This window comes from Pseudomonas sp. NFACC02 (assembly GCF_900110765.1).
GTDB lineage: Bacteria > Pseudomonadota > Gammaproteobacteria > Pseudomonadales > Pseudomonadaceae > Aquipseudomonas.
The window spans coordinates 1-57,671 of record NZ_FOEO01000016.1 but is presented as its reverse complement, the minus strand read 5'-3'; the positions used below and the strand labels follow the sequence as shown (position 1 = coordinate 57,671).

General features: G+C 60.8%; 41 protein-coding genes and 1 riboswitch (1 of these 42 running past the window's edge). Of the genes, 11 read left to right on the top strand and 30 right to left on the bottom strand.

All coding sequences use genetic code 11. The features are described 5' to 3' along the window. A protein-coding gene (locus tag BMY73_RS15040) for a HAMP domain-containing protein (protein ID WP_092408064.1) crosses the window boundary here: on the top strand, window positions 1–915 show its 3' portion. It extends 615 nt beyond the left edge of the window; only the last 915 of its 1,530 coding nucleotides appear in the window; its start codon lies off the left edge, out of view; its stop codon occupies window positions 913–915. 124 nt (window positions 916–1,039) lie between these two features. Here the strand turns inward: BMY73_RS15040 and BMY73_RS15035 are convergent, their stop codons facing one another. The 9 genes from BMY73_RS15035 to BMY73_RS14995 all read right to left on the bottom strand — a co-directional run bounded on the left by BMY73_RS15035 (window position 1,040) and on the right by BMY73_RS14995 (window position 10,526). Further along, entirely contained in the window at window positions 1,040–1,747 is a 708-nt protein-coding gene (locus BMY73_RS15035; RefSeq protein ID WP_092408062.1) for a PqiC family protein, read from the bottom strand. A 181-nt stretch (window positions 1,748–1,928) separates the two neighbouring features. Then, the gene (gene parC / locus BMY73_RS15030; protein WP_092408060.1) at window positions 1,929–4,187 is read right to left on the bottom strand and encodes a DNA topoisomerase IV subunit A; all 2,259 of its coding nucleotides are present in this window, start codon (window positions 4,185–4,187) and stop codon (window positions 1,929–1,931) included. Between the two features lie 10 nt (window positions 4,188–4,197). Beyond that, window positions 4,198–4,680, bottom strand: coding sequence for a retropepsin-like aspartic protease family protein (locus BMY73_RS15025; protein WP_175500188.1), 483 nt, complete (start codon window positions 4,678–4,680; stop codon window positions 4,198–4,200). 35 nt (window positions 4,681–4,715) lie between these two features. Beyond that, window positions 4,716–5,693 (bottom strand): esterase-like activity of phytase family protein, encoded by a 978-nt coding sequence (locus tag BMY73_RS15020; protein ID WP_175500185.1) that lies wholly within the window; start codon window positions 5,691–5,693, stop codon window positions 4,716–4,718. Then, window positions 5,693–7,597, bottom strand: a complete 1,905-nt coding sequence (gene parE / locus BMY73_RS15015; protein ID WP_062379080.1) for a DNA topoisomerase IV subunit B — start codon at window positions 7,595–7,597, stop codon at window positions 5,693–5,695. The genes BMY73_RS15020 and parE overlap by 1 nt, the downstream gene beginning before the upstream one ends. Before the next feature lie 88 nt (window positions 7,598–7,685). Beyond that, window positions 7,686–8,252, bottom strand: a complete 567-nt coding sequence (locus BMY73_RS15010; protein ID WP_062379666.1) for a YqiA/YcfP family alpha/beta fold hydrolase — start codon at window positions 8,250–8,252, stop codon at window positions 7,686–7,688. 162 nt (window positions 8,253–8,414) lie between these two features. Beyond that, the gene (gene cpdA / locus BMY73_RS15005) at window positions 8,415–9,224 is read right to left on the bottom strand and encodes a 3',5'-cyclic-AMP phosphodiesterase (RefSeq protein ID WP_092408052.1); all 810 of its coding nucleotides are present in this window, start codon (window positions 9,222–9,224) and stop codon (window positions 8,415–8,417) included. Between the two features lie 241 nt (window positions 9,225–9,465). Beyond that, entirely contained in the window at window positions 9,466–9,918 is a 453-nt protein-coding gene (locus BMY73_RS15000; protein WP_062379081.1) for a DUF1249 domain-containing protein, read from the bottom strand. After that, on the bottom strand, window positions 9,909–10,526 hold the full coding sequence (locus tag BMY73_RS14995) for an NUDIX domain-containing protein (RefSeq protein WP_092408050.1): 618 nt from the start codon (window positions 10,524–10,526) through the stop codon (window positions 9,909–9,911). Before BMY73_RS14995 ends, BMY73_RS15000 begins: the two co-directional genes overlap by 10 nt. Window positions 10,527–10,747: 221 nt before the next feature. Between BMY73_RS14995 and BMY73_RS14990 the strand changes: the two genes are divergently transcribed. Further along, window positions 10,748–11,494, top strand: coding sequence for an RsiV family protein (locus BMY73_RS14990; protein WP_092408048.1), 747 nt, complete (start codon window positions 10,748–10,750; stop codon window positions 11,492–11,494). Here BMY73_RS14990 and cytX read toward each other — a convergent pair. Beyond that, entirely contained in the window at window positions 11,463–12,752 is a 1,290-nt protein-coding gene (gene cytX / locus BMY73_RS14985) for a putative hydroxymethylpyrimidine transporter CytX (protein WP_092408046.1), read from the bottom strand. The genes BMY73_RS14990 and cytX overlap by 32 nt on opposite strands. 161 nt (window positions 12,753–12,913) lie before the next feature. Beyond that, entirely contained in the window at window positions 12,914–14,815 is a 1,902-nt protein-coding gene (gene thiC / locus BMY73_RS14980; protein WP_092408044.1) for a phosphomethylpyrimidine synthase ThiC, read from the bottom strand. A 170-nt stretch (window positions 14,816–14,985) separates the two neighbouring features. After that, window positions 14,986–15,090: riboswitch (TPP riboswitch) on the bottom strand. Between the two features lie 166 nt (window positions 15,091–15,256). Between thiC and BMY73_RS14975 the strand changes: the two genes are divergently transcribed. Further along, window positions 15,257–16,696 (top strand): TolC family outer membrane protein, encoded by a 1,440-nt coding sequence (locus tag BMY73_RS14975; protein ID WP_092408042.1) that lies wholly within the window; start codon window positions 15,257–15,259, stop codon window positions 16,694–16,696. 157 nt (window positions 16,697–16,853) lie between these two features. Here BMY73_RS14975 and waaA read toward each other — a convergent pair whose 3' ends face one another. Next, entirely contained in the window at window positions 16,854–18,125 is a 1,272-nt protein-coding gene (waaA, locus tag BMY73_RS14970) for a lipid IV(A) 3-deoxy-D-manno-octulosonic acid transferase (RefSeq protein WP_092408040.1), read from the bottom strand. A gap of 14 nt (window positions 18,126–18,139) precedes the next feature. Beyond that, entirely contained in the window at window positions 18,140–19,030 is an 891-nt protein-coding gene (locus BMY73_RS14965) for a LysR family transcriptional regulator (protein WP_092408038.1), read from the bottom strand. An 88-nt stretch (window positions 19,031–19,118) separates the two neighbouring features. Here BMY73_RS14965 and BMY73_RS14960 point away from each other — a divergent pair, with 88 nt between their 5' ends. The 4 genes from BMY73_RS14960 to BMY73_RS14945 all read left to right on the top strand — a co-directional run bounded on the left by BMY73_RS14960 (window position 19,119) and on the right by BMY73_RS14945 (window position 22,506). After that, window positions 19,119–19,451, top strand: a complete 333-nt coding sequence (locus BMY73_RS14960) for a DMT family transporter (RefSeq protein ID WP_092408035.1) — start codon at window positions 19,119–19,121, stop codon at window positions 19,449–19,451. Window positions 19,452–19,516: 65 nt separating this feature from the next. After that, window positions 19,517–20,692 (top strand): NAD(P)/FAD-dependent oxidoreductase, encoded by a 1,176-nt coding sequence (locus BMY73_RS14955; RefSeq protein ID WP_092408120.1) that lies wholly within the window; start codon window positions 19,517–19,519, stop codon window positions 20,690–20,692. Next, the gene (locus tag BMY73_RS14950; protein ID WP_092408033.1) at window positions 20,689–21,498 is read left to right on the top strand and encodes an aldo/keto reductase; all 810 of its coding nucleotides are present in this window, start codon (window positions 20,689–20,691) and stop codon (window positions 21,496–21,498) included. The genes BMY73_RS14955 and BMY73_RS14950 overlap by 4 nt, the downstream gene beginning before the upstream one ends. A gap of 36 nt (window positions 21,499–21,534) precedes the next feature. Continuing rightward, a complete protein-coding gene (locus tag BMY73_RS14945; protein WP_092408031.1) occupies window positions 21,535–22,506 on the top strand; it encodes a metal ABC transporter ATPase in 972 nt (323 codons plus the stop codon). Between the two features lie 604 nt (window positions 22,507–23,110). Here the strand turns inward: BMY73_RS14945 and hldE are convergent. Together hldE and msbA are read right to left on the bottom strand one after the other, a co-directional pair. After that, window positions 23,111–24,532, bottom strand: a complete 1,422-nt coding sequence (gene hldE / locus BMY73_RS14940) for a bifunctional D-glycero-beta-D-manno-heptose-7-phosphate kinase/D-glycero-beta-D-manno-heptose 1-phosphate adenylyltransferase HldE (protein WP_092408029.1) — start codon at window positions 24,530–24,532, stop codon at window positions 23,111–23,113. Between the two features lie 168 nt (window positions 24,533–24,700). Then, the gene (msbA, locus tag BMY73_RS14935; RefSeq protein WP_062379102.1) at window positions 24,701–26,503 is read right to left on the bottom strand and encodes a lipid A export permease/ATP-binding protein MsbA; all 1,803 of its coding nucleotides are present in this window, start codon (window positions 26,501–26,503) and stop codon (window positions 24,701–24,703) included. Window positions 26,504–26,609: 106 nt separating this feature from the next. On the opposite strand from msbA, the gene BMY73_RS14930 reads away from it, so the two are divergent. Continuing rightward, window positions 26,610–27,272, top strand: a complete 663-nt coding sequence (locus BMY73_RS14930) for a BUD32 family EKC/KEOPS complex subunit (protein ID WP_139214234.1) — start codon at window positions 26,610–26,612, stop codon at window positions 27,270–27,272. Between the two features lie 3 nt (window positions 27,273–27,275). On the opposite strand, the gene BMY73_RS14925 is transcribed toward BMY73_RS14930, so the two are convergent. The 7 genes from BMY73_RS14925 to BMY73_RS14895 form a co-directional block, all read right to left on the bottom strand. Further along, window positions 27,276–28,427 (bottom strand): O-antigen ligase family protein, encoded by a 1,152-nt coding sequence (locus BMY73_RS14925; protein WP_092408027.1) that lies wholly within the window; start codon window positions 28,425–28,427, stop codon window positions 27,276–27,278. A gap of 59 nt (window positions 28,428–28,486) precedes the next feature. Beyond that, window positions 28,487–29,371, bottom strand: coding sequence for a glycosyltransferase family 2 protein (locus BMY73_RS14920; RefSeq protein ID WP_092408025.1), 885 nt, complete (start codon window positions 29,369–29,371; stop codon window positions 28,487–28,489). A gap of 156 nt (window positions 29,372–29,527) precedes the next feature. Next, entirely contained in the window at window positions 29,528–30,484 is a 957-nt protein-coding gene (locus tag BMY73_RS14915; RefSeq protein WP_062379107.1) for a glycosyltransferase family protein, read from the bottom strand. A 66-nt stretch (window positions 30,485–30,550) separates the two neighbouring features. Beyond that, window positions 30,551–31,960: a PIG-L deacetylase family protein gene (locus tag BMY73_RS14910; protein ID WP_175500187.1), complete on the bottom strand. Its 1,410-nt coding sequence runs from the start codon at window positions 31,958–31,960 to the stop codon at window positions 30,551–30,553. After that, on the bottom strand, window positions 31,957–32,853 hold the full coding sequence (locus BMY73_RS14905; protein WP_062379111.1) for an antimicrobial resistance protein Mig-14: 897 nt from the start codon (window positions 32,851–32,853) through the stop codon (window positions 31,957–31,959). Before BMY73_RS14905 ends, BMY73_RS14910 begins: the two co-directional genes overlap by 4 nt. Further along, window positions 32,853–33,983 carry a glycosyltransferase gene (locus BMY73_RS14900; RefSeq protein WP_062379113.1) on the bottom strand — a complete coding sequence of 377 codons (1,131 nt, stop codon included), beginning with the start codon at window positions 33,981–33,983 and terminating at the stop codon, window positions 32,853–32,855. The genes BMY73_RS14905 and BMY73_RS14900 overlap by 1 nt, the downstream gene beginning before the upstream one ends. After that, the gene (locus tag BMY73_RS14895) at window positions 33,967–35,724 is read right to left on the bottom strand and encodes a carbamoyltransferase family protein (protein WP_062379115.1); all 1,758 of its coding nucleotides are present in this window, start codon (window positions 35,722–35,724) and stop codon (window positions 33,967–33,969) included. Before BMY73_RS14895 ends, BMY73_RS14900 begins: the two co-directional genes overlap by 17 nt. Before the next feature lie 240 nt (window positions 35,725–35,964). On the opposite strand from BMY73_RS14895, the gene BMY73_RS14890 reads away from it, so the two are divergent. Then, window positions 35,965–41,874, top strand: a complete 5,910-nt coding sequence (locus tag BMY73_RS14890) for a membrane-targeted effector domain-containing toxin (protein ID WP_092408021.1) — start codon at window positions 35,965–35,967, stop codon at window positions 41,872–41,874. A gap of 55 nt (window positions 41,875–41,929) precedes the next feature. Here the strand turns inward: BMY73_RS14890 and BMY73_RS14885 are convergent, their stop codons facing one another. From BMY73_RS14885 to glnE, 8 genes are all read right to left on the bottom strand, one after another. Then, window positions 41,930–43,369, bottom strand: a complete 1,440-nt coding sequence (locus tag BMY73_RS14885; RefSeq protein ID WP_092408019.1) for a lipopolysaccharide kinase InaA family protein — start codon at window positions 43,367–43,369, stop codon at window positions 41,930–41,932. 185 nt (window positions 43,370–43,554) lie between these two features. Further along, entirely contained in the window at window positions 43,555–44,310 is a 756-nt protein-coding gene (locus tag BMY73_RS14880) for a lipopolysaccharide kinase InaA family protein (RefSeq protein WP_092408017.1), read from the bottom strand. Beyond that, window positions 44,307–45,041, bottom strand: coding sequence for a lipopolysaccharide kinase InaA family protein (locus BMY73_RS14875; RefSeq protein WP_062379123.1), 735 nt, complete (start codon window positions 45,039–45,041; stop codon window positions 44,307–44,309). The genes BMY73_RS14880 and BMY73_RS14875 overlap by 4 nt, the downstream gene beginning before the upstream one ends. Further along, complete coding sequence (rfaP, locus tag BMY73_RS14870; RefSeq protein WP_092408015.1) at window positions 45,041–45,847, bottom strand: lipopolysaccharide core heptose(I) kinase RfaP; 807 nt, start codon at window positions 45,845–45,847, stop codon at window positions 45,041–45,043. The genes BMY73_RS14875 and rfaP overlap by 1 nt, the downstream gene beginning before the upstream one ends. Further along, window positions 45,844–46,968: a glycosyltransferase family 4 protein gene (locus tag BMY73_RS14865; RefSeq protein WP_092408013.1), complete on the bottom strand. Its 1,125-nt coding sequence runs from the start codon at window positions 46,966–46,968 to the stop codon at window positions 45,844–45,846. The genes rfaP and BMY73_RS14865 overlap by 4 nt, the downstream gene beginning before the upstream one ends. Next, a complete protein-coding gene (gene waaC / locus BMY73_RS14860; RefSeq protein ID WP_092408011.1) occupies window positions 46,968–48,032 on the bottom strand; it encodes a lipopolysaccharide heptosyltransferase I in 1,065 nt (354 codons plus the stop codon). Before waaC ends, BMY73_RS14865 begins: the two co-directional genes overlap by 1 nt. 1 nt (window position 48,033) lies before the next feature. After that, window positions 48,034–49,068 carry a lipopolysaccharide heptosyltransferase II gene (gene waaF, locus BMY73_RS14855; protein WP_092408009.1) on the bottom strand — a complete coding sequence of 345 codons (1,035 nt, stop codon included), beginning with the start codon at window positions 49,066–49,068 and terminating at the stop codon, window positions 48,034–48,036. A 247-nt stretch (window positions 49,069–49,315) separates the two neighbouring features. Beyond that, the gene (glnE, locus tag BMY73_RS14850; RefSeq protein WP_092408007.1) at window positions 49,316–52,267 is read right to left on the bottom strand and encodes a bifunctional [glutamate--ammonia ligase]-adenylyl-L-tyrosine phosphorylase/[glutamate--ammonia-ligase] adenylyltransferase; all 2,952 of its coding nucleotides are present in this window, start codon (window positions 52,265–52,267) and stop codon (window positions 49,316–49,318) included. A 386-nt stretch (window positions 52,268–52,653) separates the two neighbouring features. Between glnE and aceE the strand changes: the two genes are divergently transcribed. Continuing rightward, complete coding sequence (gene aceE, locus BMY73_RS14845; protein WP_092408005.1) at window positions 52,654–55,302, top strand: pyruvate dehydrogenase (acetyl-transferring), homodimeric type; 2,649 nt, start codon at window positions 52,654–52,656, stop codon at window positions 55,300–55,302. Between the two features lie 150 nt (window positions 55,303–55,452). Then, a complete protein-coding gene (aceF, locus tag BMY73_RS14840) occupies window positions 55,453–57,099 on the top strand; it encodes a dihydrolipoyllysine-residue acetyltransferase (RefSeq protein WP_092408003.1) in 1,647 nt (548 codons plus the stop codon). Window positions 57,100–57,671 lie beyond the last annotated feature (572 nt).

The following is a 57,671-nucleotide window of genomic DNA, read 5'->3' as shown; positions in this document are numbered from 1 at the left end:
CCGTACACCCCGGCGACCGACCGTCAGGACGAGATCGGCGACCTCGCGCGTCAGCTCAAGGCATCCTATGCGCCGCCTGAGCCAGAGCCAGCACCGGTTCCAGAGCCTGAGCAAGTCGACGAAGACGAGGACGCTTCGCCCGAGTTCGATACCAGCGACCTGAGCGACCCGGAATTCGACGAATCACCCAAGCCGCGCGCCACGGCGATCCCTGCTCGCCGTATCGTGGCCGAGGAAGACGAGGACCATGACGAAGATCCGTTTGCCGACCTTCGTGACCACTCGCCGGCCGTCCAGAAGCCTTCTCCACGCCCTGTCCTGCCTGTCGTGCCGTCTCAACCGCAATACAGCGCTGTGCTGGCCGTCCAGTTGGGCTCGCAAGAACAACTTCGTCGCTTGCCCCGCACTCGGCTGACCGAGCTGCTGGAGCGTTACCGTGACTGCATCGATCAGGCGGCATCGCTGTACGACAGCGAACTGCATACCCTGAACGACGGCAGTTCGCTGATGGTCTTCAGTACTCAGGACAGCGGGGACGATTACCTGACCAACGCGATCTGCTGCGGTGAGCTATTGCGCGCCCTGAGCCACGCATTGCAGATCGAAGTCGCGGACAGCGGCATCACGTTGCAACTGCAACTGGGCCTGACGCTCGGTGAGGGTCTGCACGGCATGAACCAGATCGACCTGCTGCTGACCGAAACCGCACAGGACGCCCTGGCCTTGTCTCAACACAGCCGCAACCTGCTGCTGGTCGAGCGCAAGATCAGTGAAGACACCACCATCCGTCAACGCGCCCGCATCCGCCCGATCGCCAGCCCCGAAGGCGCCAGCTGCGTAGAGCGCCTGATGGAGCCTTACCCATCGATGCTGGAACGCCAGCTCGCGCGCATGCATGAGGCGCGGAAGGTGTGATTGACCGGGAGGTTGGGGGTTGGCTTGGAATACTTAGCGACTCCAAGCCAAACCTTTAAAGCACCCAAACCCTCGAACCCACAAAAAAGCCCGCATCGCTGCGGGCTTTTTGTTTGCGTCTGATTTAGAAGCGGAACACTTCCAGATCAGTGCGGATCGGGGAGGCCATCGGAATCTTGGGCTTGTCCTGATCGGTGCGGGTCTTGGCAGGCTGAGCGGCTTTCTTCGGCTCTTCAGCGACCCATGGCTGACTCGCCACCGGTTTGACGGCCACACTCAGTTGCTCGGCCAGACGTTGCAATAACACGCCTTGAGCCTTCACTTGCGCGGCTGGAGTCCCTGCATGCGGCTCCTCCAGGTGGACCAACTTGCTGTCACGCACGTTGCCGCGACGATCCAACAGACGCCATTGTGCGTCCAGGACCGCAGGCTCGTTCTCACCAGAGTCCAGGCGCGTGATCGACAGCACGACTTGAACGTCCGGCGTGAAGTTGGCAGCCGCTGGCGCCATGACCACACGCTGGCTGTCCAGCTTCCACGCCAGTTGGCGCAGAAGCAGTTGATCGATATCAGCCGACAGACTGCCCGCCCACCGACCGTCTTTAGACGCGGTCAGGCTGCCATCCGCTTGACGCTGCAGTAATGTTTCACGTTGCAGATAGTCAGCAACGGAGACCGGGCCCAGCAAAACCGCAACCCCGCCACTTTGTTTAGGTTGCCCAGGATCGCCACTGTCCAGCTGATAGAGCGATGTGGGTTGATGAACGCTGCACCCGGCCAGACCCAGAACGCCGGTCAACAGCAAAACAAATGGAACGCGTAGAAAATTCATCATTCCGTCCAGGTGGGCGCCGCACGGCGCGCCACAAATTCAAATACTCACGAACACATGAAGGCACACAGCCACGCCCGCACCTCAAGACGACATATCATCCGTGAATATGCGCGATGACTCCAGCGATTCTGCGTCGATCTTCGTGACGAAACGAAGATCGAGCACTGAAATCGCCTGCTTAAGTAGCGCTTTCCACCAACAAGGCGTCAACGCGCTGGAAGCCCCGCGGTAGCTTATTGCCACGCCGCCCGCGCTCGCCCTTATAGTGTTCGAGGTCATCCGGCTTCAAGGACAGCGTACGCTTGCCCGCTTGCAACACCAGCGTGGCGCCCTCGGGAATGACGGCCAGATCAGTCACATACTCCTCGCGGCTCGCCACGCGCTCGCCCGGAATACCGATGATCTTGTTGCCCTTGCCTTTGCCCAGTTGCGGCAGGTCGCTGATCTTGAACACCAGCAGACGACCTTCCGTGGTGACCGCGGCCAGCCAGTTCTGCTCGCGATCAGGAACAGGACGCGGCAGGATGACCTTGGCGCCGCTCGGAAGGCTCAGCAACGCCTTGCCTGCCTTGTTCTTGGCCTGCAAGTCTTCGCCTTTGACCACGAAACCGTAACCCGCATCGGAGGCAATGACGTAGAGCGCCTCGTCATCAGGCAACAACACGCACTCGAACGTCGCCGCAGGAGGGGGTGTCAGACGGCCGGTCAACGGGTCGCCCTGCCCGCGTGCCGAGGGCAGCGTATGCGCCGCCAGCGAATAGCTGCGGCCAGTGGAGTCGATGAACACGGCAAACTGGTTGGAACGTCCCGCCGCCGCCGCTTTGAAACCATCCCCCGCCTTGTAGGAAAGCCCTGTCGCGTCGATGTCGTGCCCCTTGGCGCAACGCACCCAGCCTTTTTCCGACAACACGACGGTCACAGGCTCGGTCGGCATGAGCTCATTTTCGGACAGTGCCTTGGCTTCAGCGCGTTCGACGATCGGCGAGCGACGGTCATCGCCGTAGGTCTGGGCATCGGCGATCAGTTCGGTACGGACCAACTTGCGCAGTTTGGTCTCGCTGCCCAGCAGGGCCAGCAGCTTGGCTTGTTCCTTGAGCAACTCATCCTGCTCGCTGCGCAGCTTCATCTCTTCCAGACGCGCCAATTGACGCAGACGGGTGTCGAGGATGTAGTCCGCCTGGATTTCCGACAGTTGGAAACGCGCGATCAGCTCGGCTTTCGGGTGCTCGGCGGTCCGGATGATGTGAATCACTTCGTCCAGGTTCAGGTACGCGGTGAGCAAACCTTCCAACAGGTGCAGGCGGCGCTCGACCTTGTCCAGCCGGAATTGAAGGCGACGACGTACCGTGGTGATCCGGAACTGCAACCATTCGGACAGCAGCGCCTTGAGGTTTTTCAGCTGCGGCTTGCCGTCCAGACCGATGATGTTGATGTTGACGCGGTAGCTGGATTCCAGCTCCGTGGTCGCGAACAGATGCTGCATCAGTTCTTCAGGGTCCACGCGGTTGGAACGCGGAATGATCACGATCCGGCACGGATGCTCGTGGTCGGATTCGTCACGCAGGTCGGCGACCATCGGCAGTTTCTTGGCCTGCATCTGCCCCGCGATCTGCTCCAGCACCTTGGCGCCAGACACCTGATGCGGCAGGGCCGTGACCACGATGTCGCCATCTTCGACGCGATACACGGCACGCATGCGCACCGAGCCACGGCCGGTTTCGTAAATTTTCAGCAGGTCGGCGCGCGGCGTGATGATTTCCGCTTCGGTCGGATAATCCGGACCTTGAACGTGTTCACACAGTTGCTCGACCGTGGCTTTGGGTTCGTCCAGCAGGCGCACGCAGGCCGAAGCGACCTCACGCAGGTTGTGCGGCGGGACATCGGTCGCCATGCCCACGGCGATGCCGGTGGTGCCGTTGAGCAGAATGTTCGGCAAACGCGCGGGCAAGACAGCAGGTTCATCGAGGGTGCCGTCAAAGTTCGGCACCCAGTCCGCCGTGCCCTGGCCCAGCTCAGTGAGCAGCACCTCGGAGTAGCGCGACAGACGCGCCTCGGTGTAACGCATGGCCGCGAAGGACTTGGGATCGTCCGGCGCCCCCCAGTTGCCCTGGCCGTCCACCAGCGTGTAGCGATAGCTGAAGGACTGGGCCATCAGCACCATGGCTTCGTAACAGGCCGAGTCGCCGTGCGGATGAAACTTACCGAGCACGTCACCGACGGTACGCGCCGATTTCTTGTGCTTGGCGTCGGCGTCCAGACCCAACTCGCTCATGGCGTAGATAATGCGCCGCTGTACGGGCTTCAGGCCGTCGCCGATGTGCGGCAAGGCCCGGTCCATGATCACGTACATGGAGTAGTTGAGATAGGCCTGTTCGGTGAAGTCAGCCAGTGACCGGCGTTCTACGCCGTCCAGACTGAGGTCAAGGGAGTCGCTCATGCGGGCCTCATCATTTTGTCGTCTGACGCAGCAGCAATTTGCCGCCGCGCTGTGTGAATTCGAGTTGTTTGACGGCGCTCATACCCAGCAGCACCTCGTCGCCGTCCAGACCGGGCACCACCAGGGCGCGCACGTTGTTCAGGACGATATCGCCGATCTGCAGTCGCTCCAGCGTGGTCCTGAAGGCTTCGGCACGACCGTTGGCCGTATTGACCTCGACCCTGGCACCCCGCTCCAGCCGCAGAGCGTCTGCAACGGCCTCAGGGATCGCGACATTGGTCGCGCCCGTATCGAGCATGAACTGCACGGGACGCGTGTTGATCTGTCCCGTCATGACGAAATGCCCTTGGCGATTGCTCGCCAGCTGCACCTCGACGTAACCGTCGCCATGTTCAGAGGTGACGTGGGTGTTCGGGTTTTCCTGACGTTGCTCCCATTCACCAAAAAACCGCGTCGCCAGAAACAGCGCCGCGGCCCAGGCCATGATCAGCATCAGACGCCCGGCGCGCTTGCCGGGGGGCGACTGGGTCAAGGTTTCGCACTCCAGCCACCTTCAGGCGCGGCAAAGCGCCAGACAATGGGGCGCTTTTCGCCGTCGGCACGGACCCCGAAGTTGTTGTCGGTTCCGACCCAGGCGCCCTTGTCGTCCACGATCAGTGCTTCGGTCAGGCCGTATTTCTGGTCATAAAGGCGGTTGGGTTGCAGCGCCTCCTTTGCAAATGACCAACAGGTTTCCAACTGACCGGTTTCCAGCGTACGCCGGCAGATGCGATACGCCGCGCGCTCCAAGGTAAACAGCTTGCCTTTGTACAACGAGATGTCGGAAAAGTCCTTGGCCACTGACTTGCCGCCCAACTGCGCAGGCAAAACGTCGGTGCCTGACTCCACGCGCAGGATGCAACTGGCGTTACAGGCCCAACCGTCCTTACCCAGATGCGCCGTCAGCAGCCCGCGCTTCTCGCGCTCTGCGGCCAGCCACAACCTGTCGCCAGCCGGATTCACGGCAATGCCTTCGAAGATCGCATTGAAGTGCTGCAGCATTCCCGCAGACTGCGCTTCCTGAACCACCTTTTTCGGCAGCTCCAGCCAGCTCGGCGCGCCATTGACCGGCACCTTCAGTACCGTCGCGTAGGCCTCACTCACCAGATAGCGATTACCCGCTGCATCGCAGCTAACCCCTTCGAAGTCCAGATCGCCACCCCGAATCAAGGCCGACGCCTTGGCCATGGCGCGCAGCGTCGAGGACAAGCCGCTGTCGGGAATCGGCGGAATCTCGAGGACCTGCGGCAGGGCTTTCCAGACCGTCGCCGAGGTATCGAGGCTGTACAGCAACGTGTCGTCGCGGTCCGATACCGTCCACAGCACACCGTTACACGACGCCAGACCGGACAAGTTGCCGCCAACCATGTCGTCGACCGGGTGCTCGGAAAGCAGCTTCAGCTCCGGAAGCGGCGCAGCGAAGACGGGGGTGACGACCCACAACAGCGCGGCCAATCCGACTCGCATCAAACCAGCACCTCGGCCAGGTTGCCCTTGGATTCGAGCCAGGTCTTGCGGTCACCCGCACGCTTCTTGGCCAGCAGCATGTCCATGATCTCCGAAGTCGCCTCGAAATCATCCAGTGTCAGCTGGACCAGACGGCGGGTGTTCGGGTCCATGGTGGTTTCCCGCAACTGCGGCGGGTTCATTTCACCCAGGCCTTTGAATCGGGTGACCTGTGGCTTGCCGCGCTTTTTCTCGGCGACCAGGCGATCGAGAATGCCATCACGCTCGGCCTCATCCAGGGCGTAATAGATGTCTTTACCCAGGTCGATGCGATACAGCGGCGGCATCGCGACGTAGACGTGACCCGCATCGACCAGCGGGCGGAAATGCTGGACGAACAATGCGCACAACAGCGTCGCGATGTGCAGGCCGTCGGAGTCGGCGTCGGCGAGGATGCAGATCTTGCCGTAACGCAGTTGGCTCATGTCCGCCGCACCCGGATCGACACCGATCGCGACCGCAATGTTGTGTACTTCCTGACTGGCAAGCACTTCTCCGCCGTCCACTTCCCAGGTGTTCAGAATTTTCCCGCGCAGCGGCAGGATGGCCTGGAACTCCTTGTCCCGTGCCTGTTTGGCGGAACCGCCCGCGGAATCACCTTCGACCAGAAACAGCTCGGAACGCATCGGGTCCTGCCCCGCGCAATCCGCCAGTTTGCCCGGCAGTGCGGGCCCCTGGGTGATGCGCTTGCGTTCGACTTTCTTGCTCGCCTTGAGACGACGGCCGGCGTTGTTGATCGCGAGTTCGGCCAGCTGCATGCCCATTTCCGGGTGCGCGTTGAGCCAAAGGCTGAAGGCATCCTTGACCACACCGGACACGAACGCCGCCGCTTCGCGGGACGACAGTCGCTCCTTGGTCTGACCGGAGAATTGCGGCTCCTGCATCTTCATCGACAGCACGAACGCGATGCGCTCCCAGACGTCTTCCGGCGCCAGCTTCACGCCACGCGGCAGCAGGTTGCGAAATTCGCAGAACTCACGCATCGCATCGAGCAGGCCCTGCCGCAAGCCGTTGACGTGCGTACCGCCCTGCGCGGTCGGGATCAGGTTGACGTAACTTTCCTGAACGCTGTCGCCGCCTTCCGGCAGCCACAACAACGCCCAGTCCACCGCTTCCTTGTTACCCGCGAAAGCACCGCAAAATGGCTCGTCCGGCAGGCGAAGGAAATCAGTGACCGAGTCCTGCAGGTACGAGCGCAGCCCGTCTTCGTAATGCCACTCGACTTTTTCGCCGGTGCTTTTGTCTTCAAAGCTGACCAGCAAGCCCGGGCACAGGACAGCCTTGGCTTTCAGGACGTGCTTGAGACGGCTGACGGAAAACTTCGGGCTGTCGAAGTACTTAGGGTCCGGCGCGAAATACACGCTGGTACCGGTGTTGCGTTTGCCTACGGTGCCGACGACCGCCAGTTCACTGGCCTTGAAGCCGTCGGCAAAGGTCATTTCGTATTCGTTGCCATCACGCTTGACCCGCACCCGCACCTGGGTCGAGAGCGCGTTGACCACCGAGATCCCCACACCGTGCAGACCGCCGGAGAACTGGTAGTTCTTGTTGGAGAACTTACCGCCCGCGTGAAGCTTGGTGAGGATCAGCTCGACGCCCGACACACCCTCTTCCGGGTGAATGTCCACCGGCATGCCGCGACCGTCGTCGGCCACTTCCAGGGAGTTGTCGGCGTGGAGGATTACCTGAACCGATCTGGCGTGGCCGGCCAGGGCTTCGTCGACGCTGTTGTCGATGACTTCCTGGGCGAGGTGGTTCGGCCGCGTGGTGTCGGTGTACATGCCCGGCCGCTTGCGGACCGGGTCGAGGCCCGAGAGGACTTCGATGGCGTCTGCGTTATAAGAGCTAGCGCTGGGATTGGCCATGGGGTCTCGTCATCAAGTCGTTCATGAAATTTCGGAGTGACACTGTTCTACATGTTTGTTTCAGCAAAAGCTCGACCCGGCGCGTTATTCACAGCGCCGAAAGGTCGATCGCCTGCAAAAGCGACGGAGCGAAGCCGGCAAAACTCAGCAAAGCGGGCAATTTCAAGGCAAAACCCTGGAAGCCGTGATCGCCGCCCCCTTCGATGCGCAGAGCGCAGGCCCGATAAAATGCCTGGGCACGCCGATAATCCAGCGTCTCGTCACCGGTCTGCAACCACACCTGAATGCGTTGCGGATCCTGCGGGGCGGGCACCTCAAGCTCTGCCAGCGCGTCGACATGATCATGCGTCAGCTCCCAGCGCTCGCCGGTGTACAGGTTTTGTTGGGTGCCCAGAAAACCGTCGAACAACTGATGCGGGTTGACTGCAGGGTTGATCAGCACAGCCTTCAGGCCATGGCGCTCAGCCAGGTGAGTCGCATAGTAGCCGCCGAGCGAGCTGCCGACCAGTAATGGCCGACCGCCTAGTTCCTGGATCGCCGTCTCCAGTTGAGCGATGGCCTGACGCGGATGATGATGCAATTCAGGCACACGCAATTGCTCGCTCAACCCCAGCGTTTGCATGAGGGATGAGAGTTGCGTGGCCTTTTTCGACATCGCCGAGCTATTCAGGCCGTGGATGTAAAGCAGAGTGGAGTGATCCAGGTTCACGAAAATGTCTCCTGCCAATACCGCCGAACACCGTAGAAGCCAACCCCTACAGGCCGTTTCAAAGCTGCGCAGTTTACAGGGGTTTGCGGCGAAATCAGGAAACTTCCTTCAATACCCGGCGCCACTGAGGTCGACGTCGAACAGGTCCGGATCGACGCGCGACACACCGGTTTCAATCCGCCCGTCCTCGAACAACCGCAACCAGCGATAGCCGGGCGCTTTCGAATCCAGGGCAAAGTCTTCGCTATTGGGCGCGAACTGGATGCAGGTCGAAGGTGAGGCCATTAGGCGCAGGCCGTGGTGCATCTGGTCGAATTCCTGATGCACGTGGCCCCAAAGCAAGGCCCGGGCTTGTGGAAAACGCTCCAGCACCGAGAACAGCGCTTCCGGGTTGCGCAGCCCGATCGGCTCCATCCACGCCGCGCCAATCGGTACTGGATGATGGTGCAGGCAGACCAGATGATGACGTTGCGGCGCTTCACTCAGGGCCTGCGCCAGCAATTGCAGCTGTTTGTCTTCCAGGTAACCGGGCACCGAGCCGGGAACGGCAGAGTCCAGCAGGGTGATGCGCCAGTTTCCTATGTCCACGACAGGCTCAAGAAAGTCACTCTGCTGAGCGGCAATCGCCATTTCCCGAAGTTCGTCGTGATTGCCGGGCAGCCAGCGCTTGGGAGCGGACAGTCGCTCACTCGCTTCGCGAAACGCCTGGTACGACTCGACGGAACCGTCCTGAGACAGATCCCCCGTGGCGAGCACCAGATCGATCTGCGACTGCTCTTCGAGCACCTTATCGACAACGGCCTTGAGGCTGTCGCGCGTGGCCATGCCCAGCAGCGCGCCATCCGCTTCGGCGAACAAGTGGCTGTCGGACAGTTGCACCAACATGACAGGGGACGAATCAGAGGCTGCGCTCGGCAAAGGCCATCTCCTTGAGCGGGTATGGCCGGATTATGGTGTTTGATTGGGGTAACGGCAAACCCGGAATAAGGGCGCACTTCTCATTTATGCGAGAGCGTCGTTATTGGGCGAGAACACTGTGGGAGCGAGCCTGCTCGCGAAGACTGACTCTCAGGCGCTAAATCGGGTGCGAATGGATCGGGCTCATCCCGTGACAACGGCCCTGACAACGCAGTTTCACAGGTGACTCGACAGGCCAGGATCAGCGAACCGCCTCAAACTCGTGCCCGCACGCCAGGCAGTGACTCAACCATTCCCCCAGAAACACATTGAGCTGGGCCTTTTCGTCCGGCTGATGCATGTCGGCATTGGGGTACGGGTAGATACCGCGGAAACGTCGTGCGTGTTCGGCGCCGATGACTTCGGCCATGCGCGCGTCGTGGTAGACCTGCACTTCCAGCACGGGGACTGGAAGCCACGGAAGGCTGTGTTCCTGGCGCACCAGCAGGGTCGAGGTGTACGGACAGTTCTGCACCACCTCAACCGCCAACACGCCCAGCATCTGATCGCCCTGGGTGACGGCCACCCGGCGGGAGCGTTGTTCGTTGCGCATGTCAGGCAACAAACGCATCAAGCGCGCGTAGTTCGCCTCACAGGCTGCCTGCAGCCCGGCAAGGTCGACACGGTAGCGCTCGCGCAGAAGATTCACGACCACAGCCCCCTGATTTCGGCGCGATTGAGCGCCAGCCACTGTACTGCGATGATAGTTGCCGCATTGACGATGCGTCCGTCTTTCACGGCTTGCATCGCGTCATCGAACGACCAGACCGACACCCGGATATCTTCGGCCTCTTCTTCCAGCCCGTGTAACCCACCGGCCCCCTCGCTTTCGCATTTACCCAGGTACAGATGCACGAACTCGTTACTGCCACCGGGCGACGGAAAGTACTTGGTGATTGGCCACAACGCGCTGAAGACAAGCCCAGCTTCCTCCTCTCCTTCGCGGTGAGCAACCTCTTCGGGCTGTTCTTTTTTGTCGATCAGGCCGGCCACCATTTCGATCAGCCACGGGTTTGGATGCTTGCCGACCGAACCGACCCGAAACTGCTCGATCAACACCACTTCGTCGCGCTTTGCATCGTAGGGCAGCACGCAGACAGCGTCATGCCGCACAAACAGTTCACGCTTGATTTCCGGGCTCATGCCGCCGTCGAACAGCTCATGGCGCAGGTGCAGACGGTCCAGTTGATAGAACCCTTTGAAGCAGGTCTCGCGCTGGGTGATCTCGTGCTTCGTTGGTGTCGATTTAGTCGTATCAGTCATACATTTTCTCACTGCTGAGCACTTGAGCCTTCGCGCCATCCTAACGTGCCAACACGCCGGATGCAGCCCCTCGTTCGGGCAAAACAGGCCGTCAGGGTAGACGACGGCACGCGAAAGGCACTCTAATCCGTCCAGTGGCGAACTGATTGCGCCACTCGCAGTCGAAGCTGGTTGCCGTTGCTGCCAAGTGATGGCCCTTTATGCCAACGCCAAGGATCAACATGTCGTTTCTGAAGATCATTTCCATGGCCTGCCTGGCCCTGATACTGGGCGCCTGCCAGAGCCTTTTTCAGCCCAACTATCGCAGTCCGCTGACCGTTCAGCGCGACGCATCCGAGCTTGTCAAACCCGGCTGCAGCACGGACGACTGCCCGCTGGTAAACATTGACACGGTGCACTTCCCGGACGAGCCGAAACTGGACGCCATTACCCAGCGCACGCTGCTGCAACTGACCCGCAGCGACACCGATGGTCCGGTGCCTGCAACGCTCAAGGATTACCAGGAGCAATTCCTGAGCCGCGCCCAGCCACGCAACAGCAGCTATCTGCAGGCCAAGGTACGCGAGCAGCATGACGGTATCGTGGTGGTAGAGCTGTCGAGCTATCTGGACACCGGCGGCGCTCACGGCAATCCGGGCCGCGCCTTCATCAATTACTCCCGCCAGCAGCAACGCGTCCTGACACTGAGCGACATGCTGGTGCCCGGCCAGGAAGCCGCGTTCTGGGACAAGGCCGAACTCGCGCACAAGGCCTGGCAGATCAGCACCAAGCTGGACAAGGACACTGAGTTCCAGAAGATGTGGCCATTCAAGCGAACTTCAAACGTCGCCCTGACGTACGGTGCGGTGATCCTGAAATACCCGGTCACCACGATTGCCCCGTACGCCATGGGCCACATCGAGCTGAAGATTCCGTACCCTCAGATCAATGGCATCATCAAGCCGGAACTGTTCCCCGGCCGGAGCTGATCGCCTTGCTCAGCAGCAGTTGCAACACGCCAGCCACGATCAGGGCTGGCAGTGTTGCACCGACGTCAGGGTACAGATTCGCCAACAGGTGATAGGTGGCAATGCCGCCCACCCAGGCCAGCAAGGTCATCCAGCGTAATCCCGTTGTCGCGGCGCCATGACTGCGACGGCGCAGGATGAAGTGATCGACCAGCACCACGCCGAACAGTGGCGCGAACACCGAGCCAATCAGTAGCAGGAAGTTCTGGTATTGCGCCAACGGCGCGAAGCAGGCAATCAACGTGCAGAGAATGCCGATGCCCAACGCCAGATGCTCAACCTTCGCTTTCAACAGAATCCCGCTGGAGACCGCCGCCGAGTGAATGTCGGCAAACGCGTTTTCCGATTCGTCGAGCAGGATCAACAGCAATGGAATGCCCATGCCCGCTCCGGCCAGCGCCAGCAGTAGCGCATTCGCTTCCCCGCTCGGCGCGAACGCCAGGGTGTAGGCGACGCCCAGTGTCATCAGCCAGAAGTTACCCAGGAAAAAGCCCAGCACGGTGCCGCCGAAGATGCCGGTCGCGCGCTTGCCGAAGCGGGAGTAGTCGGCAATCAGCGGTAACCAGGAGAGCGGCATGGCGATGGCGATGTCGAACCCGACGGCGAACGGCAACGAACCGTCTCCGGCGCGTGCCCACAACGCCGACAGGTCAGCTTTGGCGAACAGATTCCAGGTCAGCCAGACGCATGCGGCGAGCAGCAACCAGATGCCCCACTTACGCAGGATCTGCCGCACGAAGGTAAGCGGTCCGCTGACCGCGAGCAGGGTGGCGAGCGCGCCGAAGATCAGCGTCCACAGCAGCGGGTTGGCCCACAGGCTGGTTTCTGAAAAAGCACCGGCGCCAAGCAGACTGGCCGCATCGCGCATGACGATGATTTCGAATGAGCCCCAGCCCACCAGTTGCAGCAGGTTGAGCACCGCAGGCAGCGCCGCGCCTTTGCTGCCCAGACTGAGCTTGAGCGCAGCCATGGACGACAAGCCGGTGTCACTGCCGATCACGCCGACCGCCGCGAGCAGCAGAACGCCGACCAGGGTGCCTAGGAAGATCGCCAGCATCGAGCCGGACATGCCCAGCCCCGGCGCCAGCAACGCGCCGGTCTGCAAGACCATCAGGCCGATGCCCAGAGAGAACCAGAGGGAAAACAAGTCGCGCCCGCCAAACACGCGCTTGGCGGCCGGGACGGGGATATCAGGTGAGTAAGTGCCGGGTGTGTTCACAGGGTGTGATCTCAGAGGAGCATTGCTATTGGGTTAACGCCATCGACCTGCTGATGATCGTTCCCACGCTCCGCGTGGAAATGCATGCCCGGACGCTCCGCGTCCCCTGTGACGCGGAGCGTCACCAAAGGCATTACCACGCAGAGCGTGGGAACGATCAATCAGACTTTCTTGTAAAGCTGACTGCCTTCCTGCCTGAACCGCTCGGCCTGTTCGCGCATCCCTTCAGCCACCGACAGATCCACCGCTTCGATCTTCTGGTTGGCCGCGTATTCGCGGACTTCCTGGGTGATCTTCATCGAGCAGAATTTCGGCCCGCACATCGAGCAGAAATGCGCGACCTTGGCCGAATCCTTCGGCAGGGTTTCGTCGTGATAGGAACGCGCCGTGTCCGGGTCCAGACCGAGGTTGAACTGGTCCTCCCAACGGAATTCGAAGCGCGCCTTGCTCAAGGCGTTATCCCGAATCTGGGCGCCCGGATGCCCTTTCGCCAGATCCGCGGCATGGGCCGCGATCTTGTAGGTGATGATCCCGGTCTTCACGTCGTCCTTGTTCGGCAGGCCCAGGTGTTCCTTCGGCGTGACGTAGCACAGCATCGCGCAACCGAACCAGCCGATCATGGCCGCGCCAATGCCCGAAGTGATGTGGTCGTATCCCGGCGCGATGTCGGTGGTCAGCGGGCCGAGCGTGTAGAACGGCGCTTCGTCGCAGCATTCCAGCTGCTTGTCCATGTTCTCTTTGATCAACTGCATCGGCACGTGGCCCGGGCCTTCGATCATGCATTGCACATCATGCTTCCAGGCGATCTTGGTCAGCTCGCCAAGGGTTTCCAGCTCGCCGAATTGCGCTTCGTCGTTGGCGTCGGCAATCGACCCCGGGCGCAAACCGTCGCCCAGCGAGAAGCTGACGTCGTAGGCCTTCATGATTTCGCAGATGTCGTCGAAGTGGGTGTAGAGGAAGTTTTCCTTGTGATGCGCCAGGCACCACTTGGCCATGATCGAACCGCCGCGACTGACGATCCCGGTGACGCGCTTGGCGGTCAGCGGCACGTAGCGCAGCAGCACGCCCGCATGGATGGTGAAATAGTCGACGCCCTGCTCCGCTTGCTCGATCAGCGTGTCGCGGAACAGCTCCCACGTCAGGTCCTCGGCCACACCGCCGACCTTCTCCAGTGCCTGGTAAATAGGCACGGTGCCGATCGGCACTGGTGAGTTGCGGATGATCCACTCGCGGGTTTCGTGAATGTGTTTGCCGGTGGACAAGTCCATCACGGTGTCAGAACCCCAGCGAATGCCCCAAGTCAGTTTGGCGACTTCTTCTTCGATGGACGACCCCAGCGCGCTGTTGCCGATGTTGCCGTTGATCTTCACCAGGAAGTTACGGCCGATAATCATCGGCTCCAGCTCAACGTGGTTGATGTTCGCCGGAATGATCGCGCGGCCACGGGCGACTTCCTCACGCACGAACTCAGGGGTGATCTCTTTCGGAATGCTCGCCCCGAAACTGTGACCGGCGTGCTGCTGCTTCAGCAGTCCGGCGGCGCGCGCCTCTTGCAGCTTCATGTTTTCGCGGATCGCGACGTATTCCATCTCGGCGGTGATGATGCCCTGACGCGCATAGTGCATCTGGCTGACGTTCGCACCGGCCTTGGCCCGGCGCGGATTGCGCACATGGGCGAAGCGCAGCTTGGTCAGTTCGGCATCGGCCAGGCGCTGCTGACCAAAGTTGGAGCTCAGACCGTCAAGACGTTCGGTGTCGCCACGGTCGTTAATCCACGCCGAGCGCACATCGCCCAGGCCTTTGCGCACATCGATGATGACATTGGGATCGGTATAAGGCCCCGAGGTGTCGTACACGCAAACCGGTGCGTTGATCTCGCCCCCGCTCTCTGTTCCTGAGAAACCAGTCGGCGTGACGTCCAGGCTGATCTCACGCATGGGCACGCGGATATCGGGACGGGAACCCTGAACGTAGATTTTCTGTGAGCGGGTGAACGGTTGAACCGACCCCGAATCGACTTGGGCGGACTCACTCAGATTCGCGTTTTGTAGTTTTGTACTCATCACGGGCTCTCCGGACATCATATTGCGGCGCAATGGATTGTCGGAGCTTGAGCCTGATTCGAACGGACGGAGGCACCCTGAGACAACACGGATGCTGAGAATCGAATAACGAGGGCTGTTCAGAAAATGAACGAAGACGACCCCGGACGACACTCAAGAGGACTCGCCGGGAGACGAGAAATCTTGTTCCCTACGCAGGCGCTAACCTGATCAGGTTCAACGGGATCCGGATTATCCGATCTCAGCCTCATATCAAGGCACCCCGACAAGAACGGCGTCAGTCTAGTCGCGCGACAGGGCAAACGCCAAGCGCGGAATTCAAACGCGCGTTAAATGGTCGTTTTACCCGATTGTTGCGGCAATCTTCTGGAACTACACTCGCTACGCGGCGCCAAAGCCGTCTGGATCCGTTCTGGCGACAACTATTACTAGGGAATGTCTATGCTGCGCAAACTTTCACTGGCCATTGCCGTATCGTGTGCTTCGAGTGCGATGGCCGGGGCAGCCGACATGCCGCTGCCGACCAAAACCGGTCTGGTCAGCGTCTATCAGGAAGCGGTGAACAACAACGCCGATCTGGCCGCTGCCCGCGCCAGCTATGACGCCCAGAAAGAGATCGTCCCGCAGGCCCGCGCCGGGTTGCTGCCGAACATTTCCGGCGGCGCGGATGTGAACAATACCCGCACCAGCATCGACGAGCCGTCTGCGGTCATCAATCGCAGTGGCACGGTGTATCGCGCGACCTTGAGCCAGCCGATATTTCGCGCCGACCGCTGGTTCCAGCTCAAGGCCGCCAAAGACGTGAACGAGCAGGCCATGCTGCAACTCTCGGCCACGGAGCAAAACCTGATTTTGCAAAGCGCCGAGGATTATTTCTCGGTCCTGCGCGCGCAGGACAACCTGGCCTCGACCAAAGCCGAAGAAGCCGCGTTCAAACGCCAGCTGGATCAGGCCAACGAACGCTTCGATGTCGGCCTCTCGGACAAGACCGACGTGCTTCAGGCTCAGGCCAGCTACGACACGGCGCGTGCCGCGCGGATCGTCGCCAAGCGTCAGGTTGACGATGCCTTTCAGGCCCTGGTGACCTTGACCAACCGCGAGTACAACTCTATTGAAGGCATCGTGCACACCCTGCCCGTGCTTGCGCCCTCGCCCAATGACGCCAAGTCGTGGGTCGACACCGCCGCTCAGCAGAACCTGAATCTGCTGGCCAGCAATTACGCCGTCAGCGCCGCCGAGGAAACCCTGCGTCAGCGCAAGGCAGGCCATGCGCCGACGGTCGATGCGGTGGCCCAATACGAAAAAGGCGACAACGACCCATTGGGATTCAACAACCCGAACTACACAGGGCGGGATTTCCACGGCAGTGTCGAACAACGCACCATTGGCCTGCAGGTGAACATCCCCATCTACAGCGGCGGCCTGACCAGTTCGCAGGTGCGCGAAGCCTATGCACGCCTCGGCCAGACAGAACAGCAACGCGAAGGCCTGCGCCGCCAGGTGGTGGAAAACACGCGCAACCTGCATCGCGCGGTGAACACCGACGTCGAACAGGTTCAGGCACGCAAACAGTCGATCATCTCGAACCAGAGCGCGCTGGAAGCCACGGAAATCGGTTACCAGGTGGGGACTCGCAACATCGTCGATGTGCTCGATGCACAGCGCCAGCTGTATGCGTCGGTACGCGATTACAACAACACCCGCTACGACTACATCCTCGATAACCTGCGCTTGAAGCAAGCGGCCGGAACGTTGAGTCCGGGGGACTTGCAGGACCTTTCGCGCTACCTCAAGCCCGACTACAACCCGGACAAAGACTTCCTGCCGCCGGATCTGGCGAAGGAAGCGGCGAAGAATTTCGAGCGGCCTGCGGAGCGTTGAGTCGGTTACTCGCTGCTATTCAGGCGAGTAATGCAGCCTCTGTAGGAGCCGGCTTGCTGGCGAATGCGGAGGATCAGCGACGGAAATGTCGGCTGACACACCGCATTCGCCAGCAAGCCGGCCCCTACGGGTCCTGCGCAAGGGGCATCAACGGGGGTCAGATCAACCGCCCGATCCCGTCCAGCAATTTCTGCAACGCGCCCTGATTGGCCTTCATGACGGCCAGTCCGGCATGAGCCATGGCCTTCGCTTGTTCTGGCTGCTCGATCAGGCGCTGCACCGTCGCCGCCAATCCCCCTGCGTCACTGACCTCCTCCAACGCCCCGGCATTGCGCAGCATCGCGGCGATTTCCAGAAAGTTGAACAGGTGTGGGCCGCTCAGCACGGGCTTGTCCAGCGCGGCGGGCTCCAGCAGGTTATGGCCGCCATTGGGCACCAGGCTGCCACCGACGAAAGCGATGTCAGCCAGGGCATAGAGAAACAGCAGCTCGCCCATCGTGTCGCCAACCAGAACAGCGGTTTCGCTGGTCACCGGTTCGGCCGTGGAGCGACGCACACTCCTGAATCCTTGTTGCTGGCTCAACTCGAAAACGCTGTTGAAACGCTCAGGGTGACGCGGCACCAGAATCAGCAGCGCGTCAGGATGGCTCGTCAGCAGCTCGCGGTGAGCGGACAACACGACCTCGTCTTCCCCCGCATGCGTGCTGGCAGCGATCCAGACCGGACGTTGCGCGGTCTGCCACGCTTCGCGTTGCTGCGCCGCACGCTCCAGTAATTGCGGGTCGATGGTCAGGTCGAACTTGATCGAGCCTGTCACAGTGACACATTCCGGCCGTGCGCCGAGGTCGCGAAAACGCTGCGCTTCGGTTTCGGTTTGCACCGCGATCAGGCTCATTTCAGCCAGCATTGGTCGTGTCAGCCCGGCGAAGCGGCCGTAACCCCGCGCGGAGCGCTCTGACAGCCGCGCGTTGGCGAGCACCGTCGCGATCCCACGCTTCGCACACTGATGAATGTGATTCGGCCACAGTTCGGTCTCCATGATCACGCCGACTTTGGGCTGGACATGATCGAGAAAACGCCCCGCCGCCCATGGAAGGTCATACGGCAAATAGCAATGCTGAACGCGCGGTTCGTTGGCGAACATCGACCGGATGCGCTCCGAGCCGGTCGGCGTCATGCAGGTGATGGTGATCGGCAGCTGTGGATAGCGTGCCAGCAAGGCCCGAATCATCGGCGCGGCCGCGATGCTCTCGCCCACCGACACCGCGTGGACCCAGATGCCGCCAGGCTGCATCGGCGGCAGCCGGAGGGCAAAACGCTCACCGATGCGTTGCGCGTAAGCAGGCGCCTTGCGAGCGCGGAGCCACAGACGCAACGCAATCAAAGGCAGACCAAGGTGAAACAGGACGGTATAGAGGGTTCTATTCATGGGCGCGGAGTTTATCAGCCAATGGCCTTCAGATGATGAGTGAAACATTCGGCCAGCCAACGCGCCGCCGGTCCTAATGGCTCGTCACGCCGCCAGACCATCTCAACCACCAGTGCCGGGGGTGTCCACTCGCTGCTCAACTCGATCATCTGGTTCTGATAAGCCGGGTATTGGACAACGTGACGCGGCAGCCAGGCCCAGCCCAGACCGCGCATCAGCAGTTCGGCCATGACGTAAAAGCTGTCGGCGCGCCACACGTGCGGGCTCAACGGTTCACCTCCGGGGTAACCACTTTGTTGTGGCGCGATCAGCAATTGCCGATGCCGCGCCAGTTGCTGGCGGGTGATCAGCGGTTCGTTGACCAACGGGTGATCGACCGCACAGACAGTGACCATCTCCACACTGCCCAACACCCGCCGTTCGAGCGCTTCAGGCATTTGTTCGTGATGAAAGAGCAGCCCGAGGTCGGCACGCCGCTCCACCAGCTTGCGCGCGACATCGCCCTGGGCGGCGCTGGCCAGTTGCACCTCGACGTCGGGAAAGCGCTCATCCAGGGCCTCAAGGCTGTCGAGCACGGGCTGGTAAGGCATGGCCTCGTCGTGGGCCAGTCGCAGCCGCGCTTCCTGCCCGCGCATCAATGCCAGCGCCCGACCGTCAAGACGCTCACACTGGCGTAACAGCTCTCGTGCCTCTTCCAGCAGCGCACTGCCCGCTTCAGTCAGGCGCGGCTGACGACCGCTGCTGCGGTCGAACAGGCTCACGCCAAGGTCGGTTTCCAGCAGGGCAATCGCACTGCTTACTGCGGATTGCGCACGCCGAGAGGCCCGCGCTACCGCGGAAAACGAGCGCTGTTCGGCCACGCTGACAAACAGCCTGATCTGTTCAAGACTCCATTGCATGACCATGCAACCTATCTACCATAGAGATGGGTAATGACTTTACCCCATCCGGGCAACCTCTAGAATCCGCAGTCATTGAAGAGGAGCTTTGATCATGTCTGCCTACTACCTGCTCGCCATCGCCATCTGCGCCGAAGTCGTCGGCACCGTTTCCATGAAAGCCGTCAAAGGCCTGAGCACGCCGCTGCCTTTACTGCTGGTGATCGTCGGTTATGCGGTGGCGTTCTGGATGCTCACGCTGGTGGTGCGCAGCATTCCGGTGGGCGTCGCCTACGCGGTCTGGGCGGGAATGGGCATCGTCATGGTGAGCATCGCTGCATTGTTCATCTACGGCCAAAAACTCGACCTGCCCGCCATCGCCGGCATGGCACTGATCGTAGCGGGCGTCGTGGTCATTCAGTTGTTCTCAAAAACAGCGGGGCATTAAAGGGAGGTCATTGAAAAGCGGCTTCCCCTATAATGGCGCCATTCGTTTCGCCATTTGAGGTGCTCATGCCATCCGCCATTTCCACTGACGTTCTGATTGTCGGCGCAGGCATTGCCGGTCTCTGGCTCAATGCCCGCCTGCGTCGGCAGGGCTTCTCGACAGTCGTGGTGGAAAGCGCCAGCCTCGGCGGCGGGCAGACAGTCAAATCCCAGGGGATCATTCACGGCGGCGCCAAATATGCGCTGCATGGGGCATTGTCAGGCGCCTCCGAAGCCATAGCCGACATGCCGCGCCGTTGGCGAGAAGCCTTGTCCGGCAAGGGTGAGTTGAACCTGTCCGGCGTACGACTGCTGTCCGAGGCCCACTATCTCTGGTCGCCCGGCACCATCGCCGGCAACCTCACCAGCTTTTTCGCCAGCAAGGCGGTGCGTGGCCGTGTCGATCAGGTCAAAGGGAGCGACCTGCCGCCCGCCCTTCAGGACCCGCGATTCAAGGGTAAGGTTTACCGTCTTGCCGAGTTGGTGATCGACGTCCCGAGCCTGATCGAAAAACTTGCAGAACTGGCCGGCGACAGCTTGCTGGCAGGCGAGAAGATCGAACCGCTGCTGCACGACGGAGAACTGGTCGGCCTGCGCGTCGACGGGCGTGACATCCATGCCCAGCGAGTGGTGTTGAGCGCAGGTGGAGGTACCGCTGAACTGCTCCAGGCGCTGAACGTCAGCCATCCCGCCATGCAGCGGCGTGCGCTGCACATGGTCTTGGTCAAAGGTCCGACGCTCAAGCCGCTGTACGCACACTGCCTGGGCGGTGGCCCCAAGCCGCGCATCACGGTGACCACGCACCCGGCGGCCAACGGCGAGTGGGTCTGGTACCTGGGCGGCGATATTTCCGAGGCGGAAGGCGTCGCTCGGTCACCGGCCGAGCAAATCGCTGCGGCTAAAAAAGAACTCTCCCATTTGCTGCCTTGGGTCGACCTCAGCCAGGCACAGTTCGCCACGTTGCGCGTGGACCGTGCCGAGCCACAACAAACCGGCCTGGTCCGCCCGGACAACGCGTTCCTCGATGTACAGGGCCGGCTGATGGTGGGCTGGCCGACCAAGCTGGCGCTGGCGCCGGACTTTGCCGATCGTGTACTGGCCGCGCTGTCGCGGGACGACATTCACCCGATCCCGCAACCGCCCTGCAAGGACCTGCCCAAACCGCCCCTCGCCAAGCCTGTCTGGGATGTCCTGCTGCCATGAAAACCCTGCACGATCTGCATCGCCCCTTGGGCAGCCTCGGCATCAGCGTCTCGCCCATCGGGTTGGGAACGGTCAAGCTGGGGCGCGATCAGGGCGTCAAATACCCCAGCGGCTTCACGATCCCGGACGACCATGAAGCGCAGATGTTGCTCAAGCAGGCGCGGGATCTGGGCATCAACCTGATCGACACCGCGCCCGCCTACGGTTGCAGCGAGGAGCGCCTGGGGCCGCTGTTGCGCGGCCAGCGTCAGGACTGGGTCATCGTCAGCAAGGTCGGCGAGGAGTTCGAAGCAGGCCAGTCACGCCACGACTTCAGTGCCGCACACACGCGTTTTTCCGTGGAGCGCAGTCTCAAGCGCCTGGAAACCGACTTCATCGATCTGGTGCTAGTGCACTCCGACGGCAACGACCTGCATGTCCTGAACCACTGTGATGTCTACCAGACGCTGGCCGACCTCAAACGCGAAGGCAAGATTCGTGGCTTTGGCTTTTCCGGTAAAACCGTCGAGGGCGGTCTGCTGGCGTTGCAGGAAGGCGATTGCGCGATGGTCACCTACAACCTCAATGAACAAGCCGAAAAACCGGTCCTCGACTACGCTGCTGCACACCACAAAGGGATTTTGATCAAAAAAGCCTTGGCCAGCGGGCACGTTTGCCTGAGTCCCGGTGTCGATCCAGTACAGGCCAGTTTCGAGTTGTTGTTTAAGCATCCTGGTGTCACCGGTGCTATCGTCGGGACCATCAATCCGCTGCATCTGGCCCATAACGTGGCAACTGCCGCTGAAGTGATTCGCCGTCGAGCCTGATCCGGGCGGCCGACCCCAACGCAAGAAGGAGCCGATATGCCGAGAACCCTGATTCGGAAAAACCCCAGCAACTTCAAAACCCTGCCGCTATTCGTCGAAGCCACTCCCGAAAGTCTGAGCTACCAGAGCGTCGGGATGCCGCTGAACTTCTCCCAGACCCTGCTGCGCCGCCGCAAGATCGAGGTGGAGAACAGCGAGCGTTTTTCCACCGAACTGGCCAACCTCGGGGTGTCGGTGCGGCTGACCCTCAACTGGCAGAATCGCGACTACTGGGTGCTGGTGCGTCAGCGTCGCCAGGACCGCGGCGATGTCGTGCTGAAACTGATTTCCGGTTACGTCCCGGCACATGAGCTGAACCTGCCGCTGCACACCGCGATTCAGGAAGTGGCCGAGGAATGCCTGATCGAAACACCGCAAGGCTGGCTTGGCGGGCGTTTCAACGACACCTGGCTGCCTGCGCCTTATGCCGCTGCGCTTCATTATCGCGAAGCCATGCCGTTTCGTTTGAGCCCGCTGTCGGGTGCCGCACGGCCGGTCCGGTGCGGCAGCATGACGTTGATCGAGCGCCCTCGCGCTTACGTTCACTTGCCGACCGCGTCGTTGCAACTGATCTACGACATGCGTCTGGAGGTCCCGAAAGAGGCCCGCCCGCTGAGCCTGTTCCACGTGGACGAGGTACTGGAAAACGACCAACTCGTCGCGCGGCTCAACCGCAGCAAACCGGATCTGTACTTGATGCCGCTGGAAAACGGCTCGCCATTGCCAGAGCTTTACACCCTCAAGAACGACAAGCTGTCCCCGGCAGGCACGCGCGGCCTGTATCTGGCTGAAAGCTTTGCCGCTCAAGACGGGTGGGTGGTGAGGGACGAGCGAATTCGCTGGAAGGATTGGCTGTTACAACAAGGCATGACACCGCCTAAACCGAAGAAGACCGGCATCAAGCGTCGTCTTAAAGTGGGTGCCAGGCAGCTGTTGCGTATCGCGCGCCAGAAGCTGCATAAGTCCTAGGCGATCCCGCTCCGTATGCTGCATATATCCCTGTGGGAGATTCAATGGTTCTCAAACCAGTGATGTCGGTGCGTGTCTTGAAGGTCGCAAAGCCTGACAGCACGCGCCACATCCCGGATGACGCAGAGCGTCATTGAATGGGTTACCACGCGGAGCGTGGGAACCATCAGCAGCGCAAAGCGCGCTGTGGCTTTTGATCTTCATACCGCAGCAGCCCATACACCGCAAAACGCGACTTGGGTGCAGGCTGAACGCAGGCGATGCGGAGTGGGTCGAGCGGCATGGATGCCGCGAGAGCGCCGTCAGGACATGGATGTCCGTTCGGCGCGGGCCCACGGAGTGTCGTCGGAGTGCGGGTACCCGACGAAGTCGGGCCTAACCAGGAGCCAGACACTTGGTTACTTGGTGTCTTTTCAAGTAACCCGCCGAAGGCGGAACAGTTTGGCCGTTAGGACAAACCAAACCATTAGCGTCACCCCAAATAGTGGAAATGCACATCATCCAAGCGAGCTTGCTCGCGAATCGGTCGGCACATCCGCCGCATCATGGCAACCCGGACCGAGAATTCGCGGGCAAGCGCGCTCCTACAACAAAGCGTGCTGATTTACTGCCCGCGAATCTTCTCGACAATAGCCGTGGTCGAGCTGTTCGCCACCAGGCCCAGCACACGCACTTCCCCGCCATACGCCTTGACGATCTCGGCGCCAACCACCTGATCGACACCGTAATCGCCGCCCTTGACCAACACATCGGGTTTGACGTGAGTCAGCAGGTTTTCCGGTGTGCCTTCAGGGAAACTGATCACCCAGTCCACGGCACCCAGACCCGCCAGCACCGCCATTCGCCGGTCCACGCTATTGATCGGACGGCCCGGTCCCTTGAGGCGGCTGACAGAGGCATCGTCGTTGACCGCGACGATCAGACGATCACCTTGAGCCCGCGCCTGTTCGAGGTAAGTCACATGTCCGGCGTGCAGGATGTCGAAGCATCCGTTGGTGAAGACGATCTTCTCGTTGTGCGCACGCGCATCGTCGATGGCCAGCAGCAACTGATCCAGGCTCAGCACGCCGCGTTCCGAACCTTCGGCTCGCTGAATGGCGCGACGCAACTCCGGCGCACTGATGGCAGCGGTACCCAGCTTGCCGACAACGATCCCCGCCGCCAGATTGGCCAGCGCTACGGCATGGGGCAACTCTTCACCCGCCGCAATGGCCGCCGCCAGGGTAGAAATCACCGTGTCACCGGCACCGGTGACATCGAACACCTCGCGAGCACGGGCGGGCAAATGTAGGGCTGGCTGTCCGGGACGCAACAGCGTCATGCCGTGCTCCCCACGGGTCACCAGCAACGCGCCCAGCTCAAGCTCCGCCATCAGTTGTGCGCCTTTGGCGACCAACTCGGCTTCATCGACACAATGTCCGACGATGGCTTCGAATTCACTCAGGTTGGGTGTGATGACGCTGGCGCCACGATAGATCGCAAAGTCCTTGCCCTTCGGATCGGCCAGGACAGGGATACCACGGTCACGCGCCGCTTTGATCAACACCTGATGGTTCTTCAGCGCGCCTTTGCCGTAGTCGGACAGCACCAGGACCTTGACGCCGTCGAGCAGCGAATCCACCTCTTCGCTCAGCGACAGCGCGTCGGTGGCGAAGGGTTCTTCGAAGTCGATACGCAGCAGTTGCTGGTGACGGCTCATGACCCGCAATTTGACGATGGTGGGCTGGTGGGCAATGCGCTGGAAACGAGCCGTGACACCGGCAGCCTCAAGGCTGTTGCTCAGGCTTTGGGCGGCCTCGTCCTGGCCGGTCACGCCCACGAGTGAAGCCTTCGCGCCCAGGGCGGCGATGTTCAACGCAACGTTGGCGGCGCCGCCCGGACGGTCTTCGATCTGATCGACCTTGACCACCGGCACCGGGGCCTCAGGCGAAATTCTGGAGGTACCGCCATGCCAGTAGCGGTCGAGCATGACATCGCCCACTACCAGAACTGGTGCCTGATCGAAACGCGGCATGGACAACTTCATCGAACAACCCGTAACTAAGAATGAACAGGGGCGGAATCTTAGCACAGGGTTTGCGAAGGCTTGACGCCTTGGGAAAAAGTCGATGTAACAGCGGGTACACGGCTGAAGAAAGGGAGCCGCCTGAACCAGACCGCTCCCTGTGCCAAAACGCCCGGCCGGATCGGCGCGTTAAACGGCACCTGCCGGTGCTGGTTCTTCCAGTCCCATCGCATGAAGGCGAGCGTAGTAGCCGTTCTGTGCCAGCAACTCAGAATGGGTGCCACGCTCCACGATACGCCCCTGATCCATCACCAGAATCATGTCCGCGCGCTCGATGGTCGACAGTCGGTGAGCGATGACCAGCGTGGTGCGTCCCTTCATCACATGGTCGAGCGCGGCCTGAATATGACGCTCGGACTCGGTGTCCAGCGCGGACGTCGCCTCGTCGAGAATCAGCAACGGCGCGTTCTTCAGCAGTGCGCGAGCAATGGCCAGACGCTGACGTTGTCCACCGGAAAGCAGCACGCCGTTTTCACCGACCTGAGTGTCGAAGCCTTCCGGCAGTTGCTCGATGAATTCTTTCGCGTAGGCATCGGCGGCGGCGGCCTCGATGTCGGCACGCGGCGCCCCCGCCAGATCGCCGTAAGCGATGTTGTTGGCCACGCTGTCGTTGAACAGGGTTACGTTCTGGTTCACCTGAGCCACATGCCTGCGCAGGTTACGCAGGCGATAATTTTCAATCTCAACGCCGTCGAGCAGGATCTGCCCCGATGTGTGGTGATAGAAGCGAGGAATCAGGTTCGCCAGGGTGGACTTGCCGCTGCCGGACCGCCCGACCAGTGCAATCATCTGACCCGGCGCCGCCGAGAAGCTGATGTCATGCAGCACCTGACGCTCGGTCTCAGGGTAGGTGAAGTTCAGATTTCGAACCTCCAGACGCCCCTCGACGCGAGCCAGCTCGACGGTACCGGTATCGACTTCCGGTTCCACATCCAATTGTTCAAAGATGCTTTCTGCGCCTGCAACCCCCTTCTGGATCGTCGAGCTGACTTCAGACAGCTGACGGATCGGCTTGGGCAGCAAGCCCGCAGCGGTGATGTAGGCCACCAGATCACCGGCAGATGCGTCGCCCCTGAGCCACAGGACGAGGAACATCAGCACAGCCATGGCGGTGTAGATCACCAGTTGCAGCATGGGCGTGTAGACCGCGCCGGTCTTGGTCATGCGCAGTTGCCGGTCGGTATTGCTGGTGCTCGCCTTGGCGAAGCGCTCTTCTTCGTACTTCTCACCGCCGAAGCTGCGAACGACGCGATAGCCTTGAATCGTTTCCGATGCCACGTGGGTCACATCGCCCATTGCCACCTGGATCTTTTTGCTCTGCTTGCGAAACTTCTTGCTGGAGCTGCCGACCATGAACGCGATCAGTGGCAGGATCGCCAGCATCACGATGGTCAGTTTCCAGTTCATCCACACCAGATAAAGGAACAGGAAAACGATGGTCAGGCCTTCGCGGATGACGACCTTGATCGCGTCGGTCGCCGCGCCGGTCACCATGGTCACGTTGAAGGTGATCCGAGAAATCAGATGGCCGGAGTTGTGCGTATCGAAATAGCGGTTCGGCAAGACCAGCAGCTTGTTGAAGAGCTGGACGCGCAGGTCATGTACCAGGCCCAGAGAGACCTTGGCCAGAAAGTAGTTACCCAGATAAGACCCCAGGCCTTGCCACGCTGCAATCAGTACGATCAGCAACGGCACGGCCTGCAGCAGCTTCAGGTCCTTCAGATAGGGCACATTGGGGAACAAGGCCGCTTCAGGGTTGGTCAGGCCGTCGACAAAATACTTGAGGATGCCCGCCAGCATCGGCTGAGTGGAGGCAAAGATCACGAAACCCACGATGCTGAGGAGAAAGATGCCCACGTAAGGCTTCACGTAGTTCAGCAGTCGAAAATAGATTTTCAGGCTGGAGGATTCGCTTTTTTCTGGCGTGCTCATAGTCATCGATACGGTAAAAAGAGCCGAAATACTAACACACGGCTTGAGCATTGGGCCTCAGAAGGCTGGCTGAGGTATCATGGCCGCCATTTTCGAAGGAGCCCGCATGCGCGCACTCGCCTACTCTGACTACCAAGCCTTACGCAGAGATGCCGAAGTCATAGAAGCCGACTTCTTCGGAGACAAGGTTTTACGCTTGGCCGATGGCAACTTCATGAAGCTGTTCCGGCGCAAGAGGCTGATCTCGTCAGCCGCCTTCTTCCCTTACGCGAAACGCTTCGCCAACAATGCATCCACCCTTCGCAAACGCGGCATCCCGTGCCCACACGTCCTCGCCACCTACAGGGTCAGCGACATCGCGCGCGATGTCGTCCACTACGAGCCGCTGCCGGGCAAAACGCTGCGCCAGCTTATCGCCGAGACCGACCACTTCAATGACCCCGCACTGATCGGACAATTCGGACGCTTCGTGGCCGAACTGCACAATCAGGGGATCTATTTCCGTTCGCTGCACTTGGGGAATGTGGTGATGACCCCCGATCACACCCTGGGGCTCATCGACATCGCCGACATGAAGGCCCTGCGCCGGCCCTTGCGCAAGAGCCTGTGTCTGCGCAACTTTCAGCACATGCGCCGTTACACCCACGACCACGCATGGTTGCTGCAGCGCAACGGTGAGCTGTTCTTCGACAGCTATATCGAGCACAGCCAGCATCAATGGAAACACCAGACACTCCATGAGCACCTGGCGTTGGCCGATAAGGCGTGAGGTTTAACCGACGACCGGCTTTTTCTCGGATTTTCCAAGGCACAGCGACAGGACGAACGGCATCCATACCACCATCCACATCGCGCGCGCCCGACCAAACACGGTAAACACATCAAACTGCTGCGCCACGGTTGCGAACACCCAGATCATCAGGATCGTCATGCCCAACGCTTCTGCGCGGTGGCGCCAGGCTCGCAGGCCCAGCCAGAACCACAACCATACCCAGAGCACGGTAAAGGGCACCCCGTATTGCACAGCGGTGTCGAGAATCATGTTGTGGCAGTGCCCATAGACCACCCCACCGGCCGAAACTTCATAATCGCTGCTCAGACCGATACCCAGCCACGGGCGTTGCTGAATCAGGTCGATTGCCCCCCTGATGAGAATGCTGCGCTCGGAATCCCCACGCAGAAATAACGACGGCTCCAAGAAGGCAAATACCACGGCGGCGGCCAGCGCCAGAACCCCCAGGACACGGTAGAAGCGTCCACCGCCGAGGAGTACGACGACGGCGGCAACCGCCATCAGTGACACCATCGCCCCCCGGCTGCCGGTGAGAATGACGAAGGCCACCGAACACGCCTGGAGCACCGCCCAGATAACACGCCCACTCAGCTTCTGTGGCCACCAGGTACAACTGAGCACGATGAGCGCAGCGATCGTATAACCGGCGGGATTGGGGTTATCCATAAATCCGCCGAAGCCGTACATGCGATCGATGCTGCGCATGGGATAGGCAATCAGCGCCGCGAGCGAGTAGATACCGGCCATCCCGCCCCAGATGATCATCATGGCCTGCAGCGGGCGGTTGAAGGTGCGCCCCCAGACAATCCACCCCAGGATCAGCAGAAGGAAAAACACCTCACGCTTGATAATCGTGAGGTATCGCTCTGCGTCATGACTCCAGGACAGCGAAATCAGTGACCAGAGAAACAGCAACAGGAACAGCCAGAGTTCGCGCCGGTTCAGCACGGTGTGGCGAAACTCCGAGAAATAACGCGCCACCAGATAAAAGCCAGGCAAATAGACAAATGCCGTGAGCAGCCAGCTATAGAACTTCATCGTCGGGGTCAGCAGAACCCCCGCGACGCTCCAGAACAAACCGAAGGCCAGCAACACCCCGGCAATGCCCAGGTGGTCGACTATCGAGCGCATCTGCGCACTTCCCTGTGAAACGACCCTGCTTATCAATTGCTGATCCTGTAAAGGCTGATTCACCGCGCACCTTTGGGTTTGCCATATTTAAAAACGAAGTGCCTGAATCTCTTCCATGTCAGGCGATTCCAGCGATGAACAGGAACGCTGGCGAACAAGCTGCGCGCGAACTTCTTGTCGGCGACAACCGACTCTTTCAGGGCCTTGTTGATGATCGCCAGACGTCCGGCCTCGTAAGCAGGATTGTCCTTGTAGGCCTCGATGACCTTCAGGTCGTAGATCAACTGACTTTTGTACGCCGTCTTGGAGATATTCGTGTCGTGCCGACGGTAGAGCGTTACCCTGTCGGGCAGGATGTCGACCTGGTAGCCCACTTCAGCGACGCGCAAGGTCATCTGAAAATCCTGCACCTTGATGGTCGGGTCATAGCCGCCCACCTTGTCGATCGCTGCCCGCCGGTACATGGCCACCGGGGCGCCCACCGCGTAAGCATCGGCGAGTAACTGATCGAAGCTCCAGCGCTGGACTTGAGGGTTGACCATCGGCTTGTGCTTGAGCGGTTTGCCTTTGGCATCGATGTAGATGACCTTCGCGCCCAACAAACCGACTTCGGGGTGTTCCTGCATGTAGCTGACCTGACGACGGATCCGCCCGGCCAGCATGACGTCATCGGAATCATGGGTAATGATGAATTCGCCACGCGCGTGACTCAACGCGTTGTTCAGCGCGGCGCTGACGCCCATGTTCTCTTGCTGATAGAACTGAAAGCCATGAACCTTGCGCAGCGCTTCGATTTTCTCCGCGCTGTGGTCGGTGGACCCGTCATTGACGACGATGAGCTCGAAATTGTCGTAGTCCTGCTGAAGGATGCTGAGCAGGCATTCCTCGATGTACAGGTCGTGGTTGAAGCACGGCACCAGTACCGAGACTAATGGCCACTTCATGCGCGCACCCGATCACTGGCTTGCGGACGCGCACTCTTAGCCACCCCTGGGAAACGGCAGAGGCGCTCAACGCCACCAGACATTGAAAAAAATGGCATGCGGACGCGATCTAGATTCAAATTGATATCATTATATTCAGCGCATAAACCGTTCAAATCAAATCCCTAGCGCTGCCCGTAACTTCTCAAACCAGCTTGACGGTGCCTGAGCACGCAACGGGGGTTCAAGCTCGCGGACGATCCGTTCACCAATGGCACCGAAGCCGAACTGCGACACTGCCAGATCGCGCCCCTTGACCGCAATACGCCGAGCCAGGTTTGGATCGCTGCGCAACACCGCAAGTTTCGTACGCAACTGGGGGATATCGCGGTAAAACACCACGTTGTGCATGTCCTGCAGGCCCAGCGCCCGGTTCTCCGCGTCTCCCTGATCATACGCAAACAGCACGCACCCGCACGCCATGGCTTCGAAGTTCTTGATCATGTATTCGCCCATGCCGACATCGGCACTGACGAAAAACTGGATGCGGTTGAGCGTATCGCAGTATTCCTCTCCGGATTTGGTGCGGGTGACCACCAGTTTCTCCACCTGCCCCAACTCATCCAGCAACGCCTTTCGACCGCTGTAGGCCACACTGTTGGTGCTGCCGACGAAGGCCAGCTCGATGTCTCGCTCGCGCCCCTGATCACTGAGGAGCGTCTGGTCGTAACCTTTGGGGACGAAGACCGCGTCGAAGCCCTCCTGGCGGAGGCGCTCACTGACCATGAACCCGGAACTGATCACCCGCACCCACGGCATCTTGCGGTAATGCTCGCTGAACTTGCCGGTGTATTTGCACGGGATGTAATTCTGATAGGCGTCGTGTTCGAGAATCACCAGGTTGGGCACGGTACGAATGAAACCCGCCTGACGAATCTCTTGCTTGAAGCGCAGGAAGAACACGATGCGGTCGTACTTCGTGACGTCGACGTGCTGGCGAAAATAACGGCGCAAGTGGCGCTGATCGTCCGAGGTCAGCCAGCGCAGGTCGCACTCGCAGCTGGCAGCGACGCCTTCGTAAAGGCGATCCAGAATCGCGCGTTGCTCTTTCTGGACCAGAAATAGAACCTTCATGGACTTCCTTATAAAACCTGATCATGGATGCCCGGCCGCCCGACCACCGATCGTGGTCGAGGGCTATCAGAGCTCCTTGCGCCAGAACAGCTCGTGGCGACGCACGGCCTTTCTGAAAAACTCGTTCTCGCCTTCCGCGGGCCATCGTCGGCCAGCCAATACCGTCTGCAGCCATCGCCGAACCCGGCGTTTGAGCGGAGCAGGCGGCTGCAGGTCATGCATCATACCCAAGGCCATGGCCTTGTCTCGTTGTTGTTCTGCATTGAGTTCAATACTGTAGGGGACCAACGTCTCGGAAGGCTCGAATACCGGGGGCAGCGCCACGCCGCTGTATGCGTTGCCCATCGGCCAGCGATCGTTATCGTGCAAATGATTGGCGTACCCGAGAATGACGTTCGGCTGCCACTCCAGCCCCGTCAACGCCTCCAGAACCGCCGCCTGTGAACAGATGTGATCCGGATGAGGATCAATCGTGGCATGCGGCATCACCACGACCTGAGGTCGTGCGTGCAGCAACAGAGCCCGCAGGTCAGCGATCAGGTTGTTCCAGGTGGGAGCACCGTCCTCATCGCCGGGCAGCACCATGGCGTTGAACTGGCGAAACAGACGCGTATCGTTCAGATCCGCTTCACGGGACGCGACAGGCTGATCGGGCGTGGCCTGCATGGCAGGCAACTGCAAACAGAAATACCCCAGCTGTACGCAACGAGACTCCGGCACGCCCGCCCAACGCGGCACAGTGATGCTGTCCCAGGCCCGCAGCCGGCCTTTGATCCGCGCGGCATCGGCGCGACTCATCCCCATCTGCTGATAATGCCCGGCTTCGATTTCGCCAGCGGTAAGCGTCACGATCCAGCTTTCCTCGGCCTTGGCGTACAAGCCGAAAGCCGCCAGCTCGGCGTCATCGGCATGCGGCGCGATGACCATGACCCGCTGGCGCCGCGCATCCTCATGGCGGAACGACCAGAGTCGCGGAGACCCCTGAATGCCGCATCGCCGCCCGCGAATGCGCAACGTACCTGCGTTCAAGGCCGCGTAAAAGCCGGTGAGATTGAGGTAGCGCAAACCGTTCACGCCGCGCTCGAACGCCTGGCTGTCGCTCATCTCTCCACTGGCGAGCTCGACGGACGGATCGAGGAAACGGCCCAGCCATGTGCTTTTGATCGGCAGCGCAAGCACCAGCGTCTCTGAGCCGTCGAGGGCCAACGAGGGGTCAAGGTGCAGCAGATCCCCACGCAGCTCCACGCCAGGCACTTCGCTCTCTGCAGGGAACCGATACTGATAGTCGTCGCCAGGTGAATAAAACAGGTGGTCGGCAAACCACGCCTCGTGAGCCACCCACCCCAGCACTGCCAGAACCAGGGGCAACCACCACGCCAGCAGGACGCCGAGCAGAATGAGGACGACCAACGCCGCCATCAACGCCATTCGCTTGTGACGGCGATGACGCTTGAGCAATGCCTGTTTGCGACTCACACCTGAAACACCGGAACGGGGTTGCACCAACGATCCTTGTATTCACGATCGGCACGACCAAAGGAAAAACGCAGCGGCTTGCCCAGCGCCCGGGCATGCTCCCAGGCGCTTTGCGTATTGAGGAAACTCAACACGCTGCCGGGGCTGAACTCACGGGTCTGGGGATCGACGCCACCATTGATGTATTCGATGCTGATCCACTCGGGCGCTTCGACGCGGTACACCAGCTGAATGGCAATCGGGGCATCGTTGAGGAAGATCACTGACCCGATGAGCAGTTCACGCAGCAGCTCGATGACATCGGCCATTCGCTCGGCACCGGTCGCGGCAAAACCCCAGCGACGCTGAAACAGGTCGCAGTACATGCTGGCCAGTTCAGCGCTGGTGAAGTCGGTGACGGGACGAACGATGCCGCCGGCTTCTTCAAGCAGCCGCAGCTCGCGACGCTGGTTGTAACGGAATTTCTTCGACAGGTCTTCCGGCGTGCGCGCCATGGCCAGCGACTCGGCCTGCGGCTTGAGGGTCGCGATGCGTCCCTGACTCAGCGCCGAGAGATAGCGGCCACGATGACGCAGCGGAACGTGAGCATCGGCAGCCACCGGCAGGATCAGCTCAGCGTTGCCCAAATCGTACAGGCCCTTTTTGCCATGACGTTTGAGCACGTCCTTGGACAGCGCCAGCGAGCGCCCCCAGGTCGGGATTGCGGCTTTCAGCTCGCCGTCCCGAGGCCATCCCAGGTAACGCACCGGGATTTGCGCCAGGCCCGCCAGACGTTCGACCACCAGAGGATGCGTGGCGACACTGCCACCATAACGTTGCCAGGCATGTTGATAAGCGGTCGCATCGATCTGCGTCCAGCCACGCTCACGCCAAGCTTGAAAACGATTGAGCATCAGGACTCCGCAGTCAGGTCGGTGACTTGCGGCAGACGCCAGAACACCCTGCGTACCGCCTCATCGGAGAAGCGATCACGCAGGCGGTCCAGCATCATCTCGGCGCAGGATTCACGCTGCACGGCATCCAGCCGCGACAGGTGAACCAAGCCCTGCGCCAGATGCTCGGCATCCTTCAACGGAAACAGGATACCGACGCCTTCAACGACTTCCTTCGCGCCGCCACACGCGGTGGCGATCACCGGCACGCCGGCAACCATCGCCTCCAGCAGCACCATGCCGAACGGTTCGTGATCGGAGCTCAAGGCGAAGGCGTCGAATGCCTTGAAATAACGGCTGGCCTGCGGCACTTGTCCCAGCAGCATCACCTGATGGCCAATACCGAGTTCCATGGCCAGCTCTTTGAGATCCTGCTCCAGACGGCCTTTGCCCAGGATCACCAGTTGGCTGTTGGCGGGGAGGCTGGGCAATGCCTGAGTAAATCCGCGCAACAGCGTCGCCTGGTCCTTGTCCGGATGCAGGCGTCCGACGTTACCCACAATCCAGGCGTCCTGCGGCAGACCCAGCGCCTGGCGGGCCTCTTCGCGCGGCAATTGGCTGGCCGCGAGCGCTTGCACATCGATGCGGTTATAGAGTGTCTGGATACGTCCGGTTGGCCACTTGGGCAGGCACCGGCGCATGTCGTCACGCACGGCGTCAGACACGCCGAGCAGGCTCAGGCGCATGCGGAACAGGTGAGCGAACAGCTTGCGGCTGCGGCGCTGGTAATCACCAAACGCGTGATGCACACCGATCACCGGCAAGCGGGTCGCCAGCAGTGCGATGTAAATCGGTTTGAAGCGATGAGCGATACAGAACGAGAAGTTTCGGGAGGCAGCAATCTTGCGCAGGTCGCGAATGGCGCCCAGCTTCAAGCCACGAATGGCCTTGGAGCTGTACTCCATGAACAGCACGTCATCCGAGGCGCAGTTTTCGGCCACCTCGGCGTCCGCCGTGCCGGTCAGGAATACGGTGGTCACCCGATATCCCTTCCCCGCGAACAGGCTGGCGTATTGACGGGCACAGTCGAGAAACGGCCCGTCATAGCCGTGGCAGAACTGCAACACATGGCGCTCAGCCGAGCGTGTCATAAGTGTCCGCGCCGTCTTTTACCACCAGGATGTCTTCCATGATCAGGTACTGCAGATCCGAGCCGAAGAACATGTTCAGGGCATCGGTCGGCGAGCAGATCATCGGTTCGCCACGACGGTTGAGCGACGTGTTGAGCGACACACCATTACCGGTCAGGTTCTCCAGCGCTTTCATCATGTCGTAATAGCGCGGGTTGTATTCACGCTTGAGGACCTGGGCACGGGAAGTGCCGTCTTCGTGGACGACTTCCGGCACGCGGGTCTTCCACTCTTCGGCGACTTCAAACGTGAAGGTCATGAACGGCGCAGGGTGATCGATCTTGATCATCTGCGGCGCGACGGTGTCGAGCATCGACGGGCAGAATGGCCTCCAGCGCTCGCGGAACTTGATCTGGTGGTTGATGCGGTCGGCCACGCCGGCCACGCTCGGGCAACCGATGATCGACCGACCGCCCAAGGCGCGCGGACCGAACTCCATACGGCCCTGGAACCAGGCGACCGGGTTACCGTCGACCATGATTTTGGCGATTTGCTCCGGCATGTTTTCGAGCTTGCGCCATTTTGGCTGGCTCGGGTGACGGGCACAGGCCGCGATCACGTCTTCGTTGCTGTACGACGGGCCGAGGTAGACGTGCTCCATCTTCTCGACCGGCACGCCACGGGCGTGGGAAACGTAGGCCGCCGCACCGACGGCAGTACCGGCGTCACCGGAAGCGGGCTGGACGAACAGCTCTTTGACTTCCGGACGCGCGATGATCTTCTGGTTCAGCTTGACGTTCAGCGCGCAACCGCCCGCGAACGCGATCTTGCCGGTTTCCTTGAGGATGTCACCCAGGTAGTGATCCATCATCTGCAAGGCCAGCTTCTCGAACAGCGCCTGCATGCTGGCGGCGTAGTGGATGTACGGCTCGTCGGCAATGTCGCCTTCGCGCTTGGGACCCAGCCACTCGATCAGTTTTGGCGAGAAGTAGAAACCCTTGCCCTTCTCTTTATAACGACGCAGGCCGATGACGTTGGCGTACTCGGTGTTGATCACCAGTTCGCCGTTCTCGAAGCTGGCCAGACGCGAGAAGTCGTATTTGCTGGCGTCGCCGTACGGCGCCATGCCCATGACCTTGAACTCGCCGTCGAGCATTTCAAATCCGAGGAACTCGGTAATTGCGCCGTACAGACCGCCCAGGGAATCCGGATCGTAGAATTCCTTGATCTTGTGGATCTTGCCGTTTTCGCCGTAGCCGAAGAACGTGGTGGCGTACTCACCCTTGCCGTCGATGCCCAGAATCGCGGTTTTCTCTTTGAAACCGGAGCAGTGGTACGCGCTGGACGCGTGAGCCAGGTGGTGCTCCACCGGCTCGATCTTGATCTTCTTCGGGTCGAAACCCAGTTGCTCAAGGCACCAGACAATCTTGTTGCGATAGCGCTTGTAGCGACGGTTGCCCATCAGGATGGCGTCGAGCGCGCGGTCCGGAGCGTACCAATAGCGCTTGGCGTAGTGCCAGCGGGCCTCACCGAACAGGCTGATCGGCGCAAACGGAATGGCAACCACGTCGACATCGGACGGCTTGATGCCCGCCTGTTCCAGACAGAACTTCGCCGATTCGTAGGGCATGCGGTTCTTTGCGTGCTTGTCGCGAACGAAACGCTCTTCTTCGGCGGCTGCCACCAGCTTGCCGTCGATGTACAGGGCCGCGGAAGGATCATGGCTAAGGGCGCCGGACAGGCCAAGGATCGTCAATGCCACTAGGGTCTAGCCTCTTAAGTCTGCGTGCAGGCGGCATGCGCCTGATCAATAAGGTGTGCCCGGCACAGGTGCGGCGGGCAGCTAAAGGGCGGGATTATAGCGTAATGAAGGTCGTATGGCGCTGGGCAATAGATATGTACCGCCCCGCGCCTGTCGAGTGGTGATTGATTGTGCGTCCTCAATCAAGCGGGCCACCCGCACCACTCATGTCCTTGATGAAAGGATGATCAGGAACCCCACATGGATGCATTAACCCCTACGCCCGCCGCCATCAGCGCTCAGGCAGACGCCGCGTCAGCGGCCTTGAAAGCACTCGGTCGTCTGCACACGACCCTGACCGAAGAACTTCGGGCGCTGCCCCAGCCCTCAGAGGCATTGCTGAACGCCATTCAGGCGGACGACAGCGATGAACTGGAGCGAGAAACCACGGCATTTCTGGAAACCATCGACGCGTTCTGGAGCGCGGCGTCTGCTCAGGGAAACAGTCGACAGTCACTGTTCGCTATCAGCCTGCAGCAAGCCCTGCAGCAGGAAATCGCGCTGAAAATTCACGACCGCGACCTCTGGCCAGACGTTGCGATGCTTGTCACAGCCAAGGATTCATCAACCGTCCGGGCCTGTTCGCTGCACATCAGGCTGGGCGAACAGGCCTGGATCGAGATCAAAGGGGCGCTGTTCCTGCAGGCCTCGACGGGGCCTGGCCTTCTGGCGTTGCCAGGAATGGGCCTGACTCAGTTCGCTGATCAGCAAGCCCTGATCACAACGGTGGTTCAGTGGCTCAATGACGACGCCTTGTGCGATGCGCTGTTCATCAACGCCGATTGCCTGTATCGGGACGCCGTGCGCGCCATTCTCGACGACCCCGACCTGCACCTGGAAACGTTCACCGCAACGGATATCAAGCTGGTGCCGATCACAGGCGATCCCTATGCCTATGCGGTCAGCCGCCAGCTCGACAAGCAACGCCAGGACATACGAAGCACCTGCATCCAGGCCCACAACTGGAACCCTGACGTACGCGCGCAGGCACTGGCGAACGCTACCGAAATGCCCGGTTTGTTCGGCCCTGCGGCCATGCTGGCGCGACGCGAGCAGGCTCAACTAGAGGTACAACTGCGGGCAAGCTGGCCCTACTGGATGAAGCTGGCCGATACCGACGCACGCCGGGAATACCAAACCCGGATCACCCGCTACGATGACGCCCGCCAACAGCTCAACACCGCCCTGAACGGCGCAACGTCGCCTTCGACCTACGCCCGACTGTGCGTACAAACACGATTGGCGAACGATCATGGCTACGACCTGGATCCGTCAATGGTCACCGTCAGTACCGAACGGCAATTACCGGTGACCGGCGAAACCTATACGGCAAGCCAGTCTCTGACCCTGTTAGCCCTTTATGGCCTGCATTCCGGAGACCGCCTCAAGGGTTCGGATTTCCTGACGCGAACCGTTGTTTCAATTGACGGCGTCGAGGTTTCGACACGCTATCCTCAGCTCACGCCCGACTACCTCGCCGACCTGATCGAACCGCTCGACGCCCGTTCACATTTCGGTGAATACCAGCGCACCCAGTATGGCAAGCCAGTGAATCAGGCGTTGATGGCAGCGGTCATCCGCCACCAGGTCAGTGCCCTGGGGTACGCCGCCAACATGCAGGGCCACCTGACGGACGACGATTTCAGCCTGCTCGAGTCCATCAGCAACGCGGCCGGGAATGACGCGCTCAGGCGTGTTCAACTGATCAGACTCAACCAGCAGGGAACGCTGGGCAACATTCTGGTGTTCAGAAAAGAGGACGCGACAGGCCAGGTCGAACGACTGATCATGTTCACCGCCGACGCACCGAGAAATCAGGTGTTCCAGGCGTTCAACAACGAAGACCGATTACGCGACGAGTTGGTCAGGTGGAGCGCCGATCCTCTGATGAGCGACTACCTGCTTGGCCAGATGGACGCCTCAAATAGACAAGCCCTGAGAGGAAAGCTCAACGCGCTGGCCCACCTTCCTGAACGAGACGCGAACTTCGTTCAGTTGTTGACACAGGACGCTTACGACACCGCGCTAAACGCGATGGTCGACGAGCACGTGCGGATCACGCTTGCCGATCAGAAGCGCCACACACCGGACTGGTATGTCCAGGCGAGTACAGAACAACGCCAGCAACTGGTGAAGTTTGAAAACGACGCCGCAGGCGCTTTGCGTCAGTATGAAGCGCAGTCGCATACCCAGGTTCAGCCATTCGAGGCCTATGTCCGCGAGCGTGCCAGCCAGAAGCTCAACCAGCTGCTGGGCGCGAGCGCCGGAACGGTCGATCCCGACAGCATTGTCATCACCTCTCCGCGCCAGACGCTGACGTACACACAGATGGTACGGGACGGTTACGACGACAGCCTCGATTTCATCAACGAGAGCACCGCCTCCACGGCCACCTTCAGCGGGCCGGAAGGCGTCGACCTGAGCCCGCTTACACCTGCCATCGTCGCGGGTTCGGTCCGCGGCAACTGGCTGGCAGACGAGTACAGCGCGCTGGTGAAACGCACGCTGCTCGACCCGCAATCGCCCGGCTACGAATACCGCCGCACGACCAGCCTGTTGATCACCCAGTTGCAGATGCAGGCCGCTGCGCTGAGAAGCCTGGTGCAAGGGCATATCAGCCCGATTCAATACCAATGGCTGGCCACCTCGATCGAGAATCTGGACCGCAACGACAGCACTACCCGCGAGCGCTACCCGGTTCATCCTTTGCAGATACATGTGGACAAACCGTTCATTGGTTCTGGACTCCCAGGCATTGACCAGATTGTCATTCCCGACACCACCTTGATCCATGTCGAGACGGTACAGGGCTGCTTCGCCCTGCTACCGACCGAGATTCGGCTGGCTGCGCTGCTGTATACCCCTCAGGCACCGGATAGCATCGAGTTCCGGCTGTTCAGCCGTTTCACCGAGTCGCTGCAAAACAGCGGCATGATCGATTACTACAAAGACCGTTGCCGTATCGCTGCGCGCCGGACGCTGTCGTTCTTTCTCAACGACATGAAAAACGGCAAGGCGGACAAGGCGCCCTTTTTGACGCGCGAACCGATTGCCGACCTTCGCGAGGTCTGCTTCAACCGGGTCATCGAACGCAAGTTGCGTGATGTCGATGACACGACCACAAGCCGCAGCGACATGCTGACCCAACTGGCCTGGACCAGTGTGGAAATCATTGCCACGGCCCTGACCTTGCCGTTTCCACCGGCCAGCTTCGCCGTCGGTGCGGCCCTGTCGCTGCGCGATACCCTGCTAGCGGTCAAGGCGCTCGCCAGTGAACGCCCGGAAGATGCCAACCTGCTGATCCTGGCGTCGATTTTCAACGCACTCGGCGCCGCAGGCGATGCCGCCTCGGGCTTGAAAGGCTTCGGCGGCATCGTGCGCAAACTGGAAGCACGCTCTCCTCGCCACACCGGATGGACACCGCTCACACCGGACCTCCAGTCAATGGATCGAGCCGTAATAGCCTCTCTCGATGAAGTCCTTCCGGACAGGGCGGTCGCGCTCGCACTGCCTGAAACCACACCCGGACTCAGCGGCCATGCCACGGGGGTGCGCCTGGAAAACGGCAGGCACTGCATCACGATGAATAACCAGACATATCAGGTGCAATACGACGCGCGTCTGCGTTGCTGGAATATCGTCGACCCCGCCAATCCGTTCGCCTTCTTCGGCAGGCAGCCTGTGCGGCTCAACGACGACGGAAACTGGGTATTACTGGACCGCACGAACCTGCGCGGCGGTGGCCTGGACGACCAGGCACGCTTCACCCCGTTACAGGAGCAACCTTCGCACGCGACCGTGCCCAGCGCCGACATACTGGAGTATGAACTGCCTGCCCATCTCCAGCCTGCGATGACGCGTATCCTGGCAACGAGCCCGCAGGATCCTACCGGTCTTGGCATGGAGGAGTATTTCGAACTGGTCTACGGTCAGGCTCGGCATATGTACACCTCTCTTAGAGAAAAGCTCTACCGGGACGCCCAGGCATTCTTTCTCCGGACGGCCCTCCCGCCCAGACCAACGCTGCCTGATATCAGGCCGTCGACAACGCTGAGCGCCTTTCTCGAAAATGCGTTCTCTCACAGCAACGGCCTTGTGCTGAGCGAGTCCATTGATTCTGTGGCCAGCAAACGCCTGCTGCTTCTCAACATGCCGCTGCTGGCACAGCAGCGCGTCGAAGTGCTGTACATCGAACACCTGTTCACCGATAAACACTTGAGCAAGCTGGCCAAATACAAAGCCCAAGGCTCAAGGGTTCGAACCGGGTCTCACGAAATAAAGGATCATCTGGAGTATCTGAACGACGGTGCGTTGAGCAATCAGAGCCGCGAATACGATTACTACCACCTGATCAAGCAAGCCCATCGGCACAACATCGAAGTACGCCCTTTCAGCTCTTCAGTGAGTTATCCGATGCGGGAGCACCCCGTGGTCATCGCCGCCGAGGACAACGCCGCCGCTCAGAAAATGAGCAACTTTTTCGGCCATAAGCTCATCAGCGGGGATGTGGCAGCTCAGCCCACTCGGCGCTGGGTCGCGTTACTCGACCACAAACTGGCGACCACGCACGACGACGTTCCGGGCATCGCCGAACTTCAGGGCGCGATCAGCGTGGAAATCAAAGACGTACCGGCCGGTCGTGTTACTCGCATCCGTCGTACGCCAGCATCCGCCAGCGCTGAGGTTCAACCGAGCGGCTGCGACTTCAAGATCGAGTTCGCCAATCCACACCTCACCGAACCACCGTCCATCGCCGCAGTGCCCACCGCTCTGGATAACGCGTTGCGGCAACAACTGGACAGTGCGGCCATGGGTGGCACGCACACCGGCGACCATGGGTTTCATTGGGACGCGGACGCAGGCTGGCAGAGGGTCGACGCCGAGGACTGGCTGCCGGAAAGCCCGCCCACGGCGCTACAGCAATCCTTTGCCGACCCTGTCTATGAGGTGTCAGTGGACGCCAGACCAACAGTGCATGAGCTCGCGCATTTCAAACGCAAGGGTCTGGACTGGGAATATCACTTCGAAGAGCCTGAGCTGGAATCGGTCCGGTCCGAGTTCTTCGCGCGGCGCCAACAGCTTGAAAAAGATGCACGAAGCATCCTGACCACCGAGCTCCCCCCTCGCCCCACGATGCCCGTCCTGACACCGCATATGGACCCACAGACGTTCATCCGGACGCTGTACGAACACACCGATGGCATGGTCATCGGGGAGTTTCACGACTCCCTGGCCAGCAAGAAGCTGATCATCGACAACCTGCCGCTGCTCGCCGAGCAGAATGTCAAAACGCTCTACATGGAGCATCTGCTGACCGACCTGCACCAGACCGATCTGGACCGCTTCATCGACACCGGCCAGATGAGCAAACGACTGCTGCACGACCTCAAAACGCTGGATCAGGGTCATGTGACAGACCCCGACGGCGTGTACACCTTCGAAAAGCTGGTGATCAATGCCCGAGAGCACGGCCTGGAAGTTCGCGCCATCGACTGCGCCGCGAGCTATTACCTCAAAGGGCTGTCGTCAGACTCATTCACGGGTCGACAGCAGATGATGAATTACTTCGCTTCGCGCACGATCCGCCGTCATCAGGCCGTCATGGGCACCCACCGCTGGGTGGCGCTGGTCGGCAACAGTCACTCCAACACGTACGCCGACCTCGTGCCGGGCCTGGCCGAGCTGGAAGGTGGCATCGGCCTGCGCGTACTCGATGTATCGGTCGGCACCTCGCGCGGCATCACACTGGACCCTGGTGAGCGCGTGCGAATCCCTCTGCGTAATCGTGAAGAATTTTTGAAAGGCGATTTCAGGGTGGAGCTGGAAGTCCGCAGAAGCCCCGCCGCAATCCGGCCACCTCAACCACTGACGATCGAGGACCGTCTCTCACGGCCCGGGATGTTTCTGACTGAGCAGCAGGAAGGCGGCGCGTACGTGATCATCCACAGGTCGCGAGACAACGAAATCCATCACACGCCCGTCCGGCTTAACGCGGTGGGCAATGTGTTTGTGGAGCGCCCGAGCTGGACCGCAATCCATCGGCGTCCCTATGAAGACATGGACGCGCTGGTGTTGGCGCTGGAGGACATCAACCTGACGCGCGTCGGTTAACGAGTTCGCAGCAAGGAAGGCCCTTATCGCTGAGAGCCTTCTTGAGTCAACCGGTTTACGGCGCTTTCGGCATGCGCTGTTCCAGTAACTGGTGCAGCGCACTGTCGGTCGGCCAGTTGCGCATGAATCGCGCGCGGTCCTTGGCATATGCCGCGGCAAATGTGCCTGCCGAGGTGTGCTGACACATCGCGTCGAGGTCGATCAGTGCCCAGCGGTCCTGATGCCAGAACACGTTGTGTCCCTTCAGGTCACCATGACTGATGCGCTCGCGCAGCAATTGCGCAAACAGCGTGTCGAGCGCCTGCAACTCGTTTTCCGGTGCCTCGCCCGACGCCACATAAGGCGCGAAGCGCTCGATGATGTCCGGTCCTGGCAAGTACTCCGTGACCAGATACGCCTTGCGTCGCAGCCAGAAGATTCGCTGTTCCAGCAGCGCCAGCGGCTTGGGCGTGGCAATGCCGAGGAACAGCAGCCGGTTACCCTCGCGCCACGAATGCCAGGCACGGCTCGGACGCCAGAAGCGCTTGAGCCAGTGGGCGAAGTTCTTGATGTTGTAGCGCTTGATCACCAGAGGCCGACCCGCGACGTCCGCCTTGGCCACGCTCGCCGCGCCACCGGTCTTGTACAGATGACCGCTGTCGATCAGGGCGTCTGCCCTGTCCAGCACCGGCAACATCGCCGCTTCTTCTTCGCGACGAATCGCGCGCAGGCCGAACGGGCCGTCGGAAACGCTAAACAGGCTGCAATCACGGCCGACCTTGATCAGGTAGTCCTTCAGGCGCCAGCCGCTGACCTTGTCGATCTGTTTTTGTAGCGCCTCAACCGGCAAGCCGTGTTCGCCATTGCTCAGGAGGTAATAGACCAACAGCTCCTCGGTGAACGGCTCCAGCGACTTGGGCAATTGCGCAAAGAACACGCCCAGGTTTTCCAGCACTTTCTGCCGGGACAACGGTTTGCCGGCGTTCTCCACGCGAATACCGGCGCCGTCGATCACGTACAGCTTGCCGTCGTGACGCAGCAGGTTGTCCAGGTGCAGGTCTTCTTGCCACACGCCTCTGGCGTGCATCTGAGCGATGGCAGAGAGTGCCTCGCCAAGGACAAGCTGTTGTTCATCGGCCAGCGGCGGCAGGCTTTCCACCGACCGCCAGGCATCACCAAGGCTCTGCGCCTTGTCCAGAAACTCGAACAATAACCAGCCGCCTTCGCCCTCTTGCAGACCGTCTGCCAACAACAGCGGCGTGGTCAGCCCTTGCTCGGCCAGCACCTGGACACCCGCGCGCTCACGCTGAAAGTGCCGAGGGGCCTTTTGCCCGACCAGCAGCTTGGCCAGCACCGGGCGACCCCGCCAGATGCCCGCGCCCACATACCGCTGCCCCGGCAACACCCGCAGCAAGGTGAGCAGTTGCAATTGGGCAGGACCCGCCGCATCGGCCAGCGTGATACTCATCGGCAGCACTGGCGTGCGACCGGCGTGTTTCAGTTCAGACAAACGCATCGGCGCCCTCTTCGATCAAACATGAATGCAGCACATATCTACGGCGTCACAGGGACTCGCTTCTGCCCGAAGGGCGTGGGAGCCGGCTTGCTGGCGAATGCGTCAGATCAGCAACATACACGGTGACTGACACTGCGCATTCGCCAGCAAGCCGGCTCCCACAATGGCCCTCATCACCACTTACATCAGCGTCCGCTACGCTTATGGCTGCCGCGTTTGGCCAACCGTTGCCACCAGGCCTCGACCAATCCGCTGTTTTCCGGTGCCTGCAGATACGCGGCGAGCATCGCGCGAATTTCGGCTTCATTCCAGACCGGCGCGCGCCGCAGCAGCGGCTCCAGATCCTTGACCCGGTCACGCTGGCCAAAGATCGACTTGCGGGTCTTCTCAAGATCGATCAGTTGCGCCAGATAGGCGCCACCGTATGCCTTGAGAAAAATATGTTTCGGGTAGAAGCAGCCGTGTACCTGACCCGCCTTGTGTAACGTGCGCGCCAGTTGCCCGCAGGCCTGCAGGATCGCTAGACGCTGAGTGGCCGACAGTTCCCCCCATTGCGTGAGTAGGGTGTCCAGATCGGTCCAGCCATCGAGCGCACGGGTCATCAGGATAGCCCGGCGTTCACCATCGACCTTCTTTTCACCGTAGAACACCGCGTGCAGCGCCGGTATACCGAGCGTCTGATACAAGCTGATGTTGCGAAACTCGCGGGAGAAAGAAGGCTCGCCCAGCGGGTGATGCAAGGTGCGGGTCAGGTAATTGCTCTGACGCTTGAGGTAATAACCGGAGCCTTCCAGTTCCAGGCGAAACACGCTGCTCCAGCCGCCACGTCCGGTGTTGGGTTCGTCGACGGCGTCGAGTTCGACTTCCCACAGGGAATCGAAATCGGCCAGCCCGTGACGTTCAAGCAAGGCGCGGTCGGCATCGGCAATGAAAACGCTCATTCGCGCCCCTCGAAAAAGCTGACGATGTGTCGAATGCGTTTCTTGTCTGAATCATTCAGGCGGTCGCGCCCACGGTATTGCAGATAGAAACGCAGACGCTGGGTGGCGGACAGGTGATATTTGGCGACCTTGTCCAGGCACGCCAGGTCCTTTGTGATGCGATAACGCAGCATGAAACTGACCCAGAACGCGCCGTTGGGACAGTCGATCAGGAACACGGTCGAATGATCGTCCACCAGCAAGTTGCGCCACTTCAGGTCGTTATGGGTGAAGTGATGATCGTGCATGGTCCGGGTGTAGCGAGCGACCTGCTGACTGATCCCGTTGACCCAGGAGCGGTCTGCCAATCGAGCGTCATGGGTTCGCGCCAACTCGGACAAATCCTCGGTGCGCGGCAGTTCACGGGTGATCAATGCGCCACGATCATAAGCCGTGCCATTGCGCTCCAGGCCCCATGCGATGACTTCTGCCGTCGGGATGCCCCATTTGGCGAAACGCTTGAGGTTTTGCCACTCGGACTTGACCCGAGGCCTTCCCAGGTAGCGGCGCAGCCCTTTGCCAGCGGCCACATAACGTTTGACGTAATAGTTCACGCCGTCGCGCTCGACCCGGATCACCTCGGACAACGGATCACGGGTCAGACGCTCGCCCTTCAAGGCAAACACGGCGTCAAGCGAGCCGAAATCGTCGGCCAGGGCAGCGTATTCAGGCTCAAGGTTCCAACCTGCCATCAGAGCGCATCCCCATAACGCAATTTGCGCTGATACAGCTTCTCGGCCTTGCCTTCCAGCCAGCTCAGCAGCGCCGCTTCTTCAGCCAGGATCTGGCGCAGCGGTTGCTGGAAATAGCCCTTGAGAAAACGCAGCTTGTCGCGACGCGTCAGGCCGATGTCCATCGCCGAAAAGTACAACGCCGCCAGATCCTTGTTACGCCAGCGAAGGGTAATCGCGGGGCGGGTCTGGGCACGGTGCAGGTCGATCACCGAGAGCTTGAAGTCGTCTGGGGTGACCGGCTTGTCAGTGTGGAGCAGGAAATGGCAGATGTAGCAGTCACGGTGATTCACACCGGCGCGGTGCATCATGCCGACCAGCCGCGCCACTTCGGCGATGTATGCACGCTTCATGCGCGGCTCGGGCGGTTCTTTCACCCAATTGATGCTGACGTCTTCCAGGCTTTCGGTCGGCGCCAGTTCTTCCGTCACGATGAACGAGTGCTGTGCGGCCGGGTTGCTGCCCCGCTCGCCATACGCCACGGCGGTCATGGTCGGCACACCGGCTTCATGCAGGCGGTTGATCGCCTCCCATTCCTGGCCGGCACCGAGCACCGGCAGCTTGGCGGTCAGCAGGTTTTTCGCGACTTCGCCCCACCCGATGCCGCGATGAATCTTGACGAAGTAACCACGCCCGTCGACTTCGGTGCGCAGCGTGCGGCGGTTTTCCAGCTCGCGATAAACCTGACCGTCCAGCGCCTCGACGGCCTCGAACGCATCACGCCCGGCCCAAAGGCTCTTGAAGGGTTCAGCAAGGATCAGTTTCATCCGTGGTGCTCCGCCAGAATCACATCCGCAGCGTGCTGCGGCATGCTGTAAAGGTCAGCCGTGTCGGCGAAGGCCAGACCGTTTCGTGCCCAAGTGGCCCGGGCAGCATCATCCTCGAGCATGCGGGTCAGGTATTGGTTGAGCTGGCTCTGTTCGAACGGCTCATCGAGCACAAGGCCGCTGTCGGCCTCGGCGATGTAATGCGCATAGCCACACACCGCGCTGACCAGCACGGGCAGTCCGGCGACCAGCGCTTCGAGCAGCACGGTGCCGGTGTTTTCGTTGTAGGCCGGGTGAATCAACAGGTCGGCGCCCAACAGGAAGCGGGGTATGTCGCTGCGTCCTTTCATGAACGTCACGTTGTCGCCCAACCCCAGGGCAGTGCTTTGCAGCTGAAACACCTTGGGATCGTCCTGACCGATGACAAACAGCCGCGTACGTTTTCTCAGCGCCGACGGCAAGGCGGCCAGCGCCTTGAGGCTGCGATCCACGCCCTTGGTCTTGAAACCCGAGCCGATCTGCACCAGCAACAGGTCGTCCTCGCCCAGTTCGAACTCGCGGCGGAAATCGGCACGAATCTCGGCCGCGTTGTCCGGGGCGCGGCGATCCTGAGAAATGCCGGGCGGCAACAGGTGAAAACGCTCCAACGGGGTGTCGTAATGCTTGATGAACAACGGCTGCTGCACCTCGGAAATCATCAGCACTTCAGTCTTCGCGTCCTTGGCGAACACCGCACGCTCATAGTCGGCGAAGTGGCGATAGCGACCCCAGTACTTGTACAAGCCGTGGCGCAGGTTCTGCGCCTTGTCTTCGTAACAGCCGTCGGCGGCGTAATACACGTCCAGGCCCGGCATTTTGTTGAAGCCGATCAGCCGGTCGACTGGCCGCCGGGCCAAGTCGGCATTCATCCAGTCGGTGAGCTTTTCATTGCGGCGATGGTTGAAAATCGCCTTGACCGGCGCGACCAGCACTTCGAAACCCGGTGGCACGTCGCCTTCCCAGATCAGGGTGTAGACACGGATCGAGTGACCACGCTGCTGGCACTCCAGGGCGATGCGCATGAAGTCGCGCTGCAGGCCACCGAAGGGGAAGTATTTATAAAGCACGAATGCCAATTGCATTACGGATTTTCCTTTGCCGGCAGCAGCGCGCTCAACTGGCTCGCCACTCGCTCGGGATTCAGGCGAGTGAAGCACATGGGCCACTCGCGTTCGGTATCAACCCGGCGCTTGTCTTCCGCCGTCGGTTGATAGGTGCATTTCTTTTGCAGGCACGGCGCACAGGCCGGGTAATCGCCCGCCAGATGAACCTGTGACTTGCCGTATGCCCCGGTCAGGCCCGGATTGGTCGGACCGAACAACGACAGGGTCGGTACGTCGAGCGCAGCCGCCAGATGCCCGAGGCCGGTGTCGACGGCAACGCACCCTTGTGCGCTGGCCAGCACCTTGGCGACGCCCGCCAGATTGAGTTTGGGGAGCACGACGGCTTTATCAAGGCCTGACGCAATTCGCTCCGCCCGAGCCTTCTCGGCCGGGTTGCCCCAAGGCAGATGAACTTCCAGCCCCTGATCGATCATGCGTTCGGCCAGTTGCCGCCAGTACACCTCAGGCCAGTGCTTGGTGACCCAGGTCGTGCCGTGCAGGAACAAGACAAAGGGTGCGCCGGTGTCGGCTTGCAGCAGACGACTGCGATCCAGCCCGTAATCGCCAAGGCCGATGGGGACTTCGTAACCCAGCGCTTGGGCGAACAACTGCCGCAACCGCTCGACCGCATGTTGACCTCGGGCCACCGGATAAGACCGATCGTAAAACCGTGCGGCCAACGGCTCGCGCGCGGAGTGCTTGTCCAGGCCGGCGATGGGCGCGTTGACATACCGGGTCAGCCAGGCGCTTTTCAGCAGCCCCTGGGCGTCGATCACCAGGTCGTAATGGATGTCACGCAGACGCTGTTTGAACTGACGCCACTGGCCATTCTTGAAGGTCTGCCAGAGGTTCTTGCGCCAGCGGCGGATCGCGACCGGTATCACACCGGCAACCGCCGGGTGCCAGGTCGGTATCTCGGCGAAGCCTTCTTCGACGACCCAGTCGAACTGGATGCCGGGCAGCGCACGCATAGCGTCGGTCAGCGCAGGCAGGGTATGAATGACGTCACCCAGCGACGAGGTCTTGATCAGCAATACCCGCAAGTCAGGCAACCTCGACCGGGGTGCTGCCCAACTGGCCCAGAGCTTTTATTACCGAATCAGGCTCCAGCAGGCGCAGACAGTTGTAGTGACCGAAACGGCACGTGCGCTCGAAGCACGGGCTGCACTCGATGCCCAATTGCACGATCTCGACCTGATCGGCCAACGGCGGAGTGAAGCCCGGCGAGGTTGAGCCGTATACGGCGACCAGCGGCCGGTTGAGCGCCGCCGCGACGTGCATGAGGCCGGAGTCGTTGGACACGACGGCATCGGCGCAGGACAGCAAGTCGATGGCCTCGGCCAGAGAGGTCTCGCCGCTGAGGTTGCTCGACTCTTCGCGCAGGCCCGGAATCAACCGGTCGCGAATGCTTTCGCCAACGGCGTGATCGTTCTTGGAACCGAACAGCCAGACCTGCCAGCCTTCGCGAATCTTCGCTTCGGCAACCTTGGCGTAATGCTCGGACGGCCAACGCTTGGATTCGCCAAACTCTGCGCCTGGGCAGAGGGCCAACACTGGGCGATCCAGGCTCAGGCCGAACTTGGCCAGCGCGGCATCGCGGCTGGCGGTTTCGATCTGCAGGCTCGGCTTGGGGTAAGGGCGCGGGATTTCGGCGTCCTTGTCATAGGCCAGCGCCATGAAGCGCTCGATCATCAGCGGGTACTTCTGTTTATCCAGAACGCGTACATCGTTGAGCAGGCCATAGCGGAACTCGCCCCGCCAGCCCGTGCGTTTCGGGATGCCGGCGAAGAATGGCACCAGCGCCGACTTCAACGAGTTCGGCAACAGGATGGCCTGATCGTATTGGCCCTTGAGGGACTTGCCGATGCGCCGACGGGTAGCCAGTTCCAGCGCGCCGTGGCCGAGCGGGAAACTCAAGGCCTTGCGCACCTCGGGCATTCGCTCAAGGATCGGCCGGCTCCACTCGGGCGCCAGCACATCGATTTCGCATTGCGGGTGACGCTGTTTCAGGCACTGGAACAGCGTTTGCGCCATCACCATGTCACCGACCCAGCTGGGCCCTACGATCAGAATTCTCATGCTCAATCCAAAAACGACCAGAAACGAGCAGGGAGGCCCATCAGGCTGCGTGACGCTTCCACACAGCCTGACGCCTCCCTGTCATAGCTTTATATAGGTCCGGTTTGGCATTCACCACAGTCCGGAACATGTTGTGATCTTTCTGGCCCCATCGCGGGCAAGCGCGCTCCTACAGTTGAGCGCGATCTCGGGTGGGAGCGCGCTTGCCCGCGAAGAGGCCAGTGACATCAACAAAAAATCAAATACCCTAACCCAACCCCAACTGCGCCCAGATCCGCATCACTTCACGCCGCTCGGCCACAAACTGATCACCACTGACCACCCCCGCATCCTTTTGCAAGGCCTGTCGGTGAGCGGCGGAACGATACGCCTTGTACACCTCCCGCAGTAGACTGGCGTCGGCGGCAGGCATCAGACCGGCCTGCTCCAGACCTTCAAGAATGCGGATGTTATCGGTGTATCGAAGCAGCGCGGGATGCTCTCTGGACCACGCCAAGGCCGCGTATTGCACCATAAATTCGATATCGACGATACCTCCGGCGTCCTGCTTGAGGTCGAACGACGCCGTGGCTTCGAAGGCATTCGCCCCCTTGCCGGCGGTCGTGGCCTTGGTGCCGAGGTTGTCACGCATCTTGGCGCGCATCTCGCTGACCTCCTGACGCAGCGTGTCCAGATTGCGCTCGCGCCCCAGCACCTTGGCACGCACGGCTTCGAATCCATGGCCCACCTCCGTACTGCCGACCAGCACCCTGGCGCGCACCAACGCCTGATGCTCCCAGGTCCAGGCTTCGTTTTCCTGATAACGGGAAAACGCGCCCAGTGAACTCACCAACAACCCCGACGCGCCCGAAGGCCGCAGCCGCATGTCCACTTCGTACAGCTGACCGGAGTTGGTCTGCGTGGTGATCAGGTGGATGATCCGCTGGCCCAGACGCGTAAAGAACTGCGCGCCATCGATCGGCTTGGCGCCATCGGTCTCAGCCTGTGGATCGCCGTCATGGATGAACACCAGATCCAGATCGGAACCATGCCCCAGTTCGATCCCGCCCACTTTCCCATAACCGACAATCACGAAGCCGGGATCGCACACCGTGCCGTCCGGGCGCCGGGGCGCACCATGACGGGCGACCGTGTGCCGCCACGCCAACGCCAATACCTGCTCCAGAATGGCCTCCGCCAGCCAGGTCAAGTAATCGCTGACCTTCATCAACGGCAGGCTGCCGGTGATTTCCGAAGCAGCGACACGCAGGCTGTGCGCCAGCTTGAAGTGCCGAAGCGCTTCCATCTGCTGCTCAAGATCATCTTCGGGAATGCGCGTCAGACGCTCGCGCAATTCAGCGCCCAGTTCGAGCGCCTGTGGCGGGCTGAACAGACGGCCTTCATTCAGCAATTCGTCCAGCAACAACGGAAAGCGAGCAATTTGCTCGGCGATCCATGGACTCGCCGCACACAACGTCAGCAGACGGCGCAATGCACCCGGGTTTTCGGTAAGCAGCACAAGGTAAGCCGATCGTCGCGCCACGGCTTCGACCAATGGCAGGACGCGTTCAAGGACCAGATCAGGATTGCTGTGCTCGACGGCTTGCGCCAATAGACGCGGAATAAAGGCATCGAGTCGCTCACGCCCCAGACGCTGCATCGAGCGCAGCTGAGAACTGTTGCGCAAATTGCTCAGATGCTTCAGCGCCTTGGGCGCATCCGTGAAGCCGCCCTCCTGCAATTGAAGGCAGGCGCTTTCCTCATTCTGCGACTCCTCCCACAGCGGCAACCACTCGCCCCCGACGATCTCCTCGCCTCCTTCTTCCTGGCCCTCGTCTTCGTCCGGGTCGGCGATGACTTGACGGAAATGCCAGTCAACCCGACCGCGCCAATACATAAGCTGCTCGTGGAAGCTGTCCCAGTCGGCAAAACCCATGATGAACGCGATACGCGCCTGGTCCCGATCATCTTCTGGCAGCATCTGCGTCTGGCGGTCGGCAATGGCTTGAATGGCGTGTTCGGTGTAGCGCAGGAATTCATAGCCTTGGCGCAGCTCATCGATGACAGCCGAAGGCAGATAGCCCTGACCGTCGAGCGTGCGCAACACCTTGAGCAAGGGGCGCTGCTGCAAACTCAGGTCGCGGCCGCCGTGAATCAACTGGAATGCCTGGGCAATGAATTCCACCTCGCGGATCCCGCCCGAGCCCAGCTTGATGTTGGCCGCCATGCCTTTGCGCCGCACCTCCTGCTGGATCAGTTGCTTCATGGTGCGCAACGCTTCGATGGCCGAAAAATCCAGATAGCGCCGGTAAACGAACGGCCGCAGCATGTCCAGCAGCTCGTCACCCTTGGCCTGATCGCCACCGACCACACGCGCCTTGATCATGGCGTAACGTTCCCAGTCGCGCCCCTGGTCCTGGTAATACTGCTCCAGCGCGTTGAAGCTGAGCACCAGCGCGCCGGAAGAACCGTAGGGCCGAAGGCGCATGTCGACACGGAAGACGAAACCATCGACCGTGACCGGATCCAGCGCCTTGATCAGACGCTGGCCCAGGCGGATGAAGAACTCCTGATTATCCAGCGGACGTTTGACCCCTTGGGTTTCGCCGCCCTCGGGGTACGCGAAGATCAGGTCGATGTCGGACGACAGATTCAATTCGACCGCGCCCAGCTTGCCCATGCCGAGGATGACCATGTGCTGGGGCTCGCCGCTGCGACGCCCGGTCGGCGTGCCGAATTGCTGGCAATGCCTTTCGTACAACCACTGGTACGCGAGGTCGATACTGCCATCGGCCATGTCGGAAAGGTCGCGACAGGTTTCGACCAGGTCGGCTTGTCGCGTCAGGTCACGCCAGATAATTCGGACTTGCTGCCGCGTCCTCTGCCGACGTAGATTACGCCCCAGCTCATCGTCGCTCGCCGCCTCCTGCACGGCGGCGGCAATCTGCTGACGCAGCTCCCCGGCGGCAAAGCCCCGCTCAAGCTCTCCGGATTCGGCGAGGTCGAGCAACATCTGTGGGTCGCGGCTCACCTGATCGGCGACAAAATCGCTGGCCGCGCAGACGCGATCGAAAGCGGCCAGACGTTCAGCGGGCCATGCGTCGAACGCCGCTTGACCGTCATCCGTCAGAGAAACAAGCGCAGCGCGGAACGACTGCTGTGCACGAGTGACCAACGGCAACAGGACGGCCGGCAGATCAGCCAGCAAAGGGAGGCTCATGGTCTATCCTTGATCGGCGTTCAAAAGACTACCCACCGTGGAGGTTTTTACACACGAGACGGACAGGACTGTCGAACAAAGGTTAAAAATTGCCAGCGTTTCGTTATTTTTGGTTGCCAGCATCAGCTTTCACTTGATCTGTTTCTTTTTTCAACCAACATTAGCGATTTGTTTCACCGAGTGAACCGAGCGAAAACATCGTTCACCTGTAGTTTTACTACTGTATATACAAGTCGAAAAGCTGAAACAGCCGAAGATTTGTAGTAAAACTACACAACGCCGGATACCACTCCGGTCATCCAAGAATTTACGTCGTCTGCCCACAAGGCCAGTCGCAACAAACTCAGGCAACCGATTCTGGAAGCCTTTCCGCCCTGGAGCAAGCCATGCAAGACCTCGATCCCGTCGAAACCCAGGAATGGCTGGACGCCCTGGAATCGGTTCTCGACAAAGAAGGCGAAGACCGTGCTCACTACCTGATGACCCGTATGGGCGAGCTGGCCACACGAAGTGGCACACAGCTGCCGTACTCCATCACCACGCCTTATCGCAACACCATCCCGGTTACCCGCGAAGCACGCATGCCTGGCGACCTGTTCATGGAACGCCGCATCCGTTCGATCGTTCGCTGGAACGCACTGGCGATGGTCATGCGCGCCAACATGCAAGACCCTGATCTGGGCGGCCACATCTCCACGTTCGCGTCCAGCGCCACGCTGTATGACATTGGCTTCAACTACTTCTTCCAGGCCCCGACCGACGAACACGGTGGCGACCTGATCTATTACCAGGGCCACGCCTCGCCAGGCATCTACGCTCGCGCCTTCCTGGAAGGTCGCTTGAGCGAAGAGCAGATGCTCAAGTTCCGTCAGGAAGTGGACGGTGGCGGCCTGTCGTCGTACCCGCACCCGCACCTGATGCCGGACTTCTGGCAGTTCCCGACCGTTTCCATGGGTCTGGGCCCGATCACCGCGATCTACCAGGCACGCTTCATGAAGTACCTGGAAAACCGTGGTTTCATCCCGGCAGGCAAGCAGAAGGTCTGGTGCTTCATCGGTGACGGCGAGTGTGACGAGCCGGAAACCCTGGGCGCCATCTCCCTGGCCGGCCGCGAAAACCTCGACAACCTGATCTTCGTCATTAACTGCAACCTGCAGCGCCTCGACGGCCCGGTTCGCGGCAATGCCAAGATCATCCAGGAACTCGAAGGCGTGTTCCGCGGCGCCAACTGGAACGTCAACAAGGTCATCTGGGGCCGGATGTGGGACCCGCTGTTCGCACAGGACGAAGACGGCCTCATGCAGCGCCGCATGGACAAGGCCATCGATGGCGAGTACCAGAACTACAAGGCCAAAGACGGCGCCTACGTGCGCAAGCACTTCTTCGGTGACGATCCTGAGCTGCTCAAGCGTGTCGAAAACCTCTCCGACGACGAAATCTGGAAGCTCAACCGTGGCGGTCACGACCCGTACAAGGTCTACGCGGCGTACCACCAGGCGGTCAACCACAAAGGCCAGCCAACCGTCATCCTGGCCAAGACCATCAAAGGTTACGGCACCGGTGCGGGCGAAGCGAAGAACACCGCGCACAACACCAAGAAGGTCGATATCGAGTCGCTGAAGAAATTCCGTGACCGCTTCGACATTCCGCTGAACGATTCCGAGCTCGAAACGCTGCCGTTCTATCGTCCGGCCGAAGACAGCGCGGAAATGAAATACCTGCGCAAATGCCGCGAGAAACTCGGTGGTTCCCTGCCGCAGCGCAACCGTGGCAACACGAGCATCCCTACGCCTCCACTGGGCACCCTCAAGTCCATCCTCGATGGCTCGGGCGACCGTGAGATCTCCACCACCATGGCGTTCGGTCGCATCCTCGCCTCGATGGTGAAAGACAAGGAACTGGGCAAGCGCATCGTTCCGATTCTCGCCGACGAAGCCCGTACCTTCGGTATGGAAGGCATGTTCCGTCAGTTGGGTATCTACTCGCCAGTCGGCCAGTTGTACGAGCCAGTCGACCGCGACCAGGTGATGTACTACCGCGAAGAGAAAGACGGCCAGATCCTGCAGGAAGGCCTCAACGAGGCCGGTGCGTTCTCCTCGTTCATCGCTGCCGGTACCGCTTACAGCAACTACAACACCCCGATGCTGCCGGTCTACATCTTCTACTCGATGTTCGGTTTCCAGCGTATCGGCGACCTGGCCTGGGCCGCTGGCGATGCACAGACCCGCGGCTTCCTGCTGGGCGGCACCTCCGGGCGTACCACGCTCAACGGTGAAGGCCTGCAACACGAAGACGGTCACAGCCACATCCTGGCCTCGACCATCCCGAACGTGCGCAGCTATGACCCTGCCTATGCCTATGAGCTGGCGGTGATCATGCATGAAGGCACGCACCGGATGATGACGCTGCAGGAAAACGTCTACTACTACATCACCGTGATGAACGAGAACTACCACCAGCCTGCAATGCCGGCCGGTGTCGAGGACGGCATCATCAAGGGCATGTACCTGCTTGAAGAAGACAAGCGCGAAGTGGCTCATCACGTTCAACTGATGGGTTCGGGCACCATCCTCAACGAAGTACGCGAAGCGGCGAAGATCCTGCGCGAGCAGTTCAACATCGGCGCTGACGTCTGGAGCGTCACCAGCTTCAACGAACTGCGTCGCAACGGCCTGGCCGTAGAGCGAGCCAACCGTCTGAAGCCGGGCCAGAAGCCACAGCTGAGCTACGTTGAAGAGTGCCTCAACGGCCGTAAAGGTCCGGTGATCGCTTCGACCGACTACATGAAACTGTTCGCTGACCAGATCCGTCAGTGGGTTCCGACCAAGGAATACAAAGTCCTGGGCACTGACGGCTATGGCCGCAGCGACAGCCGCAAGAAGCTGCGTCACTTCTTTGAAGTCGACCGTCACTTCGTGGTGCTGGCAGCTCTGGAAGCCTTGGCCGATCGGGGCGATATCGAACCGAAGGTCGTGGCTGAAGCCATCACCAAGTTCGGCATCGACCCGGATAAACGCAACCCGCTGGACTGCTAAGGTCTGCGTTAACGATCGCAAAGCGCGCTGCAACACTGCGCAAGACAGCCGAGGATGCGGAATTTACTCCGGTAAATGAGCATCCGAGGCTGTTTTGTCGCACTACCGGCAGCGCAGTCGAGTGAACAGGTTCTCCTAAGGAGAGACATTGTGAGTGAGTTAATTCGTGTACCCGACATCGGCAGCGGTGACGGTGAAGTCATTGAGCTGATGGTCAAGGTCGGTGATCGCATCGAAGCGGACCAGAGCGTTCTGACGCTGGAGTCCGACAAGGCGAGCATGGAAATCCCTGCGCCCAAGGCCGGCGTCATCAAAAGCATGAAAGTGAAGCTGGGCGACCGGCTGAAAGAAGGCGACGAGCTGTTCGAGCTGGAAGTGGAAGGTGAATCCGCCGCTGCTCCTGCTGCCGAGCCAGCCGCCGCTGCTCCGGCACCTGCAGCTGAAAAACCGGCTGAAGCGGCTCCGGCTCCTGCCGCCGCACCCGCCCCTGCTGCCGAGGCCGCCGTTCAGGACATCCACGTCCCTGACATCGGTTCGTCGGGCAAGGCACGCATCATCGAGCTGATGGTCAAGGTCGGCGACAGCATCGAAGCTGACCAGTCGCTGATCACGCTGGAATCCGACAAAGCCTCGATGGAGATCCCGTCTCCAGCCGCGGGCGTGGTCGAAAGCATCAGCGTCAAGGTTGAAGACGAAGTCGGCACGGGCGACCTGATCCTGAAGCTGAAAGTGGCTGGCGCTGCACCTGCCGCCGCGCCTGCTCAGGCTGCCGCCCCGGCTCCGGCCAAGGCTGACGCGCCTGCTGCCGCACCTGCCGCCGCTCCAGCACCGAAAGCCGAAGCAGCACCTGCTCCGGCAGCCGCGCCTGCCAAAGACGGCGCCAAGGTTCACGCAGGCCCGGCTGTTCGTCAGCTGGCCCGTGAATTCGGCGTCGAGCTGAGCGCGGTTGCTGCCACCGGTCCACACGGTCGTGTCCTGAAGGAAGACGTGCAGGCATACGTCAAATCCATCATGACCAAAGCCAAGGATGCACCGGCTGCTGGCGGCGCTGCCGGCGGCATGGGCATTCCACCGATTCCGGAAGTCGATTTCAGCCGCTTCGGCGAAATCGAAGAAGTGCCGATGACTCGCCTGATGCAACTGGGCGCGACCGGTCTGCACCGCAGCTGGCTGAACATCCCGCACGTCACTCAGTTCGACCAGGCTGATATCACCGACCTGGAAGCATTCCGCGTTGCGCAGAAAGCCGTGGCCGAAAAAGCAGGCGTGAAGCTGACCGTACTGCCTCTGCTGCTCAAGTCCTGCGCGCACCTGCTCAAGGAACTGCCGGACTTCAACAGCTCGCTGGCACCAAGCGGCAAAGCCGTCATCCGCAAGAAATACGTCCACATCGGTTTCGCCGTGGACACGCCGGACGGCCTGCTGGTCCCTGTGATCAAGAACGTCGACCAGAAGAGCCTGCTGCAACTGGCTGCCGAAGCTGCCGAGCTGGCTGAGAAAGCCCGCAGCAAGAAGCTGTCGGCCAACGACATGCAAGGCGCCTGCTTCACGATCTCGAGCCTGGGTCACATTGGCGGCACCGGCTTCACGCCGATCGTCAACGCGCCTGAGGTGGCGATCCTGGGCGTCTCCAAGGCCACCATGCAACCGGTCTGGGACGGCAAGGCTTTCCAGCCACGCCTGATGCTGCCGCTGTCGCTGTCCTACGATCACCGCGTGATCAACGGCGCCGCAGCCGCTCGCTTCACCAAGCGTCTGAGCGAATTGCTGGCGGATATCCGTACGATTCTGCTGTAAGCCGTACAAGGCCCGTTTCCCATGAAACGGGCCTTCGCTGTTTTTCGAGCTGCCACGCTCGTACCTCAACCCCGCTCATTTGGCGGGGCTTTTTTTGGGCGCAGGTTTTTGGGGATTGAAGGAATAGCCGCGTTCGGTGGTATCGCAACGTCTGTTCTGCCGAAGGCGAGCGTGGCTCGTGCCGCAATCTGGCGCGCAGCGGTAGCAAAATCAGACGACCCAGTTGTACCTGACAAACCGCATGCACCGAACTTGCTGCCGGTTCCCGGCAGATCGTCCGAGTGCGGCCCAGAGCAAGCGCGCTCCTACACGCTCCGGGCAAAAGCGGAGCTATGATAGACGCCAGATCGCGATCTGACGGTATGCCGCCTGCCGTTGGTTCACGCCGACACTGTAGGAGCGCGCTTGCCCGCGATCTGCCGCGCAGCGGTAGCAAAATCAGGCAACTCGGTTATGCCTGACACTCCGCATGCACCGGTTTTGCTGCCGGTTCCCGGCAGATCGCGGGACAAGCCACGCTCCTACAGTTAAGAATGCAGCGCGGACGATTGATGCACGCATCAAGAAAGCGA

What these genes read in the sequence shown, in the direction of transcription:
- parE (WP_062379080.1), bottom strand. Translation starts at nt 7,597, where the DNA reads ATGGCCAATCCCAGCGCTAGCTCTTATAACGCAGACGCCATCGAAGTC.
- BMY73_RS14890 (WP_092408021.1), top strand. Translation starts at nt 35,965, where the DNA reads ATGGATGCATTAACCCCTACGCCCGCCGCCATCAGCGCTCAGGCAGAC.
- aceE (WP_092408005.1), top strand. Translation starts at nt 52,654, where the DNA reads ATGCAAGACCTCGATCCCGTCGAAACCCAGGAATGGCTGGACGCCCTG.
- thiC (WP_092408044.1), bottom strand. Translation starts at nt 14,815, where the DNA reads ATGAGTACAAAACTACAAAACGCGAATCTGAGTGAGTCCGCCCAAGTC.
- waaF (WP_092408009.1), bottom strand. Translation starts at nt 49,068, where the DNA reads ATGAGAATTCTGATCGTAGGGCCCAGCTGGGTCGGTGACATGGTGATG.
- BMY73_RS15035 (WP_092408062.1), bottom strand. Translation starts at nt 1,747, where the DNA reads ATGAATTTTCTACGCGTTCCATTTGTTTTGCTGTTGACCGGCGTTCTG.
- BMY73_RS14875 (WP_062379123.1), bottom strand. Translation starts at nt 45,041, where the DNA reads ATGGCAGGTTGGAACCTTGAGCCTGAATACGCTGCCCTGGCCGACGAT.
- BMY73_RS15025 (WP_175500188.1), bottom strand. Translation starts at nt 4,680, where the DNA reads ATGCTGATCATGGCCTGGGCCGCGGCGCTGTTTCTGGCGACGCGGTTT.
- BMY73_RS14880 (WP_092408017.1), bottom strand. Translation starts at nt 44,310, where the DNA reads ATGAGCGTTTTCATTGCCGATGCCGACCGCGCCTTGCTTGAACGTCAC.
- rfaP (WP_092408015.1), bottom strand. Translation starts at nt 45,847, where the DNA reads ATGAAACTGATCCTTGCTGAACCCTTCAAGAGCCTTTGGGCCGGGCGT.
- BMY73_RS14930 (WP_139214234.1), top strand. Translation starts at nt 26,610, where the DNA reads ATGCGCGCACTCGCCTACTCTGACTACCAAGCCTTACGCAGAGATGCC.
- parC (WP_092408060.1), bottom strand. Translation starts at nt 4,187, where the DNA reads ATGAGCGACTCCCTTGACCTCAGTCTGGACGGCGTAGAACGCCGGTCA.
- BMY73_RS14975 (WP_092408042.1), top strand. Translation starts at nt 15,257, where the DNA reads ATGCTGCGCAAACTTTCACTGGCCATTGCCGTATCGTGTGCTTCGAGT.
- BMY73_RS14945 (WP_092408031.1), top strand. Translation starts at nt 21,535, where the DNA reads ATGCCGAGAACCCTGATTCGGAAAAACCCCAGCAACTTCAAAACCCTG.
- BMY73_RS14915 (WP_062379107.1), bottom strand. Translation starts at nt 30,484, where the DNA reads ATGAAGGTTCTATTTCTGGTCCAGAAAGAGCAACGCGCGATTCTGGAT.
- BMY73_RS14960 (WP_092408035.1), top strand. Translation starts at nt 19,119, where the DNA reads ATGTCTGCCTACTACCTGCTCGCCATCGCCATCTGCGCCGAAGTCGTC.
- BMY73_RS14905 (WP_062379111.1), bottom strand. Translation starts at nt 32,853, where the DNA reads ATGCTCAATCGTTTTCAAGCTTGGCGTGAGCGTGGCTGGACGCAGATC.
- BMY73_RS15020 (WP_175500185.1), bottom strand. Translation starts at nt 5,693, where the DNA reads ATGCGAGTCGGATTGGCCGCGCTGTTGTGGGTCGTCACCCCCGTCTTC.
- BMY73_RS14990 (WP_092408048.1), top strand. Translation starts at nt 10,748, where the DNA reads ATGTCGTTTCTGAAGATCATTTCCATGGCCTGCCTGGCCCTGATACTG.
- glnE (WP_092408007.1), bottom strand. Translation starts at nt 52,267, where the DNA reads ATGAGCCTCCCTTTGCTGGCTGATCTGCCGGCCGTCCTGTTGCCGTTG.
- BMY73_RS14950 (WP_092408033.1), top strand. Translation starts at nt 20,689, where the DNA reads ATGAAAACCCTGCACGATCTGCATCGCCCCTTGGGCAGCCTCGGCATC.
- msbA (WP_062379102.1), bottom strand. Translation starts at nt 26,503, where the DNA reads ATGAGCACGCCAGAAAAAAGCGAATCCTCCAGCCTGAAAATCTATTTT.
- waaA (WP_092408040.1), bottom strand. Translation starts at nt 18,125, where the DNA reads ATGAATAGAACCCTCTATACCGTCCTGTTTCACCTTGGTCTGCCTTTG.
- hldE (WP_092408029.1), bottom strand. Translation starts at nt 24,532, where the DNA reads ATGAAGTTGTCCATGCCGCGTTTCGATCAGGCACCAGTTCTGGTAGTG.
- BMY73_RS14925 (WP_092408027.1), bottom strand. Translation starts at nt 28,427, where the DNA reads ATGCGCTCGATAGTCGACCACCTGGGCATTGCCGGGGTGTTGCTGGCC.
- BMY73_RS14920 (WP_092408025.1), bottom strand. Translation starts at nt 29,371, where the DNA reads ATGAAGTGGCCATTAGTCTCGGTACTGGTGCCGTGCTTCAACCACGAC.
- BMY73_RS14865 (WP_092408013.1), bottom strand. Translation starts at nt 46,968, where the DNA reads ATGCAATTGGCATTCGTGCTTTATAAATACTTCCCCTTCGGTGGCCTG.
- BMY73_RS14900 (WP_062379113.1), bottom strand. Translation starts at nt 33,983, where the DNA reads ATGACACGCTCGGCTGAGCGCCATGTGTTGCAGTTCTGCCACGGCTAT.
- BMY73_RS15010 (WP_062379666.1), bottom strand. Translation starts at nt 8,252, where the DNA reads ATGTCGAAAAAGGCCACGCAACTCTCATCCCTCATGCAAACGCTGGGG.
- BMY73_RS14885 (WP_092408019.1), bottom strand. Translation starts at nt 43,369, where the DNA reads ATGCGTTTGTCTGAACTGAAACACGCCGGTCGCACGCCAGTGCTGCCG.
- BMY73_RS14955 (WP_092408120.1), top strand. Translation starts at nt 19,517, where the DNA reads ATGCCATCCGCCATTTCCACTGACGTTCTGATTGTCGGCGCAGGCATT.
- BMY73_RS14965 (WP_092408038.1), bottom strand. Translation starts at nt 19,030, where the DNA reads ATGGTCATGCAATGGAGTCTTGAACAGATCAGGCTGTTTGTCAGCGTG.
- BMY73_RS14995 (WP_092408050.1), bottom strand. Translation starts at nt 10,526, where the DNA reads ATGACTGATACGACTAAATCGACACCAACGAAGCACGAGATCACCCAG.